The sequence below is a fragment of the Microcoleus vaginatus HSN003 genome, assembly GCF_022701255.1.
GTDB classification, from domain to species: domain Bacteria; phylum Cyanobacteriota; class Cyanobacteriia; order Cyanobacteriales; family Microcoleaceae; genus Microcoleus; species Microcoleus vaginatus_B.
On record NZ_CP031705.1, the window covers coordinates 6464011 to 6521681 of the forward strand.

The 57671-nt window shown below is 46.2% G+C and carries 46 protein-coding genes, 1 other RNA gene, 3 pseudogenes and 1 CRISPR repeat array (2 of these 51 only partly in view); of the genes and pseudogenes, 27 read left to right on the forward strand and 23 right to left on the reverse strand.

Annotated features, from left to right (window positions below; genetic code table 11):
- From D0A37_RS27615 to D0A37_RS27625, 3 genes are all read left to right on the forward strand, one after another.
- A protein-coding gene (locus D0A37_RS27615; protein ID WP_242719417.1) for a helicase-related protein crosses the window boundary here: on the forward strand, nt 1–1937 show its 3' portion. It extends 1237 nt beyond the left edge of the window; the window shows 1937 of its 3174 coding nt (coding positions 1238–3174); its start codon lies beyond the left edge, outside the window; its stop codon occupies nt 1935–1937.
- 233 nt (nt 1938–2170) lie between these two features.
- Nucleotides 2171–2476 (forward strand): small RNA NsiR4-regulated ssr1528 family protein, encoded by a 306-nt coding sequence (locus tag D0A37_RS27620; RefSeq protein ID WP_242719419.1) that lies wholly within the window; start codon nt 2171–2173, stop codon nt 2474–2476.
- Nucleotides 2477–2582: 106 nt separating this feature from the next.
- Nucleotides 2583–2789, forward strand: coding sequence for a hypothetical protein (locus D0A37_RS27625; RefSeq protein WP_242719421.1), 207 nt, complete (start codon nt 2583–2585; stop codon nt 2787–2789).
- Between the two features lie 268 nt (nt 2790–3057).
- Here D0A37_RS27625 and D0A37_RS27630 read toward each other — a convergent pair whose 3' ends face one another.
- From D0A37_RS27630 to deoC, 6 genes are all read right to left on the reverse strand, one after another.
- Nucleotides 3058–3975, reverse strand: coding sequence for an NAD(P)H-dependent glycerol-3-phosphate dehydrogenase (locus D0A37_RS27630; RefSeq protein WP_242725793.1), 918 nt, complete (start codon nt 3973–3975; stop codon nt 3058–3060).
- 157 nt (nt 3976–4132) lie between these two features.
- The gene (locus D0A37_RS27635) at nt 4133–4561 is read right to left on the reverse strand and encodes an NUDIX domain-containing protein (RefSeq protein WP_242719423.1); all 429 of its coding nucleotides are present in this window, start codon (nt 4559–4561) and stop codon (nt 4133–4135) included.
- A 90-nt stretch (nt 4562–4651) separates the two neighbouring features.
- On the reverse strand, nt 4652–5878 hold the full coding sequence (locus tag D0A37_RS27640) for a glycosyltransferase family 4 protein (protein WP_242719425.1): 1227 nt from the start codon (nt 5876–5878) through the stop codon (nt 4652–4654).
- Between the two features lie 26 nt (nt 5879–5904).
- Nucleotides 5905–7476, reverse strand: coding sequence for an MFS transporter (locus D0A37_RS27645; RefSeq protein WP_242719426.1), 1572 nt, complete (start codon nt 7474–7476; stop codon nt 5905–5907).
- 231 nt (nt 7477–7707) lie between these two features.
- Complete coding sequence (recO, locus tag D0A37_RS27650) at nt 7708–8583, reverse strand: DNA repair protein RecO (RefSeq protein WP_242719427.1); 876 nt, start codon at nt 8581–8583, stop codon at nt 7708–7710.
- 245 nt (nt 8584–8828) lie between these two features.
- Complete coding sequence (gene deoC / locus D0A37_RS27655; protein WP_242719428.1) at nt 8829–9509, reverse strand: deoxyribose-phosphate aldolase; 681 nt, start codon at nt 9507–9509, stop codon at nt 8829–8831.
- A 389-nt stretch (nt 9510–9898) separates the two neighbouring features.
- Between deoC and D0A37_RS27660 the strand changes: the two genes are divergently transcribed.
- Nucleotides 9899–10261, forward strand: coding sequence for a hypothetical protein (locus D0A37_RS27660; protein ID WP_242725796.1), 363 nt, complete (start codon nt 9899–9901; stop codon nt 10259–10261).
- A gap of 350 nt (nt 10262–10611) precedes the next feature.
- On the forward strand, nt 10612–11634 hold the full coding sequence (locus D0A37_RS27665; protein ID WP_242719429.1) for a tetratricopeptide repeat protein: 1023 nt from the start codon (nt 10612–10614) through the stop codon (nt 11632–11634).
- A gap of 89 nt (nt 11635–11723) precedes the next feature.
- Here D0A37_RS27665 and D0A37_RS27670 read toward each other — a convergent pair whose 3' ends face one another.
- From D0A37_RS27670 to D0A37_RS27680, 3 genes are all read right to left on the reverse strand, one after another.
- Nucleotides 11724–12470 (reverse strand): hypothetical protein, encoded by a 747-nt coding sequence (locus D0A37_RS27670; RefSeq protein ID WP_242719430.1) that lies wholly within the window; start codon nt 12468–12470, stop codon nt 11724–11726.
- Nucleotides 12471–13230: 760 nt separating this feature from the next.
- Nucleotides 13231–13953 carry a pyridoxine 5'-phosphate synthase gene (locus D0A37_RS27675; protein ID WP_242719431.1) on the reverse strand — a complete coding sequence of 241 codons (723 nt, stop codon included), beginning with the start codon at nt 13951–13953 and terminating at the stop codon, nt 13231–13233.
- A 62-nt stretch (nt 13954–14015) separates the two neighbouring features.
- Nucleotides 14016–14801, reverse strand: a complete 786-nt coding sequence (locus tag D0A37_RS27680; RefSeq protein ID WP_242719433.1) for a nucleotidyltransferase domain-containing protein — start codon at nt 14799–14801, stop codon at nt 14016–14018.
- Between the two features lie 315 nt (nt 14802–15116).
- On the opposite strand from D0A37_RS27680, the gene D0A37_RS27685 reads away from it, so the two are divergent.
- From D0A37_RS27685 to D0A37_RS27700, 4 genes are all read left to right on the forward strand, one after another.
- Complete coding sequence (locus tag D0A37_RS27685) at nt 15117–15977, forward strand: Tab2/Atab2 family RNA-binding protein (protein ID WP_242719435.1); 861 nt, start codon at nt 15117–15119, stop codon at nt 15975–15977.
- A gap of 461 nt (nt 15978–16438) precedes the next feature.
- Nucleotides 16439–17734, forward strand: a complete 1296-nt coding sequence (locus D0A37_RS27690) for a TldD/PmbA family protein (protein ID WP_242719437.1) — start codon at nt 16439–16441, stop codon at nt 17732–17734.
- Nucleotides 17735–17869: 135 nt separating this feature from the next.
- Nucleotides 17870–18826 carry a GDSL-type esterase/lipase family protein gene (locus D0A37_RS27695; protein ID WP_242719439.1) on the forward strand — a complete coding sequence of 319 codons (957 nt, stop codon included), beginning with the start codon at nt 17870–17872 and terminating at the stop codon, nt 18824–18826.
- A gap of 368 nt (nt 18827–19194) precedes the next feature.
- Complete coding sequence (locus D0A37_RS27700) at nt 19195–22008, forward strand: chloride channel protein (protein WP_242719441.1); 2814 nt, start codon at nt 19195–19197, stop codon at nt 22006–22008.
- 405 nt (nt 22009–22413) lie between these two features.
- Here D0A37_RS27700 and ssrS read toward each other — a convergent pair.
- Both ssrS and D0A37_RS27710 read right to left on the reverse strand, forming a co-directional pair.
- Nucleotides 22414–22601, reverse strand: a non-coding RNA gene (gene ssrS / locus D0A37_RS27705) — 6S RNA.
- A 50-nt stretch (nt 22602–22651) separates the two neighbouring features.
- The gene (locus D0A37_RS27710) at nt 22652–23914 is read right to left on the reverse strand and encodes a 5-(carboxyamino)imidazole ribonucleotide synthase (protein ID WP_242719443.1); all 1263 of its coding nucleotides are present in this window, start codon (nt 23912–23914) and stop codon (nt 22652–22654) included.
- A gap of 337 nt (nt 23915–24251) precedes the next feature.
- Here D0A37_RS27710 and purD point away from each other — a divergent pair, with 337 nt between their 5' ends.
- From purD to D0A37_RS27725, 3 genes are read left to right on the forward strand one after another with little or no spacing between them, the layout of a single operon-like run.
- Entirely contained in the window at nt 24252–25532 is a 1281-nt protein-coding gene (gene purD / locus D0A37_RS27715) for a phosphoribosylamine--glycine ligase (RefSeq protein ID WP_242719445.1), read from the forward strand.
- Nucleotides 25519–25662, forward strand: a complete 144-nt coding sequence (locus D0A37_RS27720; RefSeq protein WP_242719447.1) for a hypothetical protein — start codon at nt 25519–25521, stop codon at nt 25660–25662. The genes purD and D0A37_RS27720 overlap by 14 nt, the downstream gene beginning before the upstream one ends.
- Nucleotides 25663–25702: 40 nt before the next feature.
- Nucleotides 25703–27868: an ATP-binding protein gene (locus D0A37_RS27725; protein ID WP_242719449.1), complete on the forward strand. Its 2166-nt coding sequence runs from the start codon at nt 25703–25705 to the stop codon at nt 27866–27868.
- Nucleotides 27869–27988: 120 nt separating this feature from the next.
- On the opposite strand, the gene D0A37_RS27730 is transcribed toward D0A37_RS27725, so the two are convergent.
- Nucleotides 27989–29344: an O-antigen ligase family protein gene (locus D0A37_RS27730; protein ID WP_242719451.1), complete on the reverse strand. Its 1356-nt coding sequence runs from the start codon at nt 29342–29344 to the stop codon at nt 27989–27991.
- Nucleotides 29345–29377: 33 nt separating this feature from the next.
- On the opposite strand from D0A37_RS27730, the gene D0A37_RS27735 reads away from it, so the two are divergent.
- Together D0A37_RS27735 and D0A37_RS27740 are read left to right on the forward strand one after the other, a co-directional pair.
- Entirely contained in the window at nt 29378–30808 is a 1431-nt protein-coding gene (locus D0A37_RS27735; protein ID WP_242719453.1) for an SLBB domain-containing protein, read from the forward strand.
- A 25-nt stretch (nt 30809–30833) separates the two neighbouring features.
- On the forward strand, nt 30834–33065 hold the full coding sequence (locus D0A37_RS27740; RefSeq protein ID WP_242719455.1) for a GumC family protein: 2232 nt from the start codon (nt 30834–30836) through the stop codon (nt 33063–33065).
- Between the two features lie 378 nt (nt 33066–33443).
- On the opposite strand, the gene D0A37_RS27745 is transcribed toward D0A37_RS27740, so the two are convergent.
- Both D0A37_RS27745 and D0A37_RS27750 read right to left on the reverse strand, forming a co-directional pair.
- Entirely contained in the window at nt 33444–34343 is a 900-nt protein-coding gene (locus D0A37_RS27745) for a S1 RNA-binding domain-containing protein (protein ID WP_242719457.1), read from the reverse strand.
- 99 nt (nt 34344–34442) lie between these two features.
- A pseudogene (locus tag D0A37_RS27750) lies at nt 34443–35009 on the reverse strand (dienelactone hydrolase family protein); the annotation flags it as partial.
- 184 nt (nt 35010–35193) lie between these two features.
- On the opposite strand from D0A37_RS27750, the gene D0A37_RS27755 reads away from it, so the two are divergent.
- A protein-coding gene (locus D0A37_RS27755; RefSeq protein WP_242715677.1) for an IS630 family transposase occupies nt 35194–36149 on the forward strand; the annotation gives its coding sequence in 2 pieces (ribosomal slippage) (nt 35194–35527 and nt 35527–36149; 957 coding nt in all).
- Between the two features lie 8 nt (nt 36150–36157).
- Here the strand turns inward: D0A37_RS27755 and D0A37_RS27760 are convergent.
- The 3 genes and pseudogenes from D0A37_RS27760 to D0A37_RS27770 all read right to left on the reverse strand — a co-directional run.
- Nucleotides 36158–36340: pseudogene (locus D0A37_RS27760) on the reverse strand (dienelactone hydrolase family protein); the annotation flags it as partial.
- Nucleotides 36341–37423: 1083 nt separating this feature from the next.
- Nucleotides 37424–38823: direct repeats of the CRISPR family, unit length 37 nt; unit sequence GCCGGAAAATACCTAAAACCCTATCAGGGATTGAAAC.
- An 82-nt stretch (nt 38824–38905) separates the two neighbouring features.
- Nucleotides 38906–40108 (reverse strand): glycosyltransferase family 4 protein, encoded by a 1203-nt coding sequence (locus D0A37_RS27765; protein ID WP_242719459.1) that lies wholly within the window; start codon nt 40106–40108, stop codon nt 38906–38908.
- Nucleotides 40109–40216: 108 nt separating this feature from the next.
- Nucleotides 40217–42535, reverse strand: a complete 2319-nt coding sequence (locus D0A37_RS27770) for an IMS domain-containing protein (RefSeq protein ID WP_242719462.1) — start codon at nt 42533–42535, stop codon at nt 40217–40219.
- A gap of 457 nt (nt 42536–42992) precedes the next feature.
- Here D0A37_RS27770 and pdhA point away from each other — a divergent pair, with 457 nt between their 5' ends.
- From pdhA to D0A37_RS29240, 3 genes are all read left to right on the forward strand, one after another.
- Nucleotides 42993–44030: a pyruvate dehydrogenase (acetyl-transferring) E1 component subunit alpha gene (pdhA, locus tag D0A37_RS27775; RefSeq protein ID WP_006634162.1), complete on the forward strand. Its 1038-nt coding sequence runs from the start codon at nt 42993–42995 to the stop codon at nt 44028–44030.
- Nucleotides 44031–44264: 234 nt separating this feature from the next.
- Nucleotides 44265–44537 (forward strand): hypothetical protein, encoded by a 273-nt coding sequence (locus D0A37_RS27780; protein ID WP_242719463.1) that lies wholly within the window; start codon nt 44265–44267, stop codon nt 44535–44537.
- Nucleotides 44538–44588: 51 nt separating this feature from the next.
- The gene (locus D0A37_RS29240; RefSeq protein WP_278187124.1) at nt 44589–44717 is read left to right on the forward strand and encodes a hypothetical protein; all 129 of its coding nucleotides are present in this window, start codon (nt 44589–44591) and stop codon (nt 44715–44717) included.
- On the opposite strand, the gene D0A37_RS29625 is transcribed toward D0A37_RS29240, so the two are convergent.
- On the reverse strand, nt 44677–44922 hold the full coding sequence (locus tag D0A37_RS29625) for an MrcB family domain-containing protein (RefSeq protein WP_445242566.1): 246 nt from the start codon (nt 44920–44922) through the stop codon (nt 44677–44679). The genes D0A37_RS29240 and D0A37_RS29625 overlap by 41 nt on opposite strands.
- Before the next feature lie 469 nt (nt 44923–45391).
- On the opposite strand from D0A37_RS29625, the gene rpmI reads away from it, so the two are divergent.
- From rpmI to D0A37_RS27810, 6 genes are all read left to right on the forward strand, one after another.
- Nucleotides 45392–45589: a 50S ribosomal protein L35 gene (rpmI, locus tag D0A37_RS27785; RefSeq protein ID WP_006634164.1), complete on the forward strand. Its 198-nt coding sequence runs from the start codon at nt 45392–45394 to the stop codon at nt 45587–45589.
- Between the two features lie 19 nt (nt 45590–45608).
- Nucleotides 45609–45965, forward strand: a complete 357-nt coding sequence (gene rplT, locus D0A37_RS27790; protein ID WP_190658174.1) for a 50S ribosomal protein L20 — start codon at nt 45609–45611, stop codon at nt 45963–45965.
- 272 nt (nt 45966–46237) lie between these two features.
- The gene (locus D0A37_RS27795) at nt 46238–46768 is read left to right on the forward strand and encodes a tetratricopeptide repeat protein (protein ID WP_242719465.1); all 531 of its coding nucleotides are present in this window, start codon (nt 46238–46240) and stop codon (nt 46766–46768) included.
- Between the two features lie 236 nt (nt 46769–47004).
- Nucleotides 47005–47382, forward strand: coding sequence for a response regulator (locus D0A37_RS27800; protein ID WP_242719466.1), 378 nt, complete (start codon nt 47005–47007; stop codon nt 47380–47382).
- Nucleotides 47379–47987 (forward strand): chemotaxis protein CheC, encoded by a 609-nt coding sequence (locus D0A37_RS27805; protein ID WP_242719468.1) that lies wholly within the window; start codon nt 47379–47381, stop codon nt 47985–47987. The genes D0A37_RS27800 and D0A37_RS27805 overlap by 4 nt, the downstream gene beginning before the upstream one ends.
- Nucleotides 47984–50176: a sensor domain-containing diguanylate cyclase gene (locus D0A37_RS27810; RefSeq protein WP_242719470.1), complete on the forward strand. Its 2193-nt coding sequence runs from the start codon at nt 47984–47986 to the stop codon at nt 50174–50176. The genes D0A37_RS27805 and D0A37_RS27810 overlap by 4 nt, the downstream gene beginning before the upstream one ends.
- Nucleotides 50177–50644: 468 nt before the next feature.
- Here D0A37_RS27810 and D0A37_RS29630 read toward each other — a convergent pair whose 3' ends face one another.
- The 5 genes and pseudogenes from D0A37_RS29630 to D0A37_RS27835 form a co-directional block, all read right to left on the reverse strand.
- Nucleotides 50645–50830 carry an IS1/IS1595 family N-terminal zinc-binding domain-containing protein gene (locus D0A37_RS29630; protein WP_445242454.1) on the reverse strand — a complete coding sequence of 62 codons (186 nt, stop codon included), beginning with the start codon at nt 50828–50830 and terminating at the stop codon, nt 50645–50647.
- 91 nt (nt 50831–50921) lie between these two features.
- Nucleotides 50922–51014, reverse strand: a pseudogene (locus tag D0A37_RS27820) (D-aminoacyl-tRNA deacylase); the annotation flags it as partial.
- Nucleotides 51015–51182: 168 nt separating this feature from the next.
- Nucleotides 51183–52376 carry a CobW family GTP-binding protein gene (locus D0A37_RS27825; protein ID WP_242719472.1) on the reverse strand — a complete coding sequence of 398 codons (1194 nt, stop codon included), beginning with the start codon at nt 52374–52376 and terminating at the stop codon, nt 51183–51185.
- 167 nt (nt 52377–52543) lie between these two features.
- Nucleotides 52544–52690 (reverse strand): hypothetical protein, encoded by a 147-nt coding sequence (locus D0A37_RS27830; RefSeq protein WP_242719474.1) that lies wholly within the window; start codon nt 52688–52690, stop codon nt 52544–52546.
- A gap of 133 nt (nt 52691–52823) precedes the next feature.
- On the reverse strand, nt 52824–53225 hold the full coding sequence (locus D0A37_RS27835; protein WP_242725799.1) for a fasciclin domain-containing protein: 402 nt from the start codon (nt 53223–53225) through the stop codon (nt 52824–52826).
- Nucleotides 53226–53650: 425 nt separating this feature from the next.
- Here D0A37_RS27835 and D0A37_RS27840 point away from each other — a divergent pair, with 425 nt between their 5' ends.
- From D0A37_RS27840 to glf, 3 genes are all read left to right on the forward strand, one after another.
- Nucleotides 53651–54688 (forward strand): aldo/keto reductase, encoded by a 1038-nt coding sequence (locus D0A37_RS27840; RefSeq protein ID WP_242719476.1) that lies wholly within the window; start codon nt 53651–53653, stop codon nt 54686–54688.
- Nucleotides 54689–55546: 858 nt separating this feature from the next.
- Nucleotides 55547–56848 (forward strand): glycosyltransferase family 1 protein, encoded by a 1302-nt coding sequence (locus D0A37_RS27845; protein ID WP_242719478.1) that lies wholly within the window; start codon nt 55547–55549, stop codon nt 56846–56848.
- Nucleotides 56849–56969: 121 nt separating this feature from the next.
- Nucleotides 56970–57671, forward strand: partial view of a UDP-galactopyranose mutase gene (gene glf, locus D0A37_RS27850; RefSeq protein ID WP_242719480.1) — the 5' portion only. The gene runs 546 nt beyond the window's last position; the window shows 702 of its 1248 coding nt (coding positions 1–702); it begins with the start codon at nt 56970–56972; its stop codon lies beyond the right edge, outside the window.

A 57671-nucleotide genomic window follows, 5' to 3' on the forward strand; every position in this document is an offset into this window, starting at 1 on the left:
AAAATATTTGGAATTCCCAAAATCTGATTTTAGCATCATCTCATTTAGTCCGTCGGAGCGATCGTACCACAGAACTCCTAGACGCCAAACCGTGGGATTTGGTGATTCTGGATGAAGCGCATCACGCCCGCCGCCAAAGCCCGCAAAACCGCAAGGAAACTCCGAACCGCTTGCTACAGTTAATGCAGCAGTTGCGAGAAAAAAGTCGATCGCTCTTATTATTATCCGCCACGCCGATGCAGATTGACGCGATCGAAGTTTTCGATTTATTGCACCTTCTCGGACTGCGGGGACATTGGTCTTATGGTGAGAATTTCTGCAATTATTTTAGCACATTGTCCGACAAACCCGATCGCCAAACCTTAAATTTTTGGCAGCAGATGTCTGTGGATTACTTCCAGCAAGGGGGTTCGCCCTGTTTGCGATTGCAGGAATATTTACAGAAGGGCGATCGGCTACTATATTATAAGTTGCGCGATGTCTGGGAAAAAAACCAGCGAGTCAACCCAAAACAAGTTGCTGAAGACACGGATTTTATCGCCGCTTCCCGCCAATATTTGACAGTGAATACTCCCCTCAAAGATTTGATGTTTCGCCACACCCGCGACACCTTGCGCCAATACTATCAGCGGGGATTGTTGGATCGCGATATTCCCCACCGCGCCGTCAGAGATAATGCGATTACTTTAGAAAATAACCGGGAAGTGCCGCTTTATCTCGCCGTCAGCAATTACGTGCGCCACTTTTACAATCTAGCGCAAAAAGACAACCGCAAAGCGTTAGGTTTTTTGATGACTCTTTACCGCAAACGCCTGACAAGTTCGTTTTATGCCATCCGCGAATCCTTACAGCGTCGCCTCGAAGGAATTAGCATTACTGAAGATGACTTTCAGGATTTAGATGAGGCGGATGATGTGATTTTGGAAGGGATGGAATCTTATTTTGAACCCGCCGATCCTGAAGAGATTAAATATTTAGAAGATTTACTGTATCAGTTCGAGAATACAGGCGAAGATAGCAAGCTTTCGCATTTTATCACAATTTTGCGTCAAGAACTAATCCAGCGCGAAAGTGCGATCGTCTTCACGCAGTACACCGACACAATGGATTATCTCAGAACTGCTTTACAACAATTATATGGTGCTCAGATTGCTTGCTATTCCGGGCGCGGGGGAGAATTGTATCAAAATGGTCAATGGCGAACTTTTCCGAAAGAACAAATCAAAACCCAATTCCGACAAGGAATCATCAAAATTTTACTTTGTACTGAATCCGCATCGGAAGGACTAAATTTGCAAACTTGCGGCGTTTTAATCAACTATGATATGCCTTGGAATCCGATGCGGGTGGAACAGCGAATCGGCAGACTCGATCGCATCGGACAGATTTATGATACCGTCAGAATACACAATTTTTACTATGACGGAACGGTAGAGGCGAAGGTTTACAAGAAATTGCGCGATCGCATCGATGCTTTTCAAACCGTAGTCGGCAATTTGCAACCGATTCTCGCAACAGTTCCCACTTTCATCGAAAAGGCTGTGATGAGTGCAGATCCCGAAGAAGAGGGCGTTTTGTTGGGAGAGTTCGATCGCATTTTAGACGCCCCGCCTTTGCGCCTTGCCCTCGATGAAATGGTAGCGATGGATGTAGAATCAGACTTGCAAGAAATCCGTCAACCTTTGCCGCCGACTTCTCTGTTTCCTGAAACCATCGAAAATTTGTTTGTCAATTCTTTGAGTTTAAAGCAGATTGGCGCTATCTTCGATCGAGCCGAAAATCGCACTTGGCAGCTTAACTATAAAAGTCGCGGTTATTATATCACATTTTACCCGGATATCTTTGAGGAAAATGCTTCACTGCAATTGATGAGTTTTGGCAATCCGTTGTTTGAAGAAATGCTCAATGATCTCGCCCTTATGCCAAACTGTGCTTAATCGAATATGTTTAGCCTGTTTCACGAGTTTACGCTATAGCAACCTTCTCGGCCGTTAAGACATTAATGATTTCTTCCACCCTTAATAGTTAAGCATCCTGACTCCTGACTCCTGACTCCTGACTCCTGACTCCTGCTATACTTTCCGCTGTGCTAGAGTTTGGTGCTCAACTTTGGCCGTTTTAGGACTAAACTACTTTTTATGACGATCGTCCTTTTTATTTAATTTGCACAATGTCTTCAGAAACAAACTCAGCGGCTCAATCTACAACTGGTGCAGATGCGATCGATGTGGCGATCGCTTCTGGAATCGACTTTGACGGTACTCCGATTCCCCAAGCAAAATTAGACCTCTACAAGCAAGTGATGGGATTAGAAGCCGACAGACAGCGCAGTGGCGTGTCAAACACAATGCGATCGCGCATTGTCCGAATCGGTGTCAAACATCTGCCTCAAAACGAGCTCGATAAAATGCTCGTTGCTGCTGACTTCGCACCACTGAAAGATAAAGAAGTTGCGTTTTATTACGGCGGAAAGTAAAAATTATCTACCCTTTTAGACAGATGAACAGTCATCCCCAAATCGGTCAAACTTGGGACAAATCCTAGCAGAAGGTCAGTGTATGAATACTAACGGTAGTACAGTCATGAGCAACCTCGAGTATGATTTGTTAACAGTTTTGCAAAACAAGTCTGAAGCTTTGAAAGCCTACGAAACTTACATGAAAGATGCTCAGGAAATGGGTTCTCAGCCTTGTGCTGACCTGTTTCAAAAATTGCAGCAAGCTGACATGGAGCACGCGCAGGAAATTCGGCAGCACCTTCAACAGGTAATGCAACAAGGCAAGATGTAAAGCTGGTGCAACTCGCTCTACAAGTTATGAGTTAGGAGTTATGAGTTAAGTAGCAGCTATGAGTTAAAGAGTTTTGGATTCACAACTCATCTTCAATTCCTTAAACTCTTTCTCTACCGAGCGAGCTAAACATCAATCTGACCGCTCAACCAATGTCGCTTACAACTCTTAATTCATAACTAGCAACTGGTGACACCACTTCTTGAAACTTCAGCTACGGGTAGGGACTTAGGCTTTGCTTAAGTCCTTACCTATTTAGTGGCACAGGTTATAAAATCTCCGGTTTCAAAGCTCGTTCCATCAGCGATAAAACAGCTTGTTCTGGAGTAATTTCACTATTTAATAAGCGATAAACTTGACGAGAAACAGGGACTTCAATGCCGCGTTGATTAGCCAAATCAATCAACACGTTAGTAGTATTAACACCCTCAGCAGTGCTCTGCAATTCCTGCAAAATTTGTTCTAAAGATTTGCCTTCAGCCAATCCGAAACCAACCCGATAATTGCGTGATAAAGGACTGTTGCAAGTAGCGAGCAAATCTCCCAAACCAGACAAACCGTAAAAAGTTTCGGCGCGAGCTCCCAAACGAACTCCCACCCGAATCATTTCCGGCAAAGCGCGAGTCAGCAAAGCAGATTTAGCATTAGTTCCTAATTGTAAACCGTCGCAAACACCAGCGGCGATCGCAAATACATTCTTCAAAGTTCCCCCTAACTCAGTCCCCAGCGGGTCTTCATTCACATAAACCCGAAAAATATCGGAACTGTAAATATTTTGCACTTGTTTTGCCGCTGCTAAATCCGAACTCGCCGCTACCGTTGCAGCCGGCAATCCCTGCTGAATTTCCTCGGAAAGATTGGGGCCGGAAAGTACGACTATTGAATTGTTAGGAAAAGCATTTTGCCAAATTTGAGACGGAGTTCGCGTACTCGCAGGGTCTAAACCTTTGGTGACAGTAACTATAATTGTACTGGGACTTAACTCTAAAGCCAAAAGTCGATCGACTGTTGCTCCAACTCCTTTCATCGAAACTGCGGAAACAACAACATCCGCCCCTGTTATAACTGATTCTAGATTAAAAGAACTGCTGCGCGACCACAAATTAACTCGATCGCCTTTTTTGCCTCCCAGATTTGCCAAGGCAGAACCCCAAGCACCTCCGCCTAATATTGTCAAAATTGGCATAGAATTTAGTTTAATGAATTCAGATGCTGCAACATTCTCGCTTAACGGGCTAGAAGCCCGTTCCACAAGAACATTGAGTTTTTTTTGTGGAACAGGCATCTTGCCTGTTCGTGACATTGGTGCAATATGTGAGATGAACGAAATAAAAACTCCCCTCCTACAAACGGGGCCGCAATCCATAATGACGGTAACGCCAATAATCGCGCAAAATGCGATCGTGATCGAAACACAATTCACGAGGAATCTGCCAAGGTTCAAAAAATTGTAAATTTTTAGCATCGTCGGCGGCTTGAGGTTCGCCCGTTGCAGAAGCCAAAAATACAATACTAATAGTGTGTTGGCGGGCGTCGCGATTGGGGTCAGAATAAACGTAAAATTGCTCGATTAATTCTACATTCAAGCTCGTTTCTTCTAAAGCTTCGCGTTTTGCCGCCGTTTCTACCGATTCCCCGTAATCAACAAAGCCGCCGGGAATTGCCCAGCCGTAGGGAATATTGCGGCGTTCGATGAGTATGATTGGGCGATGGGGGCGATCGGCTAATTCGATGATAATATCAACTGTAGGAGCAGGATTTCGGTAAGTCATTTGCAAAGGAAGAAGGAAGGCACGACACGAATTTTGACACGGATACACGGATTAATTTCAACTGGTTAGGAGTTCCTTCTTCCTGCTGAATCATGCTAAACCGCGAATTGGTACGCGCTGCTTTTGCAAAACCTCTGAGTACAGCTTTTCCAACTCAGTAATATTCTGACTGAGAGTGTACCGCTCGATCGCCCGTTGGCGTGCTTTTTGACCAAGCAGCATTCCCAACTCAGGATGGTCGCAAAACAGCGGCAGCAAGGTTTGCAACTGACTCCGTACCCGCTGAGTATTCAAAACTATCCCCGCGCCTTCCTCCAAGGCCTCGCCGTCAGCACCGGCATCGGTTGCCAAACAAGCTAAACCGCAGGCCATCGCTTCCAGCAGCGACAGCGACAGTCCCTCCACCAAAGAAGGCAAAATAAATACGTCTGCACCCCGGAGAATTTCGATCCGGCGTTCCTCCTCGGCGACAAATCCGAGCCACACAATGCCCTCCTCTTCGCCGTAAGACAATTGCAGCGAGGCGGCTAGGGGCCCATCGCCTACGATCGCCAATACGTTCCCAGGGCCAAAATTGCACTGTTTCCAGGCCTTTAGCAAAGCCTCAACATTCTTTTCCGGGGCAATGCGGCCTTGGTAAACAAAAAGTCGATCGGCTTTTAATTCCGACTTCAACCCCGAAGGCCCGGGCGAATATTTAACAGCATCCACGCCGTTGGGAATCACTGCCACCCGTTCTTCCGGCACTCCCAAGCGCACCAAAATATCCCGCTGAATGTAAGAAAATACGATCGTCGAGTCGTAGTTCGCCAAAAACGGAGCGTACAGTTGATACATCAGGTGTTGGGTGCCTGATGTCAAATTCCGCAATTTGCGATCGAACGGCGGGTGAAAAGTCGCCACCAGAGGCAAATTCAATTCTTGGCAAATTTCTGGCAGCAGAAAGTCCAGAGGCGAAAGCGTCAGGGAAGCGTGAACCACATCGGGTTTCAGCCGCCGCAGAGATTTCATCAGCACTGTGCGGGACTTGAGAGTCGGAATCGTATAAATTTGCGATTTGTAGTGACAGGGTAAAGAGACTTCGTTGCAACTCGCGGGCGAGAGCGAAGTGGTATATGAGGTTTGAGCAATTCCCTTGCCCCATGAACCAGTTGCCATACTCCACGCCGTATTATTCCTATCCAGTGGGCCCGCTTCTTGGGCAAAGTGCAGGAAACTGACCTGGTATCCCCGGTCTAATAGTGCGTTGGTGACTTCCCTGGAGTAAGTGACGTTACCGCAAAAAGGTGATTTTTTTCCTAACCAAGCGATGTGCATTCCAGTAAATCAGAGTTTGTTATTTTTTAGATTCGATCGACTTTGCTATTAGTGCTACGGGAAATATACCAGGTTAAGACACCGCCCGCGATCGCTAATCCTGCTAAACCCAAAAATACTGTCGGCAAACCCAGAAAAGTTTCTGCTACCCCGGCCAAAGCCAACGGTAAACTCAAAGCGATATTAGTGGCATTGTTTTGCAGCCCGAAGACTTTTCCGCGCATTTCTTCTGGGGTTTCTGCTTGAATTGTAGTCTGCATCGGCACTCCCACCAATGAGGCAAATAAACCCAACAGGGTAATGAACAGCACCGAGAGCCACAAATGGTGTGTAAATGCAGAAAGGCCCATCAGAGCAAGTGCCATGCCGATCGATCCGATTAAACTCAGTTGGGAGTGAGACAATTTATGGCCGAGATAGCCGACTGTCGCCGCCCCACCAGCCATTCCGACGCCCACCGCAGCCAGCAAAAAGCCAAATTGCGAGGCTTTCATACCGGGGAGGATTTCTGCCAGCCGCACCGCTAGAACTGCCAAGGCTGCAAAAATGGAAAATAGAATAATTAGTTGAATTAAAGCATTGCGGACTTTCGGTTGATCGTTGATGTAACGCAGGCCGTCTTGCAAATCTGCTAAGGGGTGTGGCGCTTCGTGTTCGGCATCGTTTTTTTCGCCTGTTTTCATCGACAGCAACAGCACTCCGGCGAAGGCGTAACTTCCGCCTACTACTAATTCTTTGCCGATGCCGAGTCCGCCGCCGAGGTTGGAAAATAGGGTGTCGGCTAAAGCTAGTAAGGGTTCTCCGACTGCAAAGCCAATAATCACCGAACCCATCATGGTTGTGGTGTAGAGGGAGTTTGCCGATAGCAGGTGGCGGCGTTCCACAATTAGAGGAATCACTGACTGTTCTGCTGGAGCGAAAAATTGAGTTAGGGTCGAGACTAGGAATGTTACTAGCAGCAGCAAGCAGAATCCGAGTGGCAGTTGACCGAGTTCCCACCCATCAGAGAGCCACAGCAGTACGGGCAATGTTAAAACGAAGGCTCCCCGCAGCAGGTTTGTGGCTACGAGCACTGCTTTTTTCGACCAGCGATCGACATACACGCCCGCGGCTGCCCCGAACAGCACTGCGGGAATGGTAAAGGCGATCATGATTGCCGATACCCACCTGCTGATGGTTTGATCTGGCGCTTGAAAGCGGCTGGCCACGAGGGCGATCGTCAGTACGAGATAAACTTTATCTGCTAGTTGGGAAAAAACTTGCCCGCTCCACAGTGCTAGAAAATTTGGGTTTTTGAGCACTGGCAGAAATCCCGTTTCTTTTTCGGGAGTTTCGGCTACTGCTTCGGAGAGTTCTGCTGCTGGCTCTGGTGTGGGAACCGGGGGGATTGCTTCGGGTTGTTGGCTTTTGCCGTTGCTTGACTCTGTTTCGGGAGTTGTGGGATATTTATCCATTTCTGGGCGTTGGACGTTGCTCCATTGTCGATCGGCTAAGATGGGCTCGGAGCGAAAATCGGGAAAATTTTCTCGTTCTTCCATCTTGTGGTGGGTCACAGCTAAGACAGATAGTCTCAAATCAGAATCGGACAGTCGCATCATAGGATTTGGGGTGGATGGCCTGGGATGGTGGAGGTTGGGGGGATGGAAATTTAAAATTGAGGTGTTAACCCCTAAGTTTATTAATAATCTCGTAACTTTATCTCTATCTATTATCTGATGTCGCAACAACCTTGAGAATTTACCTGAAGTGGTCGGCTGGTTCGGGTATCCCCCAGGCTGGGGGTGCGATGTACGATCGTTCGTTCACCTATTTAACTCAACACTCAAAATTTAAAACTCAAAACTCTCTAAGTAGGTGTCGATCGAGCTTCCAGAGCGAATCGTGCAACCTAAATGATACTGGGCATATTGTCGCAAAATATTTTCTACTGATACCCAAGTTGTTCGATCGGCAATCCCCTCTCCTAGTTCTGGACTAGCCAACTGTTGCAGCGCTGCTAATTCCTTAGCATTAATCTCGAAATTTGTCAAGTGTTTGCTGCTATTCATTTGGCGGGAACGGGAGGGGGATTTGTACAAGCTACCGGTTTGTGAAGAGAGTTCTGCCTCTAGGTTAGCTAGCTCGGACAAGGTGAAGGTTCCCCCAGAGGGTATACTAAACCCGGTTTGCCAGTTCGGATCGGTGAAATTTGGGTTCAGGGGGCGTCTGGTGGCGCAGCAGACTTGGACTTGGGGCGCGACGCCTGCTAAGGCTAGCAGGTGAAAAATGCCGTGGCTGAGGTGGGCGACCAGCACGGCGGCGGATTGGATTTCTGTGCGATCGGACAAACGCTCCAAACGGCTCAAATGTTCGCCCAACAACCAAAAGAGTTCTTCTTGGGGCTCGTCGGAAAGGGCGGTGGCGATCGCCAATTCGGCCAGATATTGGGCGGCTGCGAGTTTCCCGAGGTTGCGGCTCAAACCCGGATGGGATTGTATGGTGTCGGCTTGGGTAATTTTATCGAGCGATCGGCCTTTGGCAATTAGCAATTCGTTGACCACAAATAATTCGCTTCTACCGCCAATGGTCGATCGCTGTTTGCGAACACCCGGTGCTACGGCTCGAATTAAGCCGAATTCCCGCGTCAAAATTGTCAGCACTCGATCGGATTCGGCGATGGGTGCACTCTTGAGATTGATTCCAGTTGCTTTGTAAGTTCGAGTCACTCGATTTTAGATTTTAGATTTTAGATTTACTACATTACTTCGGACAGTTTCATTTTCCTCGTTGATCGATCGACCTGGAACAGTCATTCTACTGTTGGCAATCAAAAACTGTCCAAAGTATTGTTACTAGACAGTAGCAAAAACAGTCCAGCAGGCAGAAATTTTAGTTGTAGGGTGCGTAAGGGCGCACCAATTCCCCATTAGCCATTGCTAATAACTAATGACTAATGACTACTGACTAATGACTAATGACTTTTATCTAAATTATCTCGCTGGCGGAGTAATTCCGGGCCGCGAGAAGTCCCCAAACGAGTTGCCCCAGCTACTACCAAATCTAGAGCTTGTTCGTGAGTACGAATTCCTCCGGCCGCTTTAATCCCAATGCGTCCCTTCGTAACTTCCTTCAGCAGTCGCACATCGTCAACTTTCGCCGGGCCAAAAAAGCCTGTGTTGGTTTTGATATAAGCCACACCAGCTTCCATACAAATCTCAGCCGCTAATTGTTTTTCGGCATCGGAAAGGAGCGAACTTTCGATAATTGCTTTGATGGTGAGATTAGTTTCTTCGCAAATTTGGGCTAATTCCCGGTGGAATTCGTCGATTTTTCCGGCTTTCAACAATCCTAAGTTAACGGAGACATCTAACTCTACGGCTCCATTATCAGCAGCTTCTAGAGCCTCGTAAACTTTCACCGTTGAAGTCGAAGCACCGGTGGGAAAACCTATAACTGTACAGACTTTGGGACGTTTGCCGTGCAGCAGCTCAACTGCTTGTCTGACGTAGGCGGGATACACGCAAACTGTGACAAAGCCAAATCTCTCTGCTTGTTGGCAACAGTTTTCTACTTGCTCTGGCGTAGCGGTGGGGTCGATCAGGCCGTAGTCGATCAAGGGGGCAATATCTATGTCTGCCTGGTTTGCAGCCATTGTTTTTTTCTCTCTGAGGTAACTACTTCCTTATTATGTAGCGAATTTACCAATCTTCGAGGGAAAGCAGCCCGGGTACAACTCCTCTGAATTCATCAGTGAGGTCGCTTTCTCCAATTCTCCAATCGATTGACTTTACTCCGATCGCGACTGAGTACAAATACTCGATGGGCTGGTAAAAACTCTGGTGGGAATTGGTTGGTCAATTAATTTCAATAAAATAATATTTTGGTATCTGTCTTTAGATACATTTTGGCTCTTTCTTTAGGTATACTTTGTTAAAAAGAGTTGCGGTAGAGCCTGCGTCAGCTACGCTATGGCAGAGCCTGGTAGCGTCTACTGTTTTTACTCTTAGTAGTGCTTTAAAAACATAAAAGCCAGTGCCAAGCATGAATCATTTAGAACTCGAACAAGAAATTGGGAAAATGGCTATAGCGATGATGAGTCGCAATAGTTTAATTGGTAAAGATTTGATTGCGGATCTCAGAGGGCGGCTGTCGGTTGACAGTTTAGCTGCTTTGATGATTGTCAGTATGGAGCGTTTGATTTGGTCTGACTGCGAGTCCGTGATCTGGAGTTTGAGTTATTTGATTCCTGCTGACGTGATGGAAGAAATTCGCCGAATTACTGCGCTGGTTGTTTGCCAACGGTTGATGGGCAAGGGTTTTGTGCTGGGGAAAGATTTTAGTATTGATGGAACAGGCCAGTTGATGTTGAGTGAGAATGCTAAAACAGCGGTTGTGATTGCTTGAATTAGGCAAGTAGAAGTTGGATCTATTAGCACTATGAGATTTGCAGTTGGACTTTGGGCGCTCTAGCACTCTTTGTGTGACTGCAAGCCTAATTTGGGATGCGCTAATAGTGGCGTGATTCAGGCTGATTTGAGATTCGCAGCAGCTTCAATAAGCGATGAGTGCGGTTAGCTAAAAAACATTTTTTGAGAGAAAAATAGTTAGTATCAACGGCTAATTGTTGAGGTTGTTAGTGGCAGTTTGTACCGGCGATCGCCCTGTATCAAAAGTTTCCGATTTTTAGTGGAATTACCGTTTTACTCCTAGGAGGATTTCAGGTAGAATCATCCTTAAGATAGATACGAAATATTATGAACTTAATTCAAAACTTGGAAGCGGCTTGGTACTACCACCTGGGTTCGCGCCACCTCGAAGCTAACGATGATCATGGTGCTCTGGCGAACTTTAACAGAGCTTTGAAGTTGCAATCAGATCATTATAAGGCTTGGTTCGGCCGAGGTATGGCTCTAGGGAAATTAGAACGGCACTTAGAGGCGCTGAAGAGTTTTGATGAAGCCTTGGCGGTGGAGCCGAATGCGAGCTTTGGCTGGCACAACCGGGCTATTGCTTTAGGAAAGTTGGGCCAGTGGTTGGAGGCTCTCAATAGTTTTGACCGGGCTCTGGAGTTCAGTCCGTGCGCGGCGAGTATTTGGCACAACCGGGGACTGACGCTGATCGATATGGGACTTTACGAGAAGGCGGTTCTGAGTTTTGATCGCTCTTTAAATTTCCACCCGGAGGCTGCTTGGGCGTGGTACAACCGAGGTAATGCTCTGTTGGAACTCAAGCTTTACTATCAGGCGCTCAACAGTTTTGAGCGGGCGATCGAGTTTAACCCTGACGACGCGAAGGCTTGGTACAATCGCGGTATAGCTGCAAACTCTATGGGACTTTATAAACAAGCAGTGGCTAGTTTTAGCCGATCGATCGCTCTACAACCGGGCAGATCCGAAGCTGTCGGTGAACGGAGAGTTGCTTTGGAGAAATTAATAGGTTTAAATCAGAAAAACGCCAAGTTTACTCCCACATCTGAGCGTCCCTTTGAAGACTATTTGATTTGGTACAACCGGGGTGTTGAATTGGCGCGAAAAGGCTGCTACTCTGAGGCGATTGCTTGCTACGAAACAGTTTTAGAAATCAATCCTGATTTTGCTAACGCTTTTTACAATAAAGCTTGCTGTTATGCGTTATTGGGATTTGCTGATTTGGCCCTTGACAATTTGCAGCGGGCTGTGGAGTTGATCCCTAATTTATACCGAGAGCTAGCTTTAGCTGACTCGGATTTAAGCTGCATTTGGAAACAAGAACGTTTTGAAGCGCTGATCCAAGGTTGATGTTACGCAAAAAACAGCTCGCCAATTAGGCGAGCTGTTTTTTTGGGTGGCGCAAATTCGATCGCCCGACAGTATTTCTGCCATCTTTGCTATTGCACAGAAACTCGGATTGAGGGCTTGACCGGCCTCTTGGCAACTACGATTACCCGGTAGGTGCCGGACTCGGGGAGTTGAGCAAAAGTTTGACCTTCGCCTTGATCCAGAAGTTGTCCCGACGGAGATTCGATCGCCAGATCTAGATTTTTGTTGCTAGCTGTCACCCTCATTGTCTGTCCCTGCTTGCCTTGAACCGTGATGGGCTGGATTTGGTAGCCGGACATTTTGAGTTTGACTGTGGCTGGTTTTTCCTTGAATGCTTTGGGAATTGCGCGATCGGGCCTATAAGTCCACTTGGCGTTAAAGTCGCGTCCGAGTACGAAGCTGGTGGTTTCACCTTTCGGGGTAACTCGCACGCGATAGATGCCTGACTCTGGCAACTGGCCAATCCACTGATTGTCTGCTTTTTCAATAACCCCCATATTTTCACCATTGGGACTGTACAGTTCGGCTGTCAGTTGTCCCGCCCACAGGGAGAGAGTCAGTTCCCGCCCTTTGACGCCTTCAAAAATATAGGTGGTTGGTTGGTTGATGGTTTCTCGGATTTCCGAGGTTGACATTCGCTTAATCGGTTCGAGGTTTGAAACTGATCCAGAGGTAACGGGTTTGTTAAGGGTTTCTGTAATTTCCGAAGCAGCCATCAGCTCGCTCGGTGCAATTTTGGGGGCTACTGGGCTGGCAAATACTGATTTTGCCGTCATCATGAGTAGCATTCCAGTCAGTAAAATTAGTTTTTTCATGTCGCACTTCCGAGGGGGGGTAAGGAGTTGTATATGGTTACTTGTGTTTGCCTGTTTTCACCGGATTAAATCTGGCGATCGCACAGAGGCTACAGCAGCATATAGGATACACGTAAATATCCCGTACTTGCACAAAACTGCTGGTAGCAAATTGGCAGTGCGGGAGCTAAGTAGTAGCCTCAGTTTGTCGGGACATTTCAATGATACTACCTACGCATAATATCATCAGAGAATATTATTCATTGGGTCGAGGAAAATTAAAGCTGTTTCCGAGGAGCTGGCTTAAAAAATGCTCCCACCCAAAAAATGCAGTATTTTGGATTCTGGCTCTTCCTTGCTACTAGAAAACGGCTCGTACCCCCACTGGGTGACAGCCCGTAGTGTTACCGAAGCAGAATTCAGAATTCAAAAGCCATAATTCATTATGGATTCTGTGCGACAGGATAGAGAATCGAGGTTTAAAGCCCCCGATTTTAATCGTGGAGTACAAACAATTCTTGCCGTGACCGTTACCCCTGACTTCAAGCATGGGGTATTCTGAATTCTGAATTCGGTCTTCCGACTCCTTCTCATTTCGTTTTTGGCGATCGTCTAATTATGTAGGACGCTGCAAACCGCACCTTACCATATTTGTAGCGCGTCCAACCATCGTTTTCGTAAGTTGTGAGCCTGTATTTTTGTAGGGCAGATTTAGTCAGACTCTCTGATACAAACGAGTTTATCACTGCCAAATCTGCCCTACACCGGAGGTTAATTTGTATTACGAATCTGCCAAAATTTTTAGGTAAGCTTCTACTGTTTTGGACAAGCCCATTTCTAGCGCTTCCGTAATTAAAGCATGACCGATCGATACTTCTAGTATATCAGGAATCGAGCAAAATTTAGCTAAGTTTTGCAAATTTAAATCATGTCCGGCATTGACTCCTAAACCTACTGATTGAGCGGCTTGAGCTGCTAAGACATATTGTTGAAAAACAAATTCTACTCTACCTTCGCGAAAAGCAGTCGCGTAGGGTTCCGTGTACAGTTCCACTCTGTGTGCTCCAACTTCTTTTGCTAGCGGCATGAGAGCAGCATCTGCGTCCATAAACAAGCTGACTCTGATGCCGTTGTCTTTTAATTTTTCAATGATTGGTAAGAGCCGAGCGCGATTTTCCGGAATATTCCAACCGCTATCCGATGTTAGCACGTCTGGAGCGTCCGGGACTAAGGTACACTGAGCCGGTTTTACGTCGCAAACTATATCCATAAAGGGCGGCTGAAACGGATTTCCTTCGATGTTGAACTCAACCGTTAACATTTTGGCTAATTCGTAAACATCGGCAGCTTTGATGTGCCTTTCGTCCGGGCGGGGATGGACTGTAACGCCATGAGCTCCGGCAGCAATTACTGTTTTTGCGGCTTCCGTAACGCTGGGAATGCCGATGTTTCGAGAGTTTCTGAGGAGGGCGATTCTGTTGATGTTAACGCTGAGTTTAGTCATGGGATGTTACTCTTTAAGGTTGATGCTACTATATTAATCGCTTTCGGTACGAAGCCTTGAGCCTATTGCGGTAGTGTTAGGGTGTTATCACAGTAAAAATTAGCTTCTGCAATCGGTAAAGTTTCTGCAAAAAAAGCTTCTGCTATTTGCTGTTTTGCCGCCAAATCTTCAAGGTTGGCAATGCAGAAAAGTGGTGCGAGGCGCTCGACTATTTCGGGCGGAAAATCTCGGGTAAAATATTTTAGTTCAAAGTCGTATCTGTGCGGACGGTAAATCATGCCCAGCAGTTCGACTAATGGTAGAAGCGTCCAGTTGTGATAGTTGCCGATCGCATCTACTAAATGTTCACGATAAATCTCTTTTTTTACCAGAGGTTGCAGCAAATCGAAACGGATTTTAATTTCGTTGAATCGGGTTTGCATTTGGGATAAATGCTGGTTTTTATCCAAAGGAGGCGGTACAATTAGATTAGCTTTATCAAAGGCGATCGGGACTTGTCCGTGTCTCTCTATTTCCAGAAAATCGTTGCGGCTGCTGCGCCGAAAAACGGCAAAATCAATTAGCAAAAACGGTGGGGTTTCTTTGACCCGCCAGAAGCACTGCGATTGACCGTGCCAAGCGGGTTCGGGAACTCGATATTTGAGTTCGATTTCGGCAATTTCTGCGAGGGCTTTTTCAACAATCTCAAAGGTTTCTTCCACGCAGTTATCTTCAACCACAACCGCAATATCGAGGTCTGACCACTCGTCGGTGTACCCGTGGGCTGCTGAACCTCCTTGCCACAAAGCGAGAACAAAATCTAAAGGTTGTAAGGTAGAAACAATCTTTTCGAGAAGGATTTGTCTCATGGAATCAAGCTACACTGTTGGTTTTCCCTGGCTTGCACAAGTTTAACAAACGATCGCGGGTTGAGATTGCTGCGGGATTGTTCTCCGAGGAATTGCTAATGCCTCCGGCTGTACACTGCTGCCGAAAATTACATGAGAAGCTGCAAGGGAAAGCCGCAATCTTTGGGAAAGTGCGATCGCCCCAGAGTTGACACAGGCATAATTAGTTGGGTTAATCCGATCGCCCGCGATTGAAAATCAGCCTTATATTGTCAGAATCAGAAACTTGCCCGCTGTCCGGTAACATGAGAAAGGATTAATTTTTAACAGCGCGGCATGGCTACTACTTGGGAACTCGACTTTTACAGCCGTCCAATCCTAGACGAGCGAGAGAAAAAAAAATGGGAAGTGTTGATCTGTGAAAGCCCGCTGAATGTAGGCGACAAAGCCGAATCTCTGTTTCGCTACTCGCAATTCTGCTCCAGTTCTACCGTGAATTCCCTGTGGCTGGCGGGTGCAATTAAAGAGGCGATCGCCGCAGCACCGAAACGACCTGAAAAAATTCGCTTTTTCCGTCGCCAAATGGCGAACATGATTACCAAAGCCTGCGAGGACTTGGACATTCCCGCCGCCTGCAGCCGCCGCACCCTCGCCCTCAGCCTGTGGCTGGAAGAACGGATGCAAGACGTTTATCCCGGGGAACCGGGCTATCAAGCGGTTGTGAACCCGAGCGTTCAATTTATACCCGAAACGCCTGTGGCGCTGCCGGATGCTTTAATCGGCGAAAAATGGTCGTTTGTGAGTTTGCCGATCGCAGCTTTTGATGAAATGTCCGAGTGGGATATCGGATTTGGCGAAGCTTTCGGGCTACCGATGACAGGCCTGGCCCCAGAAACGCAAATTCCGGGACTCATTATCTACTCGTCGAGAGCAACAGCCCTGGCAGGTTGGATGTCGGGTTTGGAGTTGGCCTTTCTGAAATTTGAGAGCGGCCCACCCGCTAGGCTGGTATTAGATACCGGAGCTAACGATCGCTGGATTTTAGCTAATCTCAGAGACGCAGCAACTGAGAGAGAAGCGAAAGGATTTGAAGCCGCGAAAAAACAAGCAAAACAAGTACATTTCTTAGCAATTCAGTCGAATCCCGAATCGGAATCTTTTGCAGGATTCTGGCTGCTGCACGAACTAAATATTTAGTTGATCGCTTGGCAATAACTGATATCGGGCAGCATTCTCCCTCAGATTTAAGCAACCGGGTTTTTTCAGGAAAATCTCGGCTTTTAGATCTGAACCGCAGCAAAAAAGTCGGTTTCTGACCACAGCCAAAAACAGATACCGTCCCACGTACTCCTGTGGTGGAGATATCAAAATTTTAGATTCTAGTTCAAGTTCCCCGATTCATCTGTGGAGTAAATCTAAAACCTAAAATCTAAAAGCTAAAATCGACGCTAAGCGGTTGGCAAGATGCAAACAATCACAAATGCGTACAATCTTGTGATCGCGCATTCCACCAGTTTCCCCAAAGCATCTAAATGTAGGCCCGTGTTCCAAACCCATATCCAGTAAGTCCTTGCCAATTCTTTAATCGAAAATCGAAGATCGAAAATCGAAAATCGAAAATGGTATTACCGATCGCCCATTACCAACCACCGAGAACAATGACCAATCAGCAATCAGCAGAACAACTGTTAGAACTAGCCACCAAAGCAGGTGCAGAAGCTGCTGAGGTATTGGAATCGCAATCGCTCTCACGGCCGGTCTTTTTTGAAGCAAACCGCCTCAAACAGCTAGAAACGGCCCAAGCAGAAGGCATTGCACTGCGGCTGTGGCGGGATGGGCGGCCGGGTTTGGCGGTGGCCTACGGGCCAGTGGAACTGCAAATTTTGGTGGACAGGGCGATCGCGCTTTCGCAACTCAACGAACCGGAAACCATCGAACTCGGCACCGGTGAGAAAGTTGTTTATCCCGATCGCGGAGTGTCAGTGTCGGCCGAACAGCTAGTAAACTGGGGCAAAGAGGCGATCGCGATCGTCCGCGAAGCCTATCCCGAAAGCCTCTGCACCGCCGAACTCGACTGCGAAATCGAGAGCACCCGCTTGGTGAACACCAGGGGCTTGGATTCCAGTCACACCGACACCACCCTCAGCGGTTACTTATCAGCAGAATTAGTGCGGGGAGAAGATTTCCTCAACATTTGGGAAGGCGAAACCGAACGCGGCACCCTCGACTTAAACACCAGCGCCAAGCGGGTTTTGCAGCGTTTAGAATGGGCGAAAGATAATGTTGCTCCCGCCACGGGCCGCGTGCCGGTGCTATTTACAGCCAAAGCAGCCGACTTGCTGTGGGGGACTGTCTGTGCGGCGTTGAACGGCAAACAGGTACTCGAAGGCGCTTCGCCTTGGAACGATCGATTAGGCCAACAAGTGACATCGCCCCTTGTCACTCTCTCGCAGCAGCCGGATATCGGGCCCTATAGCTGTCCCTTTGACGACGAAGGTACTCCCACTCGGGCGATCGTCTTTATCAACAGCGGAGTGTTGCAGCTATTTTATACCGATCGCACCACCGGTCGAGCCTTGGGCAGTGGCACCACCGGCAACGGATTTCGCCCCGGTTTAGGCAGCTATCCGACGCCGAGTTTATTCAATGTTTTAATTAAACCAGGTTCGCTTTCGCTAATCGATTTAATCGCTCAATTAGACGACGGAATTGTAGTCGATCAAATGCTCGGCGGCAGTGCCGGAATTTCCGGCGATTTTTCAATTAACGTGGATCTCGGCTACCGAGTCAAAAAAGGTCAAATAGTCGGCAGAATCAAAGACACAATGGTAGCTGGCAACGTCTATAGTGTCCTCAAACAATTAGTAGAATTGGGAGGAGACTCTGAGTGGAATGGTTCTTGCCACACACCGTCTGTAATTGTAGAGGGATTGTCAGTCATCGGCAAGAATTAAAGTTTGTTGGCAGTTGACTGTTGTTAGTAGTTAGTAGTTAATAGTCAACAGTCAACAGTCAACAGTCAACAGTCAACAGTCAACAGTCAACAGTCAACACTCACCCATTCCCAATTCCCAATCCCCCCACATAATATGCGTATTTGTTTTATCGGCGATTCTTTTGTAAACGGTACTTGCGATCCCAAATGTCTCGGTTGGACAGGACGGATTTGCGCGGCTGCTTGCGGACAAGGATACGATATTACCTACTACAATTTAGGAATAAGGGGAGAAACCAGTGCCGATATAGAAACTCGTTGGTTCAACGAAGTTTCTAGCCGCTTACCTCACTACACCGACGGCAGAATAGTATTTTCCTTTGGTGTCAACGACACTTACCTAGAAAACGAAAAAATTCGCATAGAAGTTGAGAAATCAATTGAAAATGCGCGCTCTATTCTCACGTCAGCCCAAAATATATTTCCAGTATTAATGGTAGGGCCACCGCCAGTTATCGATGCCGATCGCACAATGCGGATTGCCAACTTATCCGAACAGTTTGCCCAAGTTTGCAACGAGTTAAATGTGCCTTATTTAGATGTTTGCACCCCGCTGCAAAACTCGGAAACTTGGCATAAAGAACTTACCGAAAATGACCTTTCCCATCCCCGCGCCGCCGGTTACGCTGAATTGGCTAAAATAGTTCACAATTGGGACGGTTGGAAAGCGTGGTTTAAAAATATCAATATATCAGATCAAGAGACAGTCACGCTGTTCCGAGCCGTAGGCAAAAAAGAAATGGAACTGATTAAAGAAAGCGATTTTCTGGAATTTCCCCCACGCTTATCCTTTCAGCCTACTTTTTATCCCGTAGTTCACAAAGCCTATGCCATACAAATCGCGCGAGATTGGAATACAAGAGATGCAGCATCGGGATATTTTGGCTATGTCACTCGCTTTCGGGTTGCGGCTGAATTCTTAAAAAAATATCCGGTTCAAAATGTGGGCAGTTCGATTCACCAAGAATATTGGATTCCCGCAGAAGAATTGGCTCAATTCAATCAAAACATTGTCGGGAAAATTGAAATTTTTGCGGAATATCAACCCTAAACTAGGAGCGAAGTATGCTGGAATTCAATCAATTTGAAGTTGTGGATTTTAAGTGCTACGGTACTCTGATAGATTGGGAAAGGGGGATATTGCCCGCCTTGCAACAATTGCTGTCAAGTCGCGCGAGATAGATTTGGGTAAATCGCAGACACGAGAAAACAGGATTTGGGGTCACACTTCCGGCCAGCGGCCAGCCTGATTTAGAAGTGCCGGATTTGAAAACACGGGTGCAGGCTATAGGGTGAAAAAATCGCAGATTGATATCAAATCCGGTAGCATCGGAATTACAGCAGATTTCAGGTAAGTATCGAAGGATTTTTCGCTAAAGTGCGATCGAGCAGACAATTCTCAGGTCATCTACGCTATTTATGCCGTACATAACTATCCCTAAACAATTTAGCGAACCTTCCAGGGTCATCAAATCTCAACTGTTTTTACGACCGAAACGCCTCGCTATTTTTGAAGCTTGTCTGATCGGCTTAGTGGCCGGACTGGCCGGTGTTTTGCTAAAGTCAGGAGTCGGATGGCTCGGCAGTTGGCGAGTTGCTACCTCGACATTAATTCCAGCTTGGATATTACTGCCCAGCGTCGGTTTATGCGGCGGGTTGCTGACAGGTTTCTTGGTTGAGCGTTTTGCTCCCGAAACTGCAGGCAGCGGCATTCCTCACGTCAAAGCTGCTCTCGGCGGAGTCAATCTTTCCTTAGATTTGCGAGTAGCTGTCGCCAAACTTCTGACCACTATTTTAGCAGTTGGTTCCGGTTTAACTTTAGGCAGGCAAGGCCCTACTGTCCAAATAGGAGCATCTTTGGCTGGCTGGATAGGTCACTTGATGCCCACTTCCCCAGATTACCGCCGACAATTGATTGCTTGCGGTGCTGCTGCCGGATTGGCTGCGGGTTTCAATGCTCCCATTGCAGGAGTTTTGTTTGTAGTTGAAGAACTGCTGCACGACGTTTCGGGATTGACTTTAGGGACTGCAATTATCGCTTCATTTATCGGTGCAGTTGTCTCGCAGCTTTTGGGCGGCGATAGTTTAAGTTTGAACCTTCGCGAGTACCGAAGCAGTTTTGAGGCTCAGGAAATCCCGTTTTACATACTGTTAGGAGTTTTAGCGGGATTGCTGGGAGCTTTGTTCACGAAAGGGATTATGGCTAGCTTGCAATTTAACAGGCGATCGCTCAAATTAGCGTTGCCGGCGCGAATGGCTCTAGCTGGCATAATCTGCGGGTCAGTAATAGCTTTTCTCCCAGAAACTTTCCGCAACAATACGGGTTTGCGGGAGTTTCTGCTGACGGGCGAAGCAAGCGGCATAACGAGTTTAATTGCTTTTGTAGCTCACTTTTTTCTAACAATTATTTCTGCTGCTTCTGGAGCTCCGGGAGGATTGTTCTCCCCTTCCCTAGTTATGGGTTCTGCACTCGGTCACATGGTGGGCATTGTGCAGGCAGATTTCCTGGGCGTTGGTTCGCCCGTAACTTACGCTTTGGCGGGAATGGGAGCGTTTTTTTGCGCGGTTACTAGAGCGCCGATTACTTCGGTAGTAATTGTGTTTGAAATTACGGCGGATTTCAAATTAGTGCTGCCTTTGATGATCTGTTCTGTAGTTGCTTATTTAATGGCAGAAAAGGTAGAGAGCGGCTCGCTGTACAATCGCCTTTTGGAGTTTAACGGCATTCAACTGACGAAGGCAAAAGCTGCGAGCAATACTTTGAGCGACTTGCACGCACATGACGTGATGCAGTGCCGAGTTGAAACTCTTTCAAGTCTGCTGACTTTCGATGAAGTGATGCAGGCATTTTCGCGATCGCACCACCGAGGATTTCCAGTAGTTGAAGATGGCAAATTAGTCGGAATTGTCAGTCAAACCGATTTGGCAAATGCCAGCGAGCGCAATTTATCCGGCAACTCGCTGCTCAAAGAATTTATGACGGTACAGCCGATCGCCGTCAAAGCAAAGGATACTTTAAGCGAGGTATTGTACAGGCTCAACAACTACAATATCAGCCGCTTGCCAGTCGTAGAAGGCCGGCGTTTGGTGGGAATTATTACCCGCAGCGACATTATCCGAGTTGAATCCGATCGCCTCAGCGGAGAAACAACCCAGGGCCCGCATCCAGAACCTTCCTATGTTGTCTATCAAACCAAAGCTCCGCAAGTCGGAAACGGCCGCTTATTAGTGCCACTTTCCAATCCCCAAACAGCACCCGCTTTGCTGCGGCTGGCGGCAGCGATCGCGCGCGATCGCAATTACGAATTAGAATGCCTGCAAATCATCTTAGTACCGCGCAACAGTTCCCCCTCAGAAAGCGCAGTGCGGACAACCAAAAGCCGCCGCCTTTTGCAACAAGCCGAACGAATTATTCGCAATTGGAATTTGCCCGTACACACCCAAATACGGGTAGCTCATGACGTGCCTAACGCGATTTTAGAGACAATAAAGGAGCGACATATCGATTTAATTTTGATGGGCTGGCAAGGCGAATTTTCCACAAAAGGACGCATTTTTGGCGATGTGGTTGATACCGTAATTCGGCAAGCAGGCTGCGAGGTGATTTTGGTTAAATGGAGCGAAAAACTATTAGCAACACGCAAGAAAAACGAGTTTTCCCCCACTTTTAGCGGGCGGAAATATGCGTCTATAGAATGGGAATTGAACGCCGAAGGAGTTGATGGTGCAGATAATCCCGCATTGGCGAGATCCTCAGATTTATCAGCGACTCCTGAGAGTGAATTTACCCCGCAGAATTCAGACATTCCAGCCCCAGAATTGGGGCTGCACACGCTGATGGGTTTACACCGTTGGTTGGTGCCTATTCGCGGCGGTTACAAGCAAGCTGCGGCTTTGCGGCTGCTACCTGCTTTGGTAGCTGCGAGTGCTGTACCGGAGATTAAATTGTGTCAGGTTCATCAGCCTTCTGTTGCAGAACCCGATCGCGGAGAATTAAAGCAAGCGGCGGAGTTTATCAAGCGCAGGGTTAGCTGTTCGATAATAGCGACTTCGGTTTGCGCTAAATCGGTTTCTGATGCTTTAATTGATTTGGCTCAGAACGATCAGTGCGATGCGATCGTCCTGGGAGCGAGCCGTGAAGGGCTGCTGAAGCAGGTGATTCACGGGAACATCCCGGAAGCTGTGGCGCGCGGGTGCGACTGTACAGTCATTTTAGTGCGATCGGCCTCTTAGCAAATTTATACCATTTTATTCTTCTTCCTAGGCAGAGCCGGGGAATACATACCCGGAGGCTCTGTCTCCCATCACTAATACAGCGTATTCCAGATTTATGAAGTGTAGAGACAAAGACTTTCGCCGTGTCTTTGCAGGGGTCGAAGTATCTGGAGTATGTTTTATAAACTAATACGGTTCTGTTAAGGCTTAAATAGTAGACAGATGTGATTTTACTGTTTCAGCCTGCCTCTAGTCCGCAAGTAAACCCAATAGAAAGACTGTGGGGGTATATAAAAAAACGGCTTTGCTGATTTACGGTATGAAATTCTAAAGAGGCCAATTAGAGAAACCAGTATTCATAAAACTTCTGGATTTTCCAATTATTTTTTTCATACCCTGATTAAGCATCGCCCAAAATTTTAAGGGTTCCCCGCAACGCCGTCTTACCTCAGCTTTTGACCTGGTATTTTACCAGGTGGGTACCGTTGGCTCGGACTTAAAGTTTCTGGGTACAAGCCCAGTTTACTGCTGTCCAAACATCTTGATTCCCGAGAGTTAAGAGTTATAGATCAAAAAAACATTATTGGCAGTCACCAACGTCGCAGTAGAACCTTTATTTAATATATACCAACTAACCCGATTTTGGCAAGCTGCGAGCAATTTAACCTGCATACCAGATAGATTCAACGGTTTGAGCGAGATCCTCTGCTGACGATCGCCCCTGAGCCAACTTGTCTGCGTCGAGCACAACTGTAACGTGACCTAGTTTGCGGCCGGGACGCGATTCTTTCTTACCATACCAATGGACAAAAGCACCGCTAATTTGTGCCAGTTGTTGTCTTTTTGCTAAATAATCGGACTGGCCTGACTCGTAGCCGAGCAAATTTACCATGACAGCGCCTGCACATTTCAGAGCCGAATTACCTAAAGGCAGTTGACAAACTGCGCGCAAATGCTGTTCAAATTGTGAAGTTTCACAGGCATCAATGGTAAAATGTCCCGAGTTGTGGGTACGGGGTGCAATTTCATTGACTAACAGCTTATTATCGGCGGTTAAAAATAATTCAATGCCGAATACGCCGACAGCTTGCAAACTGTTGAGGAGAGTGCGGGCGATCGCACAAGCTTCAGTTTTCACATCTAAGCTAATATCAGCGGGCGCAATCACCAGATGACAAACCTGATTTTGCTGCTGAGTTTCTACGATCGGATAAATCGCAATTTCGCCAGTTGCCGATCGAGCCGCAATCACTGCCAACTCGCGATCGAACGGCACAAACTCTTCCACCAGCAAAGACTGACCTTGGAGTTTAGCACGAATTGACTCCAAACTCCCTCGATCATTAACAATAAAAGTACCTTGGCCGTCATAACCGTGGCGGCGAACTTTGACGACAAAGGGAAAGTCGATCGATCCAGCATCCGAGTCTCCTGCAATCTGCACGCTGTCGGAAACAGAAATTGCCGGAAAGTCGATCGCCACCGCCTTAAACAATTCTGGGGGCAAATCTGCGCTGCAATCCCATTCCCAAAACCTGGGAGTTGGCAAACCCAAACCTTGTAAATAACAGCGCTGAACGTACTTATCCAACAAAGGAGAAAGCGACGACAAACTCGGCTGAAATAACACACCTTGCTCTTCTAGCGGTCGCAAACTATCCAAATCCACAAACTCATTTTCAAAAGTAATAACACCGCAGCCAGCCGCCAATTGAGCCGTAGCTAAAACATCATCCACAGCAGCCAAAACAGCACCAGCAGCAACAGAAACTGCCGGGTCAGTAGCATGGGGAGTTTGTACTACCAATTCAATACCCAGCGCACTCGCAGCATCTCCCATCATCGAAGCTAGCTGGCCGCCGCCGACAACGCCCACCCGCTTAAATTTTGCAGACGAACTCGCAGCGGTTTGATTTGATTTCATTTGAGTAAAATTCCCCAGAGTCAACCTGCCTATCTTATCGCTATTTGCCCCCGGATGAATTATAGTAATTGCAGAGTTAAAAGCCAAAAAATAGTTTTAATTGCTTGATTAAATCGAGGCAGAACCTAGAAAAATTGCGCGGCTAAAGTCTTTAATTATTGCACCCTCCCAGCCATTGAGAAACAGCCGTCGAACGCCACTCCTCCAGAAAAGTGCCACATCTAGCAATTCCCTAGCGCCAAGCATGGCATAATTGACAGCACTGCAAAAAGTAGATAGACAGTGCAAACACTGAAAATCAGACATTCAGAGAACAAAATTTATAGGTGAGGATACTGTGAAAGTTTTAGTTGTGGGGAACGGAGGTCGCGAACACGCGATCGCAAAAAAACTGCTAGAATCTACGCGGATTAAACAAGTATTCTGCGTACCGGGCAACGGCGGCACAGCTACCACCCAAGGCTGTCAAAATCTGTCGCTCAACATCGACGACTTCCAAGGCATCGAACGCTTTGTGATGGTCAACAACATCGGATTAGTCATCGTCGGCCCCGAATTGCCCCTATCGCTAGGCATCGCCGACTATTTCCAACAGAAAAGACTCATGATTTTCGGGCCCACCAAAGCCGGTGCCCAAATTGAATCCAGCAAATCCTGGGCCAAAGAATTGATGCTTCAAGCAGGCATCCCAACACCCAAAGCTGCCGTATTTACAGACGCAGAAGCAGCCAAAGCATACGTTCTGGAACAAGGAATCCCGATAGTCATCAAAGCAGACGGACTCGCATCAGGCAAAGGAGTCACCGTTGCCACCACCGTCAAAATGGCTCACAGCGCCATCAACACCATTTTCCGAGGCGAATTCGGCACCGACAACATCCGAGTAGTCGTCGAAGAATTCTTAACAGGTCAAGAAGTCTCGATTCTTGCCCTCACCGACGGCATCACAGTGGAACCGTTGTTGCCCGCCCAAGACCACAAAGCTATCGGCGAAGGCGACAAGGGAGCCAACACCGGCGGTATGGGAGCCTACGCCCCAGCGCCCATTGTCACCCCGGAACTCATGGAAAGGATTCAAGAAGAAATTCTCGAACCCACTCTCGCAGCATTGCAAAAACGCAAAATCGACTACCGGGGTGTACTCTACGCAGGTTTAATGATTACCCCCGACGGAGAACCCAAAGTCTTAGAATTCAACTGCCGTTTCGGAGATCCCGAAACTCAAGCGGTTTTGTCACTGCTGGAAACTCCTTTAGAAGATTTGGTGCTGGCCTGCTGTCAGCAGCGTCTCGGTGAATCTTCTATTCGCTGGAAGTCGGGGGCCTCTGTTTGCGTAGTTTTGGCTTCTGGCGGCTATCCCGGAAGTTATCAAAAAGGCAAAGTTATTACAGGTATCGAGGAAGCTGAAGCCCAAGGAGCAGAAGTGTTTCACGCCGGCACCCAGTTAAAGCAGCAGCAGTTGGTGAGCGACGGCGGCCGGGTTTTGGGCGTCACTGCGACGGGAGAAACTTTGGAACAAGCTATTTCCAAGGCTTATGCAGCAGTTGATTGCATCCAATTTGAAGGCGTCTACTGTCGCCGGGACATCGGCCGCCGAGCTCTGGGTGATAAAAATTAGGAATTGCGACATCGGCCGCCATCCGAAAGCCAAGCAATCTCAATGTAGAAATGTAACAATGAAGTTTGGTATCTATGCGGTGGCGGTAGCGGACAAGTCGCAGCAGAAAATTCGATCGGGAGCCAACTGAATTGATCTTGCTTTTAATATTGAACTGGTGAACTGGTGAAATGCTGGCCATACTAAACAAAATCGGAGAAATTATTGCCCGCTGGTGGTCGGATTTTACCCTCCAGACCCGCCTGATGGCCGCTGCTACCCTCGTAGTGTCGTTAATTATGAGTGGCCTCACATTCTGGGCCGTGAATACTATCCAGCAAGACGCCCGACTTAACGATACTCGCTACGGTCGCGACCTCGGCCTGCTGTTGGCGGCAAATGTGGCGCCGCTGATTGCCAATAACGATCGCTCCGAAGTCGCCCGCTTTTCCCGCCAATTTTACAGCAGCACCTCCAGCGTCCGCTATATGCTTTATGCAGACGAAGCGGGGGATATTTTTTTGGGGATACCTTTCTCGGAATCGGAGGTGGAAACTTCCCTGACGCTGCGTCGCCAAATTAAACTTCCGGATAATTTTATCGCCGACATTGAGGCGAGAAATTTAACTTCTTTGCCTTTGGTGCGGCAGCATTTGACGCCAGATGGAGAAGTTACTGATGTATTTGTGCCGTTAATTCATGAAGACAAATATTTGGGAGTTTTGGCGATCGGCATTAACCCAAATCCCGCCGCAGTTATCTCTTCAAATCTGACTAGGGATGTCACTTTAGCAGTATTTGTCACCATTTGGGTGATGGTAATTTTGGGGGCTGTATTTAATGCCCTGACAATTACTCAGCCGATCAAACAATTAGTCTTTGGGGTGAAAAATATTGCCAGCGGGAATTTTAAGCAGCGAGTTGACCTGCCTTTAGGGGGAGAATTGGGCGAGTTGATCGGCAGTTTTAATGAAATGGCCCAGAAACTCGAAAGTTATGAAGAACAAAATATTGAAGAGCTGACAGCGGAAAAAGCTAAGTTACAAACTTTGGTATCAACGATTGCTGATGGCGCGCTTTTATTAGACGCAAATTTGCAGGTGATTTTAGTTAATCCGACGGGGAAGCGGATTTTTGGATGGGAAGGCAAAAAGGCGATCGGAGTAAATGTTCTTAACATTTTGCCTTCGGAAGTGCAGCAGGACTTGGCGAGACCTTTGCAGGAAATAGCTGCGGGCGATCGCGAAGGCGGCGAATTTCGCATCTCTATGAGCGAACCCGTTAACCGTACAATTCGGATTGTTTTAACTACAGTCATTCTGCACAAAGCGCCCGGTGCAGAACCGCTGTGCAAAAGCTGCATCCGCCATGAGGAAGATACCTGTACCGAACCACAACACCCGATAGCTGTAGAGTGTACTTTCTACGAGCAAACCTCCAAGCATCAAGGTTCCGGAAATTACCGAGAAAGTCTCAAAGGCATTGCAATGACAGTGCAGGACATTACTCGCGAAGTAGAGCTTAATGAGGCTAAAAGCAATTTTATCAGCAATGTTTCTCACGAATTGAGAACACCTTTATTTAATATCAAATCTTTTATCGAGACTCTCCACGAGTACGGAGAAGACCTTCTAGAAAGCGAGCGCAGGGAATTCCTAGAAATTGCCAATCGAGAAACCGATCGACTAACTCGTTTAGTTAACGACGTGTTAGACTTATCGCGACTGGAATCCTGCCGAGTTTATCACTTGGAAGCTGTTGACCTCCCGCAAGCTGTGGAACAAACCCTGCGGACTTATCAGTTAAATGCTAAGGATAAAGGCATTGAATTAGAGCAAGAAGTTGACCCGTATTTGCCGCCTGCTTTAGGTCATTACGATTTGTTACTGCAAGTATTTGCAAATTTAGTAGGAAATGCCTTAAAATTTACCCAGTCCGGCGGCAAGGTGGCAATTCGAGCGTATTTGCTAGAGCCGGAGGCGCCCACCCACAAAGATGGTCAATCCGTCAACCACAACTTGTCACCGGATGCCCAACATTTTCCGGTAGTGCGGATCGAAATTTCTGATACTGGAATTGGCATCGATCCCGAAGATCAACAAGCCATCTTCGATCGCTTTTTCCGGGTAGAAAACCGAGTACACACTTTAGAAGGAACGGGATTGGGTCTTTCTATTGTTAGAAACATTATTGACAAGCACCACACTAAAATTAATTTAGTTAGCGAAGTTAATGTGGGTACGACTTTCTGGTTCGACTTGGCAGTTTATCACCCGAAACAAACAGTAGATGTGGAAAATTCTTGGCCAGTGGAAGTAACGGTGGAGAGTGAAACAATTGCGAGTCATGTTAAGTAAGCCCGCTTAATTAAACGTAAAACGCGATCGGTCTTAAAGCCCCGACTTCTTAAAGAAGTCGGGGTTCTGCTTATTTTGTTTAAAGATTCTCCTAATAAGCCTGACCAAATGCTGACATCATCAGTATGGATTATCCTTAGCTGTCCTATCTAAGCTCAATTTTACCGATAAAACTACATACCAACACCAATAAGTACCAGTCCCAAATAATCCCCCCTCGGTCAAATTAGTCATGAGGATAAATGTTAATAAATACAAAGGCAAACCTGACTCCGGAAAACTGCCTTTAACTAGGTATTTTATACCTCTAAATATATTGTTTAAAAATGACCCAATAAACAACAAGAATCCGGCCCAACCCAGTTCGCAAAGTATATCAAGAAAACCATTGTGAGAGTGGGGTGGCACAAAACCAGTTTTAGCTACTATAATTCCGTAAGCGGGGTTCTCCAAGCCACGCCAAGGCTGCCAAAATCCTCGCATTCCATAACCAAATATAGGATTATTTTCATTAACTCGATCAATAATTAAAGGCCAAAAATCGGTTCTGCCTGTTAAAGTCATATCTTTTTTCAAACCATCTACAATAATAGTCTCTAAATTATTTAACACCAAAATACTTATACCTATACTACCGACCAAAAATAAGATAAAGCAGAGAAAAGCCCATTTTATTGGTAATCTTTTTAAAAGGGCTAAATAACTCCACAAACTGATTAATACCACGGTCAAAATCCGACTAGCACCACTACAACCTTTTTGCAATCCTACTAAAGCTATTAAAATGATAAATAATGATAAATAGCGAGACTTGCGATCTTTGAAAGCATATAAAATCCATAAAGAAGCTGTATTAGCCATTTGAAAAGAAAAAGGGTTTTTATGACCTAAAACTCCTGTCCAACAACCGTCCGGCGCTGCATTTGTTTTCACAAGTAACCATAAAGCTAATAAACCAGTTAGCCATCTCAATAATCCATAAATTTCTAACCAACTATAAACTTTCCCTACATAAATAGAAACCAGTGTTATTGCCCACATAGCCAAAATAGCCCTAAAAGTAACTTCAGGAGTTTGTGACCACAAGCTCGATAAAGTCATGATCAATAAAAACAAACCTAAAAAAATGTCTCCTGCTATCCATTTAATGCACATAGAAACAGTTTTTTGGGTGGTTTTAGTTAACCGGGGAAAAAGCATTAATATCATTGCCCCATAAATGCAAACTTGAGCAATCATCGTTGGGGGTGTAGTTTCTAAGTTGTAGAAAACATTAGGATGGAGTTTGGGGAAGGGCATGGCTATGATCCCTGACCCACCAGTCATGGTAAAAAAAAGTATCCCCACAAAAATCTTTTCTAATCTGGCACCCAATTTGGGATGGCGTGCGACTAAGATATAAATAGTCACAAAGACGACCAGCGTTAAACACAATAGCATCAACGCAAACATCGGCACCGTTAAAATATCTTTCATGGCTTTACCTCTATCATAATTTTTTTATTACCTATGAAATGGCTTACTCTCCCTGCTTTTCAACTGCCACTGCTGGCGCTGGTACTCACTTTCTCCTACCCTCAAATCAACCTCGCTCAGTCGCCTGCCCCCGCAACAAGTATTAATACTGACTACTATCTAGGTGGTGGAGACAATATTAGAATTGATATCTACGATCTGCCCCAGCTTAGTGGGGAGTATCAAATTCCCGCTGGGGGAGCTATTCAAATCCCCATTATTGGTAGTATTTCCCTTCAAGGATTAACTTTAGAACAGGCAGCCCAAGTTATTACTAGAGCTTATGGTAAGGTCGTAAAAAGACCTTTAGTTACAATCAGCTTACAAGCAGCCCGCCCGCTTAATATTTGGTTATCGGGTGAAATAAGTCGTCCCGGCTCCTACTTATTGCCCCTAGCTAATGGAGGTGGAACTAGACCATCAATTCAGTTTCCCACGCTTCCTCAAGCTTTAGAAAAAGCTGGGGGTATTCGAGCTAGCGCTGATATTCGACGAGTAATTGTGCGGCGTCGGATCACGGCTAACAAAGAAATAACTATCACTTATAATCTGTGGGATTATTTACAAACTGGTCAGACCAGCCAAGATATCACCTTGCGAGATGGAGATCAAATTTTGGTTCCCCCTCAAGAAACAATTAATTTAGCCGAAACAAATCAACTTAGTGAATCTAATTTTTCTATACCAGCAGAGCAACCCCGTACTGTCTCAGTATTCGGAGAGGTGAAGCGTCCCGGTAGATATGTAGCGATCGGTGGTGATACCCGAAATGGTGAAAGAACTAGCGGACAACCGACCATCATTCGAGCTCTACAACTAGCTGGTGGCATCACATCAATCGCTGATATTAGGCAAATCCAACTCCAACGTTATACTAGAAGTGGCAAACAACAAATTAGAACTATTAACCTCTGGCAATATTTGCAAGAACAAGATACCTCTCAAGATACTATACTACAAGAAGGGGATATCATCTTTGTCCCGACAGCGACGGCGATCGACCCAGGAGAAGTTTCTGTTCTAGCTACTGCTAGCTTTGCTCCGGCGACTTTGCAAGTGAGTGTTGTCGGAGAAGTCAATGCTCCGGGTGGACTCAAATTACCTCCTAATACTACCTTAAATCAAGCAATTATGAGTGCGGGGGGTTTCCGACTAACTCGCGCTAACTCTAGATCCGTGGAACTGATCAGGCTGAATCCTAATGGAACTATATCCCGATCGGAAGTAGCAATTAATTTGAATCAAGGAATCGATGCTCAAACAAACCCACTTATTCAAGATAATGACATAATTATAGTGGGACGTTCGAGGACTGCTACCTTGGTAGACACCATTAACACTGTTCTCACACCAGCTAGTAATATTATTGGTGGAATTCTCGTTCCCACCCGACTGATAGAGCTACTCAGACTATTGGGAAATTAGGAATTAAATAACATACATTTTTGCTATGGATAAAAAACTGTTGTCTTCCCTCAAGAATGACCTTAATGGTCAATATTTGTCTGTTCCCTCCGCTAATTACCTAGCTAGTACCCCAGCAGAGGATGACCAAGTTCTTGATATGAATTGGGTACTAGCTGTCGTCAAACGTCGCCTTCTGGTGATGGGCATAGTAGCTGTCAGTATAGCTACTTTAAGCGGTAGTTTCGTGCTCAGGGCTGCCAAAAAATCTATTACCGAGTATGAAGGAAAATTTACAGTTTTAGCAGAACCCATTACGGCTGACGATCGGCTATCAAAGCTATTTGTCCAATCTCAAAATAACAGTTTAGGCATCACAGACTTGAACAAAATTAAATCATCAGCCGAAGAAGGTTCTTCGGTGGATTATCAAAGTTTATCGCGGGTTTTAAAAAGCCCAGAAGTTTTACTACCATTAGTTAAAAACTTACAGAAAAAATATCCAAACTTTGACTATAAAAATCTCAACAACCGCTTGATTATCCAACGTGTTACTTTCTTGCGAGATGGGAAGCAGGGTGGTACTAAACTCGTAGATATTAGCTACCGCGATCGAGATCCCAAGCGCATCCAATATGTGCTGGATGAAACTGCCAAATATTACCTAGAATATATTGACAAAGAGCGTTTAAGAGTTAGCAAACAAAGTATTGATTTTATCGCTCGACAAATGCCACCACTCCAGCAGAAAGTAGATAACTTGCAACAAGAGTTACAAATTTTAAGAGTTCAGTATAACTTTAATCAACCAGAACTACGCAGCCGCAGCCTATCAGATCAGATAGATAGTGTAGCTAATCGTCGCCTAGAAGTGCAAGGCCAACTGGCAGAAAGTAGGCTTCAATATGAAAGCTACAAAAAAAGATCGTTAACAGGCGATTATCGTTGGATTGTTGATATTAGCCCCAAGTCTTATGAAAATTTAATTGGCAAAGTAAATGAAATAGAGTCGCAAGTAGCTTTAAGCTCTACTCAATTTTATGAAAATAGCCTTCCCATTCAATCTTTGCGGGAAAAGCAGCAAAGTTTGCGTGATTTAATGAAAAGAGAATCTGATACTGTCCTGTTGCAGATGCAATCACAACTAAAACAGTTGGAAGCTCGCGAGCAAGTGATAACTAATAGCCAAAATTCACTGCAAGCAAAAATCACTCAAATGCCCCAAGCTCAACGGCGCTATGATGACATCCAATTGCAACTAGAACTAGCTAAAGATACTCTCAAACTGTTCATCGAAAAACAAAAAACTTTACAACTAGATGCTGGTCAAATTGATGGCTCTTGGCAAATTATATCTAAGCCACAGTTAATCACAAACGAAAATGGTGATCTCTACCCAGTAACAGAAAAACCAACCCGTCGCCACCTAGCGATCGCGATCGTTATTAGCACTTTACTAGGCATTGCTATAGGTTTCCTAGTAGAAGTTTTAAATACTGTTTTCCATACTCCCGAAGAAATTAAATCAGCAACTAAACGCCCTCTTTTGGGAGTCATTCCGATCGCCAAAGCGATGAAAATCAAATCTCGTAGAGGTGAAAGGGTTCCCGCTCAATTCACTAGCGTAACTTCAAATACTAACAGTGCAAGCTTAAAACGAATAATAGTTTCAAATTCCAAAGATTTTCCTGTGATCGAGGCCTTTCACTACTTATACACAAATATTCAATTATTAAATGCTGAACACCCAATAAGTTCTTTAACCATCACTTCAACCCTTAAAGGTGAGGGTAAGTCAACTGTAGCACTTTATTTAGCTAAAACTGCTTCTGCTGTTGGTAAACGAGTATTATTAGTGGATGCTAATATGCGTGTGCCTCAACTGCACACATACCTTGGCTTATCAAATATGAAAGGTTTAAGTAATGTTTTAAGTTCTGATTTAAGCTTAAATGAGGCTATTCAGCGATTACCCGACGATGAGAATCTTTTTGTCCTAACTGCCGGTACTATTCCCCCTGATCCAATTAAGTTACTTTCTTCTAAAAAGATGCACTATTTAATGGAGCAATTCCTAGCTTTATTTGATTTAGTCATTTACGACACACCACCTTTAATGGGTTTAGCAGATGGTCATTTACTAGCCTCTCAAACTGATGGTACAGTGCTGATAGTAAAAATAGAAAAAACCGATCGCGGTCTGGTAAACAAAGCTTTAGATCAACTAAATGTAGCCGATTTTAATGTATTGGGAGTAGTAGCTAATGGGGTTAAATGATGTTCAAATCGAGTTAGAGATGAGAAGGAAGAAGTAAGACTATTTTCGATTGGTTTTAGGTTGTCGAGAGGTGATTATTTGGCGTTGCACAATTTGAGGAGGATTGTTTTGTGGGATGTCCCGCCTGCTTTGACACTACACCGGACGGGCGGGACGCCCATCCCACAAAACAATCAAAATCATCCTGGAATTATGCAACACCGATTATTTACTGGATCTGGGTTGGGAGTTGGCCTATAGTTGGATTTTTTCGGGAAACTGGTATAAAAAGTTGATGTAAAATGCAAAATAAGTAAATCAACCTAATTCAACGTAAAACGATCGCGCTCTTACAGTCCCGACTTCTTAAAGAAGTCGGGATTGTAATTACGTCAAGACTTAAGAAAGAGTCTTTCGAGCACGTTCCGATCGCTCTTCTGCGGTATCCATAACATCCGCCATTTTATCCACCATTTCCCCGGGGTAATTTTCTAGTACCCGAGTAGAAAGCGAAATCCGGCCACGACTTTCATCGAGGTCAAGCACGATCGCTTTCAGGGGTTGACCGGGAGCAAACACCTTTCCAAGGTTATCAATATATTTTTGGCTAACTTGCTTGATGTGCAGCAAACCGCTAACTCCTTCCAAGTCCACAAACACGCCAAAAGGCTTGATGCTGCTGACTTTTCCTTCCACCAACTGACCAATTTGCAAATCCTTGAAAGCATTCGATTGAGTGGCCATCCGCTGGGAAAGTACGAGTTTTTCTCGTTCGCGATCGACCTCCAAAAAATTAACGCTCAAAGATTGACCGATCAGCGATTCTAGATTATCGCGTTCCACTAAGTGCGATCGGGGAATAAAACCGCGCATTCCCTGAACATCTACTGTCACGCCGCCCTTATTCGCCCCAGAAACCCGCACCTGAAGAACTTTACCGGTTTCCTGCAATTCCACTAAATCTTCCCAAGCTTGCTGAATTTGTAACTGCCGCAGGGACAAAGTAACTTGGCCATCTGCATCTTGTTCGCGGATAATCAAAAAGTCCCGTTCCTCGTCCAGCGGAACCACTTCCGACAAATCCGTTATTGTTCTCAAAGCAGCCTCTTCGATCGGCAAAAAAGCCGAAGACTTGCCGCCGATATCAACATACGCGCCGTTTGAGTCGTACTCGAACACTTTGCCGCGCACTACTTGTCCCTTCTGGAACTCGTAATTGTGCTGTTCGAGGGCTTTAGCAAAATCATCCATTGAAAAGGATGCTTTTGCGCTTTGAGAACCTGTAGATTTGGAATTCATGTCAGTTTAGTTGTCAGTTGTCAGTAATTTAGTTGGCAGTCGTCAGTAGAAAAAATTTTCCCACTCTCCCCATCTCCCTATCTCCCCATCTCCCACTCTCTAAGCTGGTTGAAGTTGCTGATGAAATAGCTCCTTCACCTGCACCCACGAGTCGGCTGCTGCCGTAGCGTCGTAACTGCCGCGGTGGTCGCAGAAGAAGCCGTGATCGGCATTGTAGCTGAAAATTTGGTGAGAAATACTGTGTTTTTGCAATTCTGCGGCGATTTGGTCAACTTGTTCTAAGGGAATGCTGGGGTCTTGAGTGCCAAAAAAGGCGTAGAGAGTGCCTTTAATGTCTGCTGTGCGGGCGATCGTCGGGGTTCCGCCGCCGGGGGTTTGGGTGGCGATACCGGCGCCGTAGAACGACGCTGTAGCCTTGATTTCGGGCAAAGTAGCGGCAAGGTAGGCGACGTGTCCTCCAAAGCAGAAACCAATGCAACCAAAACCTTCTGGTTTGACAGAGGGTAGAGTTTTGAGGTAATCGATGGTGGCTTGGATATCGCCGAGAAGTTCGGAAGCTGTGGTTTTTTCTTTGTATTCTCTGCCGATTTGGATGGCTTCGGGGGTGTAGCCGGTTTCAAAGCCGGGGGCTTGACGCTGGTAAATGGCTGGGGCGATCGCCACATATAGCATTTCTTAGAAAGATGAGGTATAATATAACTGACTTAAACGGAGTGAAAAATATAGAACTTCAAAATGTTATACAGCTCTAATTAAATAGGGCGATCTTCGAGCAGTAGTCCCTCGACCCGCAGCAGTCACTAGAATGACAACTATCTCAAATTTTAGCAAGGATCACGCATTAGTAAAAATGAAAACTTATTCGATTGATTTTAGACAAAAAATTATGGATGTGTACCATAATGAACCGCTGTCACAAAGAGCAATAGCTAACCGTTTTTGTGTAGCCCTAAGTTTTGTCCAAAAATTGGTTAAACAGTATCGTGACACCCAAAACATTGCTCCTCGCACTGAGCGATGTGGAGTCAAATTAAAACTGAATGCAGAACAACTGCTAATTTTAGCGGAATTGATTGAAGCAAACAATGATGCAACTCTCGAAGAACTCCGTTATTTACTGTACCAAAAAATTGGTTTTACCATCAGCGTAGCAACGATGGGAAGAATGGCAAAACTCTTAAACATGACTTTGAAAAAAAAACTCTTTTCCCGTCAGACAAAGGCACTGACAGGGTTCAGAACCTGCGATACGAGTTCTGGCAAAAAATTAGAGAAGTTTGTTTCAAAGACTTAATATTCATTGATGAATGTGGAGTAAACTTGGCAATGGTTAGGTTATATGCTCGATCTCTAAAAGGTTCAAGAGCCAAGGGATCAAAACCGAATAAACGCGGAAGAAATGTCTCAATAATTGGAGCTATATCGGTCAAAGAAGTCCTAACATCAGTTAATTTAATAGGTACAACTGATGCAATTACATTTGAGGCTTTTATTATCCGAAAATTAGTGCCAAAGTTATGGAAAGGTGCTTGTGTAGTCATGGATAATTGTACTATTCATACCGGAGAAGAAGTAGAAAAAGCCATCCAAAAAAAAGGGGCTAAATTAATATACTTGTCGCCCTATTCGCCGGATTTCTCCCCAATTGAAAATTTATGGTCAAAACTTAAAAATATTCTCCGTTCTATCAAGACACCTAATTATAAAGAGTTAGCAAAAGCCATAGAGTTTGCATTTAGTGAAGTTACATCAGCAAATATTTGGAATTGGTTTACTCACTGCTGTTATTGTACCTCACCTTTGTAAGAAATGCTATATCCTTCTTTTGCTATTCTTTCAGTAACTTCGCGGATGTGCGAGTTGACGCCAAAGATTTCTTGAATTACGATAACTGCGGGAAATTGTCCTGGGGAGGCTGGTTGGGCTAGGTATGCAGCTATTTGCAAATCCCCGTTAGGAACTGTGATGTTTTTGGTGCTAATTTCGGCTTTTGTCATAGGTAGTTTTAAGGTAAATGCCACTCTACTGATTTTAAGTTAATTTGGGGATTTTTTAGGCAATTCGCCAATAATATTTTTCGGAACCGCGAAGCGCAAATACCGCAAATATGGCAGGTAAAAATTCGCTATTTATTGAAGGTTTAGGTTTTGCTGAATAAGTCGGGGTCGATCGCTCCTAGCAATTAATTGGGGTTAACTCCCGGTAAAATATACGTTTTGGTCTGTGATTTTCTCAAATATAGATTTTGATAAGCCTAGGGTTGAGAATATTTTATCTGGCTTGTTCGTGAGATTTTTTAGATAAGTGTCTAACTCGATTAGCTGTTAAAGATGAGCTAATTATTTTTACTATATCGGAGTATTTTTTAAATTTCTTTGCTTTTTTGTGGGCGGAATCGTTGTGTGTTTTGTGCTAATTTTAAGTAGTTTTTTAGGGCTATATTGCGGTGGGTTGTTGGTTTTTCCTTGAGCTTCCCTTTATGGGCAGTGGATGTAGTACAGTGTGTTTGAGTGTGCTGAATTGAGTGAGACTGAGTATGCTAAGTTACGATCGCCACGCCGAACAAAGTCATCCAACCAGTTGAGGAGATGGATGCAGGCTAGGACTCAAGTCTAAGTTACGATCGCCATTTTGCTTTTTCTATTGCCTTCGTCAATTGATTGCATGCAGGCTAGGACTCAAGTCTAAGTTACGATCGCCACGCCGAACAAAGTCATCAAACCCAAGGAAGACAGTATTTGGTTTTTTCCGCTGTGCGCTTGCAGTCACGCTAAGATCGAACGTATTGGTGGCGTAGATCCCGTTGAGCGCACAATATTTTTTGCTTAGTTTGCGTCAATGGGTAGGTGTTAAAATCGGGCTATCAAATTTTTCGGCTCAAACTCATGTGCAGCAAGAGTTTGATGCCCCTAGTGTAAAAAAAAGATTGACGGAAAGTCTGAAAGCTTTACAGGATAAGGTTTTGGAGTGAGTAGGGAAACTCGGGTATTGACAAGCCGAAGGCTGGAAGGGTACTTTATGTTTTAGATGGACGCAACTGCACCTTGAAAACCAAATACACCCTAGCTTCTGGAACGGGCGCCGGAAAATACCTAAAACCCTATCAGGGATTGAAACCTCTTTCTCGCAATCTTGCCAGAGGATCAGTGATCCGGAAAATACCTAAAACCCTATCAGGGATTGAAACTTTTTAATGGTATTGACATCGGCGGCAACTAAATCAACCGGAAAATACCTAAAACCCTATCAGGGATTGAAACCCCGATCTTAGCAATCGTGAATGGGAGAAGCGATGGGCATCCGGAAAATACCTAAAACCCTATCAGGGATTGAAACTGATATCAAGCAAGATGCTCAGGAAGCTACTGCGTCCGGAAAATACCTAAAACCCTATCAGGGATTGAAACGCACCCAATCGAGACTTCGCCAGCAAGTCCTCGCCCGGAAAATACCTAAAACCCTATCAGGGATTGAAACTGGGAATGTGGAGGAAGAACAGAAACAGCTTGCGCCGGAAAATACCTAAAACCCTATCAGGGATTGAAACCTATCTGCGTGTCTACAATCTCAGGCGTCATTGTAGCCGGAAAATACCTAAAACCCTATCAGGGATTGAAACTTTCGCGATCGGGGAAAACAAACTGGGGAGTCATGCCGGAAAATACCTAAAACCCTATCAGGGATTGAAACGGGATTTGATTCCATCGCTGCGGTTCGGGCACTGCCGCTGCGCCGGAAAATACCTAAAACCCTATCAGGGATTGAAACGCACACATGGGATTCAAACAACTTAAAGAAACGCCGGAAAATACCTAAAACCCTATCAGGGATTGAAACCATCTCTCGCCGCTAACCCGCAAGAAAGATACCGCCGGAAAATACCTAAAACCCTATCAGGGATTGAAACATCCACTGGCCGCGCTGTTTGTAGCTGCGAATGCCGGAAAATACCTAAAACCCTATCAGGGATTGAAACTGTAGTAAGAATTCCGAATTTACTCCTCCTTTAGCCGGAAAATACCTAAAACCCTATCAGGGATTGAAACATTTCATATTTCAGAACCAAGTGTTGGGAGGAATTGCCGGAAAATACCTAAAACCCTATCAGGGATTGAAACATCGCCAGCAAATCTCAGGATGCAGTTATTGTGCGCCGGAAAATACCTAAAACCCTATCAGGGATTGAAACCCACCACTAATCCCACCGTGCCAGATGCCCATAACGCCGGAAAATACCTAAAACCCTATCAGGGATTGAAACTTTGGTTAGTTGTCGGCGCAGTGCTAATTGTGCGATCTCACGCCGGAAAATACCTAAAACCCTATCAGGGATTGAAACTGCAAGAGGTGGAGAATTTACGACCCCTTTTAAAAGCCGGAAAATACCTAAAACCCTATCAGGGATTGAAACCTACTCTAAATTGCATTAGAATTGCTCCTAGTGCCGGAAAATACCTAAAACCCTATCAGGGATTGAAACTTGCTGTTGCTAAACCCAACCGCGACATCTTCTTAAAGCCGGAAAATACCTATTTCCCCATCTAGGGCTTGAAACCTCCAAACTACAAAATTATTGGCTCAAAAATAGACCTCTCCTCTCTCTTTTTATCTCCTCCCATAACCTCAAGCAATCGATCGACTACACGCCTCCAAGTAAAATTTTCAGCCACAAAAGCCGGGCCTGCAACCCTAGCTTTCGCAGCGATTCCCGGCTGTTCGATCGCCCTGCACATCAACTCAATCAAATGTTCCCCCTCTGGAGCTAAGATAAATAAGGTTTCCCCGTCACTCACCACAGCCGTAAATTTACTTTCAATCCGCAGTGCAAAGTTCGATCGCGTAAAATCATCCGTAGGGCCGCCCGCAGTGCAAATAACCGGCAAACCGCAAGCAGCAGCTTCCAACACCGGCAGATTAAAACCTTCTGCCAAATAGGGAGAAACATAAGCATCTGCAGCTTGGTAAAACTCAGCTATTTGAGCAAAAGATAGCTGGGCACCAGTATAAATTAATCTTGGTAAAACCCTCGCTCTTTCCGTATCGTTGAGCATAACTCGGCTGGCTTCAGCAATCTCGTCTCTGGACGGATAAAGCAGTTCAGAACCTTTTAAAACTAATCTGGCATGGGGATATTTGTCAACTACCGCAGCGAAGGCTTTTAATAAAGGGCGAATACCTTTGCGATCGGTTTGTCCTCCGATGTTTAAAAATATAAAATAGTTTGACCAGCCGAAGCTTTGGCGCAGCGATTGACGCCGATCGCCCGAGACAGGATAATAAATTTTAGGATCGACTCCCAAAGGTACAACCGCAATGCGATCGGCCTCAACACCGCTGCGAATTAAGCCGGCTTTTGACCAAGCCGACGGTGTAATAATTTTTACTTCTGAGTTAATCTGAGTTTCTGCGATCGACTTAACCCCGATCGCCTTGAATCCTCTACGGGTAATAATCCCCCATTCTGTGGCTGCAAATACCCAAGTTTCGGCGCTGCTGGATGCCCAGAAGTTCCACGGGCAGTACATTCGCAGCGTAACATCGGCTGACTGATTTACCGCAGGGCTCTTAATGCTGCGAAGTAAGGTTTCATTTGGGCGATCGAACAAACTAATTTTCGTCTCCCAAGCTGCGTCAATGTAGGGCATATCGCGGTGGAAAAGCTCAATTTGTCCTCGCGGGCGATCGAGCATTTCCAGCAGTTGAAATTGATTGACTACGCAATAGGAATGATAAATAAAACGCCAGCCTTCAACAATAATCTGCAATTTACAACTCCCGCTTTTGGAATTAAAAATTCACCTAATAATCAGAAATTGGTAATTAGTAATTAGCCCGAATAAATTACCACTTACCAATTACTAATTACCAATTCCTTACTTAATCACTTGCCAATCCATAATCCGCCACTGTCCCTCTTGACGGATCAAGTCGTAGCGCACCCGCAGGTTTTCATTGCGGGAAGAAACAAGCTGAGAACGATCGAACACTTCGGCTTTTTCCGCGACTTGGGCTTCTACTTGAGCGCGATCGGGATTAGTCGGGTTCGGCTTAACTCCATTAACTTGCAGCTTGTGTACATAACGCTGGTGCGCGTTGTTTCGCTGTTGAGCTTCTGCCATCAATTGCCAGCGAGACAAAGCCGGTTCTGTCAGAACTTGCTTTAATTCTTCGACAGCGTGATTGGGGCCCAAAGCCGCTGCTTTCGCCGACAGCCAGCTTTGAACTATTTGTCCGGCTGATTCCTCAGTGATTTCTCCCGACACTGGGCCCGTGGCGCTTGGCTCTGGGGCCGCGGCCAAGGCAGGGATTTCTAGGGGCGGTTCTTCCAGGCGGACAAGGGCTTGCTCTCCTCGAAGGGGGCCCGATAGGGCTTGCATCGCGTTAGCCAACAGACTGAGTATTAACCACAGGAATAACAGGCTCAGGAGACCTGCGGCTAGAAACAAAGCCAGCCTTTTTGGAGGCATGGACTTGACTTGGGCAGTAATTTCTGCTGCCTTGGTGCGCGCCCGATCGGCAAAATCGCCCTTTAGCCCATTGCCACTTGCTCCGCTGCGCCCTGAGTGTTGGCGTCTGCGTTGTTTGGAATTCGAGTCTGCAGGGTGTGGCACGGTAGCTATCGGGAGAGAGACGGGGGCAACAGCGCTCGGCGCCGCCACAGTTGCCTGAGATTTTGCGCCCGAGGCTGGGGTGGAAGTGGCGCCCGGTACGGGGCTCAAGGTGACGGTACTGGCTCCCTGCTTCGCTGTGGGTGGCTGTGCGGGTATGGCAGCGGGCGATCGGCCTGCGGTCGGTTGCAGTCGCCCTGGGGGCTTGCCGGAGCGGGGCTGCACGACGACCCATTCGTTGGCGGTTTCCGCGTCCTGTGGCAAAGCTTCTAGGTAAGCTTGTACTTTCGGGTCAGCAAAGTAGTCTTTCAAGGAGACTGACTCGTTGGCCAAGTCGCGGAAGTGGGGAAACACTTCTTCTTGTAGCCAGTGTTCGGCGTACAAGCACAGTCCGGGCAACAAATCCGGTGAATCTTGGGAATGTTCGCGAATGAAGGCCAGGGGTTCTTTTTCCGAACTGAGTTCGAGGGAGCGGCTGGCTTCTTCTGTCTGGCCCAGCAGCAGGGAACAAACGGCTTTTTCTAGGTGAACGTCTTGGCGGCGACCGAGCTGCATCAGCATCAGCTTGGCGCGACGGATCATCGATGGCTGTCTGGCGGCAAATCCTTGGGCTAACAGGGTGTAGACCGAGAGGTAAGTGGCGACTGCAGAGGGGCGGCCGGCTTCGGCTTCAAATAGCGCCTGCTGCTCGCTGCTGGTTAGGTGTTTACGCATTTGCTGGACGAACCGGAGGAAGTCTTCTATTCCTAAACCCGATCGATCGTCTCCCGAACCGTCGATACCGCCTCGTTCTTGAAGCATTTCTCGCAGGATTTCCAGTCCCCGGCGACGCTCAGCGACTTTTTCTTCCGGGAGTGATAATAGCTCTAAAATGTTGTACGGACGGAGTTTGTATATGTCGGCTTGCATTTCACCCCTCACGCTTGCAAATAGGCTTTCGCGCAGCAGCAATTCTTGACCTGCTTCTAATGATTTTGCGGCATTTTCGTACTGACCTTGCTGCCACTGTTCGCGACCGAGTTCTAGACAGGCAAGGCTGACGGTTAAAACTATATCTGGCCTCACGAGCTGAGGGTCGCCGAAACGACCTTCTGCGATCGCGATGCTGCCATTGTTAAGATACGGGCGACCCAGCTTCTGTACGAGTTCGTATTCTCCCAGTTCTTGCAGTATGAGCAGGGCTCCTACGAATTGGTTGTCATCGATTTCAATACTTGGAGTGTGGGGGTCGGGAGCTGCCTCTAAAGCCTTGGACTCTGCCGGAGCGGTTTCTCCTGCGTCTTGCAGGAATGTGTCCGTGCCTGCTGAGGTTTTTGACCTCTGGTGCTTGGCTTCCTGTGCGGCTTCCGACTCTCGATCGTAAGTTTTGGCTAAAAAACTGGCATCGTAAGCTTTGCGCCCCTCTGAGTCTGACAGAACGGCGCAGGCTTCATCGAGCAGTTGTTTGCGGGCGACGATCGCAACTTCGGAATACTCCCTGCGCGGAAGCTGTAAAGTTCGATCGCGGTGAGCCTGCTGCAACTGTTCGGCAGTAGCTTGAATCGGTAGACCCAAAATCCGGTAGTAATCTAGTGGAATTAACATAAGTTAAAAAACTGTCCACTTCCCCAAAGCGCTAGCAACTGAATTAGCCTATCTTAAGTGACATACTCCCGCAAACCAAATCAAAAATTCTGGTGTTGGCTTCCAACTGCCCCATTCAGGGTATGTTGGAGTTGCCGTAGAGATACTCTGATTTTTTCCCTCTACAGCGTTTTACAGTGAGGAAAATGCAAAGGCCCACTTCCCGTCAGCTAAATGAGTTGTTTGACTCTTGAGCATTTTCGGGTTTGAGAGTAATGGAATTATATCATTCGTTTGCATGGGGTTTAGATGGGAGTTGGCTCTCCGAGTCCCGGCAATCTGCCCCGCCTGCCAAACTCATTTTAACAATTGGTGAACTGTTGCACAGAAAACGTTTGATCGTTTTCTGCTGCGCTTGTGTCCCATCTGGGTTTAAATTTAGATGTCTAGGAAGCCGATCGTCGGGTATTAATTATTTATGGTTCAGGAACGGACTTTACCAGTTTTTGACGCGCAAAGCGTAAACATTTCTCGGGATGAGGGCTTGATGCTCTACGAGGATATGGTCTTGGGGCGCTATTTTGAGGACAAGTGTGCTGAGATGTACTACCGGGGCAAAATGTTTGGTTTTGTCCACTTGTACAACGGTCAAGAAGCTGTCTCTACTGGCGTGATTCGATCGATGCGTCGGGATGACACTGATTACGTCAGCAGCACCTACCGCGATCACGTTCACGCTTTGAGCGCGGGCGTCCCGGCGCGGGAGGTAATGGCGGAGTTATTCGGGAAGGAAACTGGTTGCTCGAAGGGCCGCGGCGGTTCGATGCACATGTTTTCGGCCGAACACCGACTGTTGGGAGGTTATGCTTTTGTGGCTGAGGGAATTCCTGTAGCTACGGGGGCTGCTTTTCAATCGAAGTACCGCCGCGAAGCTTTGGGGGATGAGAGTTCCGATGGCGTGACTGCTTGTTTTTTTGGCGATGGTGCTGCAAATAACGGGCAGTTTTTTGAGTGTTTGAATATGGCGGCTTTGTGGAAGTTGCCGATTATTTATGTTGTGGAAAACAACAAATGGGCGATCGGGATGGCCCACGAGCGAGCTACTTCTGATCCGCTGATTTACAAGAAAGCTCATGCTTTTGGCATGGCTGGTTTTGAGGTTGACGGGATGGATGTTTTGGCGGTGCGGGAAGTGGCGAAAGAAGCTGTAGCGCGGGCGCGAGCCGGCGAGGGGCCGACTTTGATTGAGGCTTTGACTTATCGCTTTCGCGGGCATTCTTTGGCCGATCCTGATGAATTGCGCTCTAAGGAAGAGAAGGAATATTGGTTCCCTCGCGATCCGATTAAGAAGTTGGCTGCTGATTTGATCGATCGAACTTTGGCAACTGCTGAAGAATTGAAAGAGATCGATAATAAAATTCAAGCAGTAATTGATGATGCAGTCGATTTTGCTGAGAAAAGCGCTGAGCCAGATCCTAGCGAATTGTATCGGTTTATCTATGCAGAAGATGAGTAAGCTGTTGTGCATTTAACTTGTATGTTTAGGGCGGGCAGGAGGCCCACCCCACAAGAGTGATAGATCCCCGTAGGGACAGGGCGAAAGCCTTTGTCCCTACTGCACTTCCTAAACCTGGAATACGCTGTAAGACTTACGTACAAACTCTACTTGTAGGCTGTGCACTGCGAATCTTACTACCATAAATTGTGGCTAGAATCAAAGGTAGACTTTATAGACGAAAAGAGAGGCGATATGATAAATCTCGATCGCGATCTAACTCAAGCCAGCAAAAATATGGGTGCAGTTCGAGTCAAAGTCAAGCTAACGAATGCCATTGACGAAGCCTTAGTGAGTCGAGGAGTTCTCAATCCAAATCTGTTGCGCGTGTACGAAGCAGAAGCACTCATAGATACTGGTGCAGTACGCACAGCTATTCCTGTAGAAGTCTGCGAACACCTGGGTTTAAGAATTAGGAGTCAGGAAATAGCAAAATATGCTGAGGGCCGACAAGAAACAGTGGGGTAGAGTGGACCTATTATCATTGAAATAGAAGGGCGCGAAACGATTGAGGCGGCAATGGTTTTAGGCGATATGGTGCTAATCGATCCAACTGTGTTGGAAACTTTAGATTTGCTAGTAGATTGCAAAAATCAGCGTCTAATTCCTAATCCTGAAAATCCCGACCGACCTGTATTGAGAGTTTAATACTAAATAAAGTAGTTGCCTTTGGGATAGAATCAAGCGGAAGAGCGAGAGGTTCATAAAATTCCCTGAGCTGGTCAGAACCAAGCTTATCTGCTATTCCTTGATTGAGAGAAAGATAAATGCCATAGAAGTCCGCGCGAAAAAAATAAACACAGTAAAACCCCGACTGGACAATCTCAGTTACAAGCTTGTTAAATATTGCTATCCAAGGAACTTTAGCTCAAGAACCATTACCTGGTGAAGCTTTTACACTATAGATTTCTGGTAATTCCAATTAAGCACTTATTGATTTCGGCACTACATTTCTGACATAAGTAGCAAATGAATGTCCTTTGATGTTGTCGTTACTGACCAATGGATATTCAAACATGATTTTTTCAAGGGACTTTCTAAGCGTCTTAACCAATAATTAATGTTGCATATTCAATTTAATTTATAGAGTGCCTCACCAACAGCTTTCAAATATGAACCCTGCTGATAACCATTAATGATACCGGAACTGCGGTATAACATTTTATACTAGATGTTAACTCCGCAAACAACCGTAAGATTACCCGATCGCGCATCATGTATATTGCCCCAAATACAGCGCTGCCCCCAACCCGCAAATCTCCCTTGCAGAAAGTAGCACAAACGTGATACGGTAGAAGCTTGTGTCCAAATAACACCAGTCCATGCCAAAACTCAAAACTCGCAAAGCAGCCGCAAAGCGCTTTAGAGCGACCGGCAGCGGTAAGATCGTGCGCCGCAAAGCTTACAAAAGCCACTTGCTACAGCACAAAAGTTCAGCTCGCAAAAGCCGTCTCTCTAAGCTGGTCGTCATCGACGAGACCAACGACGCTAACGTGCGGTTAATGCTTCCATACTTGTAAAGTTTAACGGAAATTAAAGATGACACGGGTAAAACGCGGTAATGTCGCCAGAGCGCGCCGCAAAAAAATTCTCAAATTAGCCAAGGGTTTCCGAGGCGCACAGTCGAAACAGTTCCGCACAGCTAACCAACGGGTGATGCAAGCCCTGCGTAACGGTTATCGCGATCGCAAAAAACGCAAACGCGATTTCCGTCGCCTGTGGATTGCTCGGATCAATGCCGCATCGCGCCAGCATGGCACGAGCTACAGCAGACTGATCGGCAACATGAAGAAAGCCAACATCGAAATCAACCGCAAAATGCTGGCACAAATGGCGATCATTGACCCCGCAACATTCGGTAAAGTCGTGGAAATGGCTAATCGAGCCGGAGGCTGAAAGTTCGCTTGATTTTCCGAAGGCAGAAAGCAGAAGTAAGAAAGATTTAACGGTCTGCCAGAGAAGGAAAACTCCTGATAAATTTAGGAGGTTGAGACAAACTTTCCTTCTTTGTTCTTACTTCTGGGTTCTTGCTTTTTCAGAAATCGCGATCGGGCCGGTCGATCGCTATTTCCTTGTTTTTTATACAGTTGCAGAGGCAGATCTCAGAGATTGCTATCGCCTTAAAATAAATAAAACCTTCCACAGACCTACCTAATTTTAAGAAAAACATGGATAGTAATTTGCTCATTGTTTACCTGTCAGTCCTGCTCGCTATACTCGGCAGCACTTCCTGGTTTGTGGTGCGCCAGATTCTTAAAACTCGCAAGCTGGAAATGTCTCTGGAACGCTTAGAAAATAAGCTGACAGTAGAGAAAGGAACAGCACAGGAATACTACGAATTAGGAAGTATCTATGTAGATAAAAAGCTCTACTCCCAGGCGATCGTACTGTTTCAAAAAGCCCTGAAATCCAAAGACTTAGAAGGCGAAGAAAATCAAGCCGTTATTTACAACGCCCTCGGTTTTGCACACTTCGGCCAAGAACAATACGACATCGCAATCCGCAACTACAAAGAAGCCCTGAAGTTGCAGCCAGAATACGTTACATCTCTCAATAATCTGGGTCACGCCTACGAGCGCAAAAAATTAACAGCTCAAGCCTTGGAAATGTACGAACAAGCTCTAGCCTGCGATCCAGACAATGCCACTGCCAAACAGCGAGTAGAGTCCCTCCGGAAGCGCTTGGTAATCTATAATTGAGCCCCGATGTTACGAGCAATAAAGATCCCGCCAACCTGGTTTCATTCCGAAACCGGGTTTTTTCTTCACATAGTCCCAGATACTAAACTATCCAACACATTAATGCGTTAGTTTTTAAGAACAGGAATTCCGAGTCAAGCTCGATCGCCCCCCGTCCCAGCACTTTAAATTAATGTCAAGATAAAAGCAGTACCTGCAATACCGGTCAGTCCTAACAATAGAAGGAGAAGAACGTAGTGACATCAATTCTCGTTGTCGAAGATTCGTGGTTGACTCGCAGGGTAATCTGCAAAATTCTCCGAGCAGAAGGATACGAGACTTGGGAAGCATCGAGCGGCCCAGAAGCTCTAGAACTGCTCGGCACTAAAACCCCAAACTGTATGCTCTTAGATCTGCTGATGCCGGAAATGGAGGGTCGGGAAGTCCTGCAAGCCATGCGCGATCGAGGATATAAAATTCCAGTTATCGTAATTACCGCAGACATCCAAGCAAGCACCCGCTCCGAGTGCATGGAACTCGGAGCCGTGGCAGTCATTCACAAAATGCCCAACTCAGACGAACTGATCGGATGGATCAAAAAAGCTCTCAGTGTCAGCGAGGAGAGCACCCCATGAAATTAAGCACTCGACAGCTCGATGCTTTGCAGGAACTCGTCAACATCGGGATCGGTCAAGCTGCAGGGGTCTTGAACGACATGATAGACTCCCCGATTCGCTTGCAAATCCCCTACCTTCAAATCCTGACTCCCACCGACGTAGAGGAAGAATTAGAGCAGCACCTCAACGGCGAGCAAATCGCCGCCGTCCAGCTCAAATTCACAGGCTCCTTTGGAGGCATTGCCCAGCTAGTCTTTCCCACCAACAGCGCTGCCCTCCTGGTGACGATGCTCACAGGGGAAGAAGTTGGAACTCACGATCTCGATTCAGTCAAAATTGGTACGCTGAGTGAAGTGGGAAATATTGTAATTAATGGGGTCATGGGGGCAATCAGCAACGTACTTCAGCAGCGCCTGAACTACTCAATTCCCACTTATAGCGAAGGGACGATTGCTAGTTTGCTGATATCTGGCGGTTTAGCTACTGATACAGTTGTTTTATTAGCCCAGACCAGTTTCATGATTGAAAGGCTTCACATTGAAGGAGATATCATTCTTATTTTCAATGTTAATTCCTTTGACACCTTGTTGACTGCTATCAATCAACTTGCCGGGGGTCTATGATTGAGGAGAGCAAAAGTATTAAGGAAAAGTTTGGGGTTCTCGACAGCGTACCAGTCGGCGCCTGCTTGCTGCAAGATGATTTTGTGGTGCTGTTTTGGAACACTTGTCTGGAAGAGTGGACTAAAATTCCCCGCAGCCAGATATTGGGAACAAAGATCACAACCCATTTTCCTCACCTGAGTCAGTTAAAGTACGCCACTCGCTTCAAGCAAATCTTTGCAGGTGGCCCGCCAACAATTTTTTCTTCTCAAATTCACAAACACCTGATTCCGGCAACTTGGCAAGACGGTCAGCAGCGAATTCAGCAAACTACTGTGACTGCTGTGCCGGCCCAAGAGGCTGGCATAGAAGAACAGGAGATTAGAGACTGGGTTCTCCATACTCTTGAGTTGGCATCAGAGGGTACTCTCGGAGTCGGATCACCAAGAAGTGCTTCTTTGTCTAGGGAATTTGCACCCTCAGTTTCGTCATCAATATGGCCGGGGGTCAATTCGCCATCGTTCTACGCGCTGCTGGTGATTCAAGACGTGACCGACCTCACCCATCGCATCCAAGCTTACCGCACAATGCGGGATCAAGCTTTGGAAGAAGTGCAAGTGCGTCAGCGGGTGGAGGAAGAATTGCGATCGAGCCAGCATTTCATCCAGCAGATTGCTGACGCGGCGCCTTATTTGCTTTACATCTACGATTTGACCGAACAGCGAAACGTCTACGTCAACGGTCAAGCTTCTAAATTGCTGGGCTACACTCCCCAAGAAATTTTACAGATGCAAACTGCTTTGTATTCTAGTTTGGTGTACCCAGAAGATTTGCCGAGGCTCAAAGCCCACCAGGAAAAATTTCCCTCGACCCAAGACGGGCATATTTTGGAGTTGGAATATCGCCTCAAACATCGATCGGGCGAATGGCGCTGGTTTCGCTGCCGCGACCAAGTTTTCGCCCGCACAGCCGACGGCTGCCCCAAACAAATTTTCGGCACCGCTCAAGATATCACCGAGTACAAGCGGGCAGAAGAGGCGCTGCGGCAGCAGAACGAACGAGAACTGCTGATGGCGACGATTACTCAGCACATCCGCCAGTCTCTGGATTTGGGCGAAGTGCTCAGCACGACAGTGACAGAAGTGCGTCAGTTCCTTCAGGCCGATCGAGTGATGATCGTCCGCTTTAACCCCTGTACCGGCAGTCTCTGTGCGGGCCCGGCGACGGGGGCGGTGACAGTGGAATCTGTAGCTCCCAACTGCCAGCCGATGTTGGGGGAAACCCTGGAAAATTTCTGTTTTGACCAGTTCTATCTCGAAGCGTACCAACATCGAGCGATCCGACCGATCGCCGATATCTTGGCCGCCGATTTGCCACAATATCAAATTGACTTGCTCGCACAATTCGCGGTGAGAGCTTATTTGGTAGTGCCTTTAGTGCAAGGAGACGAGTTGTGGGGGCTGCTGATGGCCCACCAGTGCAGTCCCCGGCAGTGGATGCAGTTGGAAGTAGAGTTGCTGTCTTCTCTGGCCACCCAGTTGGCGATCGCCATCAAGCAAGCAGAACTATACCAGCAGTTGCAAGCCGCCAACCTCAAGTTAGAGCGCTTGGCTACTTCGGACGCACTCACGCAGCTAGCAAACCGCCGACGGTTCGATCAGTATTTAGAAATGGAGTGGCGCAGACAAGCGCGGGAACAAACGCCCATGTCCCTAATTCTGTGCGATATTGATTCTTTTAAAAGTTACAACGATACTTACGGGCATCAAGGCGGAGACGAATGTTTGCGACAAGTCGCCGGGGCGATCGCCAATGCAGTCAATCGCCCCGCCGATTTAGTAGCTCGCTACGGAGGCGAAGAATTTGCCGTTATTTTGCCAAATACCTCGATTCAAGGCGCTGTGCTCATAGCCGAACACATAAAGCTCAAAATTGCAGCTTTGCAGCTTCCTCACGCTGGTTCTCAGGTGAGCGAGTACGTCACTCTCAGTCTGGGCGTAGCGAGTATTGTTCCTGGATCGGAAGCGGGAGCCGAAATTCTGATTGCCGCAGCCGACCAAGCCCTGTATCAAGCTAAACGACTTGGGCGTGATCGTATCCAACTTTACCAGCCTGATCCTGCTAGCAAGCCGAATGGTACAGGCACTTCGATACTTCCTGCAGATTTTTCTCTACCAAACACTAATTTACCCTCTCCCACTAGCGCTTGACGAATTGCCATATTTTTAAATTCCGAGTAGTTATACCGCTCCGCAAAAAAAACGCCACTGTCAGCCCGTGATCCAAACCCTGATATCTCTCTTCTGTAACTCTCCGGATTAAAGAAGTAAGAAATAAGCTAACTCAAACATAAAAATAAAAGGGTTAGAAGTGATTTATTGTATCAATTAAATCGTTCAACCCAAGCAATAAATTAGGATTAGGGAATATTTATAACCAAGGATAAATCAACCAAAATAGAAGGATGGGTTGAATAAGCTGTTGTGCATTTAAACTGTGATACAAAAATTACCATGGTTGGTGATTTTTAGTCACCATTTAATAATCAACTCTCCTTCATTTAAGGGGTCTACAAATGACGATAATTCATCACATTGAATCGTTAGCTTTCCTTTTTTTTGATGACGCCTGTATCTGGGGGGTACTCGGGCGTATTTCCGATTAAGATAATCTTGGAGTCATGCTGCGAAACCTTGAGGGCACGGGCGATGCCGGCTTTCCAGAGGCGTTCTAGTAATAATCAGTCGATTAGTTCGCGTGGTCACTGAGTCGCTCACCTTCTGGTCTGGATTCTCGACAAATTGCCGACCACACTCGTAACATTTGAATCTTTGTTTTCCCCTGTGAATATGACCGTTTTTCACGATTCGGGCACAAGAGCAAACGGGACAATTCTGCGGAGTTGACAAAAAACAGATCGAGGCTATTATCTTACCATCATTACTTCTTGGCCACTACCAGCAAGTTAAATCCGTAGGCAATTTTGCCGACAATTTGACCGTTAATTTCGACTTGAGATGATTGGACTCGCTGGATGATGACTCGCATTGAAAATCGGTAATTGGTAATAGCTAATTACTCGTTAGCAGGCTAAAGCCGGGTAAGGCAGATTCTTATGCTCTGCCTCCTATCTTCCTGAATACCACAGAGGCTCTTTCTCTAGACATCGGTTCCCAGGCTAGAGCCGGGGAACCAGTAGAAAAGAATATTTTACTGTTAGTTTTTCCCAAAACCTTTGCCGCGATTGGTTGAAGGCATACAAAGACAGTTTTCGAGTTGCGATCGCAAAGTCTCGGTATCCAAACCCTGACCGATGAGAACAAGCTGGTTCTTCCGCTCACCTTTCCACTCGTCATCATCCATGGAAAATCGCTTGCCGCTCAAGTGGAAAATATGGCGTTTGGGACTTTCTTCAAACCACATAATCCCTTTCGCGCGAAACACGTTTGTTGGGAGTTGGTGGTCTAAGAAATATTGAAATTTTCTCAGAGAAAACGGCTTGTCGCTTTGGAAAGAAATTGAGGTAAATCCGTCATTTTCTAAATGGTGGCTGTGATCGTGATGGCTGTGATCGTGATGGCCGTGGTCGTGATGGCCGTGGTCGTGATGTTCGTGATGTTCGTGATGTTCGTGATGTTCGTGGTCGTGATGGTCGTGATGTTCGTGATGTTCGTGGTCGTGATGGTCGTGATGTTCGTGATGGTCGTGATGGTCGTGGTCGTGACTGCTAGGAGTTTTTTCAGGTTGGAAATATTTGTCCGATTCAAACAATCCGACGCTGAGGACTAGCGGTAGGGGAACCTCCGATTTTACGGTTCGCAGAATTCGAGCACCTTCTTTGACATCGCGAATCTTAACTTCCAACAAATCTAAATCTGCTTCTTCAACCAAATCAGTTTTGTTGAGGATAATTAGATCGCCGTAAGCTATTTGACTGTAAGCTGCTTGAGAGTTGAACAAATCTAAGCTGTAGTTGGCTGCGTCTACTACTGTCACTATGGAATCGAGACGAGTTAGGTCGCGCAGTTCTGTGCCTAAAAAAGTCATTGCTACTGGCAGCGGGTCGGCGAGTCCGGTTGTTTCGACTACCAGATAATCGAGATTTTCTTGACGTTCTAAAACTTTATAAACTGCATTAACTAAATCTTCATTAATAGTGCAGCAGATGCAGCCGTTGTTCAGCTCAACCATGTTGTCGTCGGTGGTGACAATCAGTTCGTTGTCGATGCCGATTTCGCCAAATTCATTTACCAAAACTGCTGTTTTCAAACCCTGCTGGTTGGTCAGGATATGGTTGAGCAGGGTTGTTTTGCCACTGCCGAGAAATCCTGTAATGATTGTAACGGGCAATCCGTGTTTGGGAGCATCCATAGTCGGTTCCGTCCCGGACTGAGTTGTTGTAGATTGCATAGCTTGAATGTCAAATAATGTCGATCGCACTTTCTTTGTGGTTCTTATTGTATCTTAATTAGGACAAGGCCTCCTCAACCCAGTTTCTCGGAAAAATGTTGGGTTTGGTTGCCTGGTATCTACGCCTCAACCGGGAATCAGCCCGAGAGTGCAAAATAAGTGGGCCGCTAATTATCGGCAATTGCTAACGAGTCGCGATCGCACTTTTTTATTTTTTTGATAAAAGTTTTGTCCAGAGTACCTGTCGCAGTTTTTGCCAGTAACTCCAGCAGCGACAAATTTGGGGCAGAATCAAGCTGAGTGCGATCGCCCACTTCCCGCTGCTTTATAATAATTTTAATGATCGAGCTGCGTAAAATATTTAAATCTCACCTATCAACTAAAATAGGGCGGTGGCTAACAACAGCCACCGCCCTCAAGATAGTATTGCGCTATCTAAATCTGTGCTTACGCAGGAAGCAAGACTGAATCAATAATGTGGATCACACCATTATCAGCAGCAACATCGGCTGTTGTAACGGTAGAATCATTAATTTTGACGCCGTTGGAAGCATCAATTTTAAGTTCTGAACCTTCAACTGTTTTGGCAGATTTCAGGTTGACCACATCAGCGGCCATAACTTTGCCAGAAACGACATGATAAGTCAGGATTTTTGTGAGCTTAGGAATGTCATTAAGCAGTGATTCTACAGTACCTTCGGGAAGCTTAGCAAAAGCTTCGTCAGTAGGCGCGAAAACTGTGAAGGGGCCAGCGCCTTTGAGAGTATCTACTAAACCAGCGGCTTGGACTGCAGCAACTAGGGTTGTAAAAGAGCCTGCCGAAACGGCGGTATCAACGATGTCAGCCAAGAGAGTCACCTTGTTTTTGTAATCTGTAAATCACTATAACGCTAAAAAGTTAATTTAGCTACATATATTTTTTTCTCGTTCAGTTTGGTTTTCTTATATAAAATAGAATATTTTTTTATAGAACTCATTTCAGACAATACCTATCTAAAGGTAGATCAAATTATTTTGACTTTAGAGTATTTTAATTTATTCATGTAATCCTAAATACATTAGTAAGACGATCGCCCCTGCGCTTTTTAAACTAAACGCAGGAGCAATGGCCCGGAACCCTCGCCCCTACTACGACATTTTGATTAACTTGGCAAAACATTTAACATTCAGCCCAGCGCTAACACATTACAAAAGCCCGCCACCCCCACTGATGGCAACAGTTTGGGAAATCCCGATCTAAACTGTTAACAACCATTAACTAGGGGAAGGGTGACATGAGATATAAACTACTAGGTCACAGCGGACTTCGCGTTTCGGAAATCTGCCTCGGAACCATGACTTTTGGGGAAGAGTGGGGTTGGGGGAGCTCCTACGACGAAAGCCGTAAAATGTTCGACGCCTTTGCAGAAACGGGCGGCAATTTCATTGATACCGCGAATCTCTACACCAACGGTACTAGCGAAAAATATGTCGGTGAGTTCATCGCAGCCGATCGCGAAAAATGGGTAGTTGCCACTAAGTATAGCCTCAACATGAAGAACGGCGACATCAACGGTTTCGGCAACCACCGCAAAAATATGGTACAAGCAGTAGAAGCAAGTTTGAAGCGATTGCAAGTTGAATACATAGATTTGCTGTGGCTGCACGCTTGGGATTTTACGACACCCGTCGAAGAAGTAATGCGCGCTTTTGACGATTTGGTGCGCGCAGGCAAAATTCTTTATATCGGCATTTCCGATACGCCTGCTTGGATTATTTCTCAAGCAAATACGATCGCCAATCTGCGCGGTTGGACACCATTTATCGGGTTGCAAATCGAGTATTCTTTAAAAGAGCGAACTCCCGAACGGGAATTGATCCCCATGGCAAAAGCCTTTGATATTGGCGTCACAGCTTGGAGCCCCTTAGCAGCAGGCTTGCTGACAGGAAAATACAACACTTCAGAAACCGCCAGCGAAGCTAAACGGCTGAATTCACCGGAATCGGGAAAAATTAACGAACGAGACCTCAAAATTGCTGACGAAGTTAGCAAAATAGCAGCCGAAATTGGCAAACCTGCTTCTCAAGTAGCCCTAAATTGGCTGATGCAACAGCCAGTCGAAGTTATTCCGATTGTGGGTGCGCGCAAACTCTCGCAACTTCAGGAAAATCTAGCTTGTTTGGAGTTTGAATTAACTCCCGAACAAATGCAGCAGTTAGACAAAGTAAGTGCAATTGAATTGGGTTTCCCTCACGATTTCTTAAAGAGTTCGACGGTGCAAGATTTTGCCTTTGGAGGGGGAATCGCCCAAATTGACAGCCGCCGACTGTAAAGTTGCTGCTATTTTCTAGTCGCGGGTTTAGGTGGGTATTTTGCGTGTGATTGCAGATATCGGCGAACCCGCCCTTAGAGGGATGATTGACATTTGTGCTCTGGGCGCCAGGTTAAACTGACGCCCACAGCGCAAATGTCGTCACCTTGGTTTCTTCCCACGGACTCGTGTAAAATCTTAGGTTGATCATTGCCATTGCCTGGTTTCTGTGGTATTGTTGAGCCAGGTGCTGTTCGGTGAGTTTAACCCCAGTTCATAAACTGTTAATTGTTAATCTACCGGAAGTCAGAAATCTCTGACGAACTTTGTATATTAGGATACAATTTTTTCCTATTAGCGACTCGGATGACTTTTAAAAAGGCTAGGTTTGTCAAATCAAAAAGCAACATAAATTTGATCGCGAATTTTCTATCATCTCCAAATAAAGCAATAAAACTTGCTCTTTTTTCACCCCGTACCTGCCAGTCAAGAGTCGTTTTACAACGTTTATCGGCCTTTTAACCGCTTTTGAACCCAGCGTGCAAGCTAAGCGCCTTCTGAGATAGAAGTCATCCTTCAGATAGAAGTTAGGGCAGAAAAACTGGGTTAGAGTTAACCACAATAGCAAGTCTAACAATATTAACTTATCTCCAAGTTTCACTTCTGAAAAAAGCAGATGAAAAAAGCAGATAAGCGTGTGTTTCCGCAGCTAAACAGTTTCTTGGTTTGGTTCAATGAATGCGGCGCTTGCTCGTCAATAAAAATTCTCAGATTTAGGCTTGCGACTTTCAGTAAGATACTGCTGAGAAACCTATCCTATTGACCAATTTTGACCAATTTTAACGGACAATTTTCCTTGACTAATTCCAGAGGCTAATTATGTCGCCCCCAGAAAACTCTGTACACAATAATTATAGCAATAAAGATCGAGCATGGGAGATCCGATTTACCTCTATAGATCCAGCAAAATCGCCATCTCAATTCGCACCCTCGCCCGCATTGCGCGCCAACTTATCAAAAACTGAGGCTGTAGATGCACCAGATTTAGTTTGCCTCTCTCATTTGCGGTGGAATTTTGTCTATCAGCGTCCGCAACATCTCTTGAGTCGTTGTGCGAAAAGTCGTCGCGTATTCTTTGTAGAAGAACCTATTTTTAGCGCGGCTACAGATTGGTGGCTTGATGTCAGCATCCACGAAAGCGGAGTTTGGGTAATAGTACCGCACCTGAGCGAAGGAACCAGCGAAGCAACAGCACAAACGGCTCAGCAAGCCATGCTAGATGATTTGTTTCGAGCAGCAGAAATTAGCCAGTACATCCTCTGGTATTACACACCAATGGCTGTCAGTTTCACAAGCCACTTAAAGCCGCTAGCTGTAGTCTACGACTGCATGGATGAATTGTCAGCATTCAAAGGCGCACATCCCGATTTAAAAGCCAATGAAAACCAACTATTAAAGCGCGCCAGCGTAGTATTTACCGGGGGACACAACCTTTACGAAGCCAAACAGCACCAGCACCCAAACATTCACCCCTTCCCCAGCAGCATCGAAAAAGAACACTTTGCGACAGCCAGGAATCTTTCAGAAGAACCGGCGGATCAAAAAGACATTCCTCACCCGCGTTTGGGATTTTATGGCGTCATAGACGAACGCATGGATATCGAACTGCTGGCGGGCATGGCCCAAGCAAGGCCAGACTGGCATTTAGTCATCATTGGCCCGGTGGTGAAAATCGATCCGGCCACTCTGCCAACTCACCCAAATATCCACTATCTCGGCGGCAAATCTTATCAAGAACTGCCAGCGTATCTTGGCGGGTGGGATATAGCCATGCTGCCTTTTGCGATTAACGATTCGACTAAGTTTATTAGTCCGACGAAAACTCCAGAATACCTCGCTGCGGGCAAACCTGTGATTTCTACTCCTATTCGCGACGTGGTGCGGCCATACGGAGAAAACGGCTTGGTTCGGATTGCTAGCAATTCTGAAGAATTCGTTGCTTGTGCCCAAGAAATCCTCAGTGAAAGTTCGGACGTTCGCACCAAATGGCTGAGCGAAGTAGACGCCTTTTTAGCAGACAATTCTTGGGATAATACTTTGGGCGAAATGCTGGCGTTGATCGGAAGTGCGATCGACGGCAAAAGGCAGAACGCAGCAGGCAGGATGAAAGTTTTAAGCTAGGAAGGTTGAGGTTTAAGTTAAAGAGTTACCAATTTCCGCATTCAAAACTTAACACTCAACAATGCTCGCTCGTTGATTACCAATTACCAATTCCCCCTTACCCACACTCAGAGGTGTTTCAATGTTTGACTATTTAATCGTCGGAGCCGGATTTGCAGGTAGCGTCATTGCCGAAAGACTAGCAAATGAAGCTGGAAAAACTGTCCTAATAATTGATACCCGCAACCACATCGGCGGCAACGCATACGATCACTACGACAACCACGGCATCCTCGTACACAAATACGGCCCCCACATTTTTCACACCAATTCGCGCCCAGTTTTCGAGTATCTTTCGCGCTTCACCGAGTGGCGGCCCTACGAACACCGCGTCCTCGCCAGCGTTGACGGTCAACTGCTACCAATTCCCATCAATCTCAACACCGTAAACCAACTTTACGGACTGAATCTCACCTCATTTGAAGTAGAAGATTTCTTCGCGAAAGTAGCAGAACCAAAGGATTACATTCGCACTTCTGAAGATGTGGTTGTCAGCAAAGTCGGTCGCGAACTTTACGAGAAATTCTTCCGCAACTACACCCGCAAACAGTGGGGAATGGACCCGTCGGAACTCGACAACTCAGTGATTGCGCGCGTACCCACTCGCATTAACCGGGACGATCGCTATTTTACCGATACCTATCAAGCAATGCCGCTGCACGGCTACACTCGGATGTTTGAAAAGATGCTTTCTCACCCAAACATCAAGGTGATGCTGAATACCGACTACCGGGAAATTGAGGGTTTTATCCCTTACGGAGAAATGATTTACACCGGGCCGGTG

What these genes read in the sequence shown, in the direction of transcription:
- D0A37_RS27635 (WP_242719423.1), bottom strand. Translation starts at nt 4,561, where the DNA reads ATGACTTACCGAAATCCTGCTCCTACAGTTGATATTATCATCGAATTA.
- D0A37_RS27795 (WP_242719465.1), top strand. Translation starts at nt 46,238, where the DNA reads ATGGATAGTAATTTGCTCATTGTTTACCTGTCAGTCCTGCTCGCTATA.
- D0A37_RS27810 (WP_242719470.1), top strand. Translation starts at nt 47,984, where the DNA reads ATGATTGAGGAGAGCAAAAGTATTAAGGAAAAGTTTGGGGTTCTCGAC.
- D0A37_RS27660 (WP_242725796.1), top strand. Translation starts at nt 9,899, where the DNA reads ATGAATCATTTAGAACTCGAACAAGAAATTGGGAAAATGGCTATAGCG.
- deoC (WP_242719428.1), bottom strand. Translation starts at nt 9,509, where the DNA reads ATGGCTGCAAACCAGGCAGACATAGATATTGCCCCCTTGATCGACTAC.
- D0A37_RS27680 (WP_242719433.1), bottom strand. Translation starts at nt 14,801, where the DNA reads ATGAGACAAATCCTTCTCGAAAAGATTGTTTCTACCTTACAACCTTTA.
- D0A37_RS27675 (WP_242719431.1), bottom strand. Translation starts at nt 13,953, where the DNA reads ATGACTAAACTCAGCGTTAACATCAACAGAATCGCCCTCCTCAGAAAC.
- rpmI (WP_006634164.1), top strand. Translation starts at nt 45,392, where the DNA reads ATGCCAAAACTCAAAACTCGCAAAGCAGCCGCAAAGCGCTTTAGAGCG.
- D0A37_RS27670 (WP_242719430.1), bottom strand. Translation starts at nt 12,470, where the DNA reads ATGAAAAAACTAATTTTACTGACTGGAATGCTACTCATGATGACGGCA.
- D0A37_RS27770 (WP_242719462.1), bottom strand. Translation starts at nt 42,535, where the DNA reads ATGTTAATTCCACTAGATTACTACCGGATTTTGGGTCTACCGATTCAA.
- D0A37_RS27620 (WP_242719419.1), top strand. Translation starts at nt 2,171, where the DNA reads ATGTCTTCAGAAACAAACTCAGCGGCTCAATCTACAACTGGTGCAGAT.
- D0A37_RS27805 (WP_242719468.1), top strand. Translation starts at nt 47,379, where the DNA reads ATGAAATTAAGCACTCGACAGCTCGATGCTTTGCAGGAACTCGTCAAC.
- D0A37_RS27745 (WP_242719457.1), bottom strand. Translation starts at nt 34,343, where the DNA reads ATGAATTCCAAATCTACAGGTTCTCAAAGCGCAAAAGCATCCTTTTCA.
- D0A37_RS27625 (WP_242719421.1), top strand. Translation starts at nt 2,583, where the DNA reads ATGAGCAACCTCGAGTATGATTTGTTAACAGTTTTGCAAAACAAGTCT.
- D0A37_RS27690 (WP_242719437.1), top strand. Translation starts at nt 16,439, where the DNA reads ATGACCAATCAGCAATCAGCAGAACAACTGTTAGAACTAGCCACCAAA.
- D0A37_RS27630 (WP_242725793.1), bottom strand. Translation starts at nt 3,975, where the DNA reads ATGCCAATTTTGACAATATTAGGCGGAGGTGCTTGGGGTTCTGCCTTG.
- D0A37_RS27845 (WP_242719478.1), top strand. Translation starts at nt 55,547, where the DNA reads ATGTCGCCCCCAGAAAACTCTGTACACAATAATTATAGCAATAAAGAT.
- D0A37_RS27730 (WP_242719451.1), bottom strand. Translation starts at nt 29,344, where the DNA reads ATGAAAGATATTTTAACGGTGCCGATGTTTGCGTTGATGCTATTGTGT.
- D0A37_RS27710 (WP_242719443.1), bottom strand. Translation starts at nt 23,914, where the DNA reads ATGAAATCAAATCAAACCGCTGCGAGTTCGTCTGCAAAATTTAAGCGG.
- D0A37_RS27725 (WP_242719449.1), top strand. Translation starts at nt 25,703, where the DNA reads ATGCTGGCCATACTAAACAAAATCGGAGAAATTATTGCCCGCTGGTGG.
- D0A37_RS27700 (WP_242719441.1), top strand. Translation starts at nt 19,195, where the DNA reads ATGCCGTACATAACTATCCCTAAACAATTTAGCGAACCTTCCAGGGTC.
- D0A37_RS27640 (WP_242719425.1), bottom strand. Translation starts at nt 5,878, where the DNA reads ATGCACATCGCTTGGTTAGGAAAAAAATCACCTTTTTGCGGTAACGTC.
- D0A37_RS27840 (WP_242719476.1), top strand. Translation starts at nt 53,651, where the DNA reads ATGAGATATAAACTACTAGGTCACAGCGGACTTCGCGTTTCGGAAATC.
- rplT (WP_190658174.1), top strand. Translation starts at nt 45,609, where the DNA reads ATGACACGGGTAAAACGCGGTAATGTCGCCAGAGCGCGCCGCAAAAAA.
- D0A37_RS27740 (WP_242719455.1), top strand. Translation starts at nt 30,834, where the DNA reads ATGGATAAAAAACTGTTGTCTTCCCTCAAGAATGACCTTAATGGTCAA.
- D0A37_RS27695 (WP_242719439.1), top strand. Translation starts at nt 17,870, where the DNA reads ATGCGTATTTGTTTTATCGGCGATTCTTTTGTAAACGGTACTTGCGAT.
- D0A37_RS29240 (WP_278187124.1), top strand. Translation starts at nt 44,589, where the DNA reads ATGGTTTTAGGCGATATGGTGCTAATCGATCCAACTGTGTTGGAAACT.
- pdhA (WP_006634162.1), top strand. Translation starts at nt 42,993, where the DNA reads ATGGTTCAGGAACGGACTTTACCAGTTTTTGACGCGCAAAGCGTAAAC.
- D0A37_RS27780 (WP_242719463.1), top strand. Translation starts at nt 44,265, where the DNA reads ATGATAAATCTCGATCGCGATCTAACTCAAGCCAGCAAAAATATGGGT.
- D0A37_RS27735 (WP_242719453.1), top strand. Translation starts at nt 29,378, where the DNA reads ATGAAATGGCTTACTCTCCCTGCTTTTCAACTGCCACTGCTGGCGCTG.
- D0A37_RS27685 (WP_242719435.1), top strand. Translation starts at nt 15,117, where the DNA reads ATGGCTACTACTTGGGAACTCGACTTTTACAGCCGTCCAATCCTAGAC.
- D0A37_RS27665 (WP_242719429.1), top strand. Translation starts at nt 10,612, where the DNA reads ATGAACTTAATTCAAAACTTGGAAGCGGCTTGGTACTACCACCTGGGT.
- D0A37_RS27825 (WP_242719472.1), bottom strand. Translation starts at nt 52,376, where the DNA reads ATGCAATCTACAACAACTCAGTCCGGGACGGAACCGACTATGGATGCT.
- D0A37_RS27645 (WP_242719426.1), bottom strand. Translation starts at nt 7,476, where the DNA reads ATGATGCGACTGTCCGATTCTGATTTGAGACTATCTGTCTTAGCTGTG.